55 protein-coding genes, 1 tRNA gene and 1 pseudogene (2 of these 57 only partly in view) are annotated in these 54,870 nt (G+C 62.6%); 33 read left to right on the top strand and 24 right to left on the bottom strand.

Going from position 1 to position 54,870, the window contains the following annotated elements:
* From ccoN to ACHMXK_RS17110, 15 genes are all read left to right on the top strand, one after another.
* Positions 1-1,174, top strand: partial view of a cytochrome-c oxidase, cbb3-type subunit I gene (ccoN, locus tag ACHMXK_RS17180; protein ID WP_397441745.1) — the 3' portion only. Its footprint begins 266 nt before the window's first position; only the last 1,174 of its 1,440 coding nucleotides appear in the window; its start codon lies off the left edge, out of view; it ends in the stop codon at positions 1,172-1,174.
* 10 nt (positions 1,175-1,184) lie between these two features.
* Positions 1,185-1,811, top strand: coding sequence for a cytochrome-c oxidase, cbb3-type subunit II (gene ccoO, locus ACHMXK_RS17175; RefSeq protein ID WP_397441744.1), 627 nt, complete (start codon positions 1,185-1,187; stop codon positions 1,809-1,811).
* A 9-nt stretch (positions 1,812-1,820) separates the two neighbouring features.
* Entirely contained in the window at positions 1,821-1,958 is a 138-nt protein-coding gene (locus ACHMXK_RS17170) for a cbb3-type cytochrome oxidase subunit 3 (RefSeq protein WP_397441743.1), read from the top strand.
* A gap of 9 nt (positions 1,959-1,967) precedes the next feature.
* Positions 1,968-2,882: a cytochrome-c oxidase, cbb3-type subunit III gene (ccoP, locus tag ACHMXK_RS17165; protein WP_397441742.1), complete on the top strand. Its 915-nt coding sequence runs from the start codon at positions 1,968-1,970 to the stop codon at positions 2,880-2,882.
* A gap of 23 nt (positions 2,883-2,905) precedes the next feature.
* A complete protein-coding gene (gene ccoG / locus ACHMXK_RS17160) occupies positions 2,906-4,321 on the top strand; it encodes a cytochrome c oxidase accessory protein CcoG (RefSeq protein WP_397441741.1) in 1,416 nt (471 codons plus the stop codon).
* Positions 4,322-4,337: 16 nt separating this feature from the next.
* On the top strand, positions 4,338-4,607 hold the full coding sequence (locus ACHMXK_RS17155) for a FixH family protein (RefSeq protein ID WP_397441740.1): 270 nt from the start codon (positions 4,338-4,340) through the stop codon (positions 4,605-4,607).
* 44 nt (positions 4,608-4,651) lie between these two features.
* A complete protein-coding gene (locus ACHMXK_RS17150) occupies positions 4,652-4,903 on the top strand; it encodes a hypothetical protein (protein WP_397441739.1) in 252 nt (83 codons plus the stop codon).
* A gap of 227 nt (positions 4,904-5,130) precedes the next feature.
* A complete protein-coding gene (locus tag ACHMXK_RS17145) occupies positions 5,131-6,408 on the top strand; it encodes a PAS domain S-box protein (protein WP_397441738.1) in 1,278 nt (425 codons plus the stop codon).
* Positions 6,405-7,049 (top strand): response regulator, encoded by a 645-nt coding sequence (locus ACHMXK_RS17140; protein ID WP_397441737.1) that lies wholly within the window; start codon positions 6,405-6,407, stop codon positions 7,047-7,049. The genes ACHMXK_RS17145 and ACHMXK_RS17140 overlap by 4 nt, the downstream gene beginning before the upstream one ends.
* Positions 7,050-7,100: 51 nt before the next feature.
* The gene (locus ACHMXK_RS17135) at positions 7,101-8,090 is read left to right on the top strand and encodes an IS5 family transposase (RefSeq protein ID WP_397441736.1); all 990 of its coding nucleotides are present in this window, start codon (positions 7,101-7,103) and stop codon (positions 8,088-8,090) included.
* Between the two features lie 272 nt (positions 8,091-8,362).
* Complete coding sequence (locus ACHMXK_RS17130) at positions 8,363-9,208, top strand: universal stress protein (RefSeq protein ID WP_397441735.1); 846 nt, start codon at positions 8,363-8,365, stop codon at positions 9,206-9,208.
* 271 nt (positions 9,209-9,479) lie between these two features.
* Positions 9,480-9,848, top strand: a complete 369-nt coding sequence (locus ACHMXK_RS17125) for a response regulator transcription factor (RefSeq protein WP_397441734.1) — start codon at positions 9,480-9,482, stop codon at positions 9,846-9,848.
* Positions 9,849-9,876: 28 nt separating this feature from the next.
* The gene (locus ACHMXK_RS17120; RefSeq protein WP_397441733.1) at positions 9,877-10,665 is read left to right on the top strand and encodes a helix-turn-helix domain-containing protein; all 789 of its coding nucleotides are present in this window, start codon (positions 9,877-9,879) and stop codon (positions 10,663-10,665) included.
* 75 nt (positions 10,666-10,740) lie between these two features.
* Positions 10,741-12,123: an oxygen-independent coproporphyrinogen III oxidase gene (gene hemN, locus ACHMXK_RS17115; protein ID WP_397441732.1), complete on the top strand. Its 1,383-nt coding sequence runs from the start codon at positions 10,741-10,743 to the stop codon at positions 12,121-12,123.
* Positions 12,124-12,142: 19 nt separating this feature from the next.
* Positions 12,143-12,832: a sulfite exporter TauE/SafE family protein gene (locus ACHMXK_RS17110; RefSeq protein ID WP_397441731.1), complete on the top strand. Its 690-nt coding sequence runs from the start codon at positions 12,143-12,145 to the stop codon at positions 12,830-12,832.
* 62 nt (positions 12,833-12,894) lie between these two features.
* Here ACHMXK_RS17110 and ACHMXK_RS17105 read toward each other — a convergent pair whose 3' ends face one another.
* Genes ACHMXK_RS17105 through ACHMXK_RS17085 form a run of 5 tightly spaced genes read right to left on the bottom strand, consistent with a single transcriptional unit; the run spans position 12,895 to position 19,059 of the window.
* The gene (locus ACHMXK_RS17105) at positions 12,895-13,935 is read right to left on the bottom strand and encodes an acyl-CoA dehydrogenase family protein (protein WP_397441730.1); all 1,041 of its coding nucleotides are present in this window, start codon (positions 13,933-13,935) and stop codon (positions 12,895-12,897) included.
* Between the two features lie 12 nt (positions 13,936-13,947).
* Positions 13,948-15,135 carry an acyl-CoA dehydrogenase family protein gene (locus ACHMXK_RS17100; RefSeq protein ID WP_397441729.1) on the bottom strand — a complete coding sequence of 396 codons (1,188 nt, stop codon included), beginning with the start codon at positions 15,133-15,135 and terminating at the stop codon, positions 13,948-13,950.
* 38 nt (positions 15,136-15,173) lie between these two features.
* Complete coding sequence (locus ACHMXK_RS17095) at positions 15,174-16,139, bottom strand: Bug family tripartite tricarboxylate transporter substrate binding protein (RefSeq protein WP_397441728.1); 966 nt, start codon at positions 16,137-16,139, stop codon at positions 15,174-15,176.
* Between the two features lie 32 nt (positions 16,140-16,171).
* Entirely contained in the window at positions 16,172-18,262 is a 2,091-nt protein-coding gene (locus tag ACHMXK_RS17090; RefSeq protein ID WP_397441727.1) for an acetate--CoA ligase family protein, read from the bottom strand.
* An 8-nt stretch (positions 18,263-18,270) separates the two neighbouring features.
* Positions 18,271-19,059: an enoyl-CoA hydratase gene (locus ACHMXK_RS17085; RefSeq protein WP_397441726.1), complete on the bottom strand. Its 789-nt coding sequence runs from the start codon at positions 19,057-19,059 to the stop codon at positions 18,271-18,273.
* Positions 19,060-19,149: 90 nt separating this feature from the next.
* Between ACHMXK_RS17085 and ACHMXK_RS17080 the strand changes: the two genes are divergently transcribed.
* Positions 19,150-19,896: an IclR family transcriptional regulator gene (locus tag ACHMXK_RS17080; RefSeq protein ID WP_397441725.1), complete on the top strand. Its 747-nt coding sequence runs from the start codon at positions 19,150-19,152 to the stop codon at positions 19,894-19,896.
* A 52-nt stretch (positions 19,897-19,948) separates the two neighbouring features.
* On the opposite strand, the gene ACHMXK_RS17075 is transcribed toward ACHMXK_RS17080, so the two are convergent.
* A complete protein-coding gene (locus ACHMXK_RS17075) occupies positions 19,949-20,869 on the bottom strand; it encodes a delta(1)-pyrroline-2-carboxylate reductase family protein (RefSeq protein WP_397441724.1) in 921 nt (306 codons plus the stop codon).
* A 128-nt stretch (positions 20,870-20,997) separates the two neighbouring features.
* On the opposite strand from ACHMXK_RS17075, the gene ACHMXK_RS17070 reads away from it, so the two are divergent.
* The gene (locus tag ACHMXK_RS17070) at positions 20,998-21,360 is read left to right on the top strand and encodes a hypothetical protein (RefSeq protein ID WP_397441723.1); all 363 of its coding nucleotides are present in this window, start codon (positions 20,998-21,000) and stop codon (positions 21,358-21,360) included.
* Positions 21,361-21,382: 22 nt separating this feature from the next.
* Here the strand turns inward: ACHMXK_RS17070 and ACHMXK_RS17065 are convergent, their stop codons facing one another.
* A complete protein-coding gene (locus ACHMXK_RS17065; RefSeq protein WP_397441722.1) occupies positions 21,383-22,060 on the bottom strand; it encodes a DUF4136 domain-containing protein in 678 nt (225 codons plus the stop codon).
* Positions 22,061-22,191: 131 nt separating this feature from the next.
* Between ACHMXK_RS17065 and ACHMXK_RS17060 the strand changes: the two genes are divergently transcribed.
* The 3 genes from ACHMXK_RS17060 to ACHMXK_RS17050 all read left to right on the top strand — a co-directional run bounded on the left by ACHMXK_RS17060 (position 22,192) and on the right by ACHMXK_RS17050 (position 25,730).
* Positions 22,192-23,091, top strand: coding sequence for a neutral zinc metallopeptidase (locus tag ACHMXK_RS17060; RefSeq protein WP_397441721.1), 900 nt, complete (start codon positions 22,192-22,194; stop codon positions 23,089-23,091).
* Between the two features lie 162 nt (positions 23,092-23,253).
* Entirely contained in the window at positions 23,254-24,732 is a 1,479-nt protein-coding gene (locus ACHMXK_RS17055; protein WP_397441720.1) for a DEAD/DEAH box helicase, read from the top strand.
* 86 nt (positions 24,733-24,818) lie between these two features.
* Positions 24,819-25,730, top strand: a complete 912-nt coding sequence (locus ACHMXK_RS17050; protein ID WP_397441719.1) for a YihY/virulence factor BrkB family protein — start codon at positions 24,819-24,821, stop codon at positions 25,728-25,730.
* Between the two features lie 96 nt (positions 25,731-25,826).
* On the opposite strand, the gene ACHMXK_RS17045 is transcribed toward ACHMXK_RS17050, so the two are convergent.
* Positions 25,827-26,687 (bottom strand): symmetrical bis(5'-nucleosyl)-tetraphosphatase, encoded by an 861-nt coding sequence (locus tag ACHMXK_RS17045; RefSeq protein ID WP_397441718.1) that lies wholly within the window; start codon positions 26,685-26,687, stop codon positions 25,827-25,829.
* Between the two features lie 23 nt (positions 26,688-26,710).
* Between ACHMXK_RS17045 and ACHMXK_RS17040 the strand changes: the two genes are divergently transcribed.
* Positions 26,711-28,054 (top strand): hemolysin family protein, encoded by a 1,344-nt coding sequence (locus ACHMXK_RS17040; protein ID WP_397441717.1) that lies wholly within the window; start codon positions 26,711-26,713, stop codon positions 28,052-28,054.
* Between the two features lie 24 nt (positions 28,055-28,078).
* Here the strand turns inward: ACHMXK_RS17040 and ACHMXK_RS17035 are convergent, their stop codons facing one another.
* Positions 28,079-28,522 (bottom strand): hypothetical protein, encoded by a 444-nt coding sequence (locus tag ACHMXK_RS17035; RefSeq protein WP_397441716.1) that lies wholly within the window; start codon positions 28,520-28,522, stop codon positions 28,079-28,081.
* 331 nt (positions 28,523-28,853) lie between these two features.
* Here ACHMXK_RS17035 and ACHMXK_RS17030 point away from each other — a divergent pair, with 331 nt between their 5' ends.
* Positions 28,854-29,288, top strand: a complete 435-nt coding sequence (locus tag ACHMXK_RS17030) for a DUF2846 domain-containing protein (protein WP_397441715.1) — start codon at positions 28,854-28,856, stop codon at positions 29,286-29,288.
* A gap of 410 nt (positions 29,289-29,698) precedes the next feature.
* The gene (locus ACHMXK_RS17025) at positions 29,699-30,373 is read left to right on the top strand and encodes a hypothetical protein (RefSeq protein WP_397441714.1); all 675 of its coding nucleotides are present in this window, start codon (positions 29,699-29,701) and stop codon (positions 30,371-30,373) included.
* An 80-nt stretch (positions 30,374-30,453) separates the two neighbouring features.
* Here the strand turns inward: ACHMXK_RS17025 and ACHMXK_RS17020 are convergent.
* The 6 genes from ACHMXK_RS17020 to ACHMXK_RS16995 all read right to left on the bottom strand — a co-directional run bounded on the left by ACHMXK_RS17020 (position 30,454) and on the right by ACHMXK_RS16995 (position 37,552).
* Positions 30,454-30,529 (bottom strand) — tRNA-Thr (locus tag ACHMXK_RS17020).
* A gap of 23 nt (positions 30,530-30,552) precedes the next feature.
* Positions 30,553-31,572 (bottom strand): class 1 fructose-bisphosphatase, encoded by a 1,020-nt coding sequence (locus tag ACHMXK_RS17015; protein ID WP_397441713.1) that lies wholly within the window; start codon positions 31,570-31,572, stop codon positions 30,553-30,555.
* A 95-nt stretch (positions 31,573-31,667) separates the two neighbouring features.
* Entirely contained in the window at positions 31,668-34,352 is a 2,685-nt protein-coding gene (gene pepN / locus ACHMXK_RS17010; RefSeq protein WP_397441712.1) for an aminopeptidase N, read from the bottom strand.
* Positions 34,353-34,394: 42 nt separating this feature from the next.
* A protein-coding gene (gene prfB / locus ACHMXK_RS17005; protein ID WP_397441711.1) for a peptide chain release factor 2 occupies positions 34,395-35,499 on the bottom strand; the annotation gives its coding sequence in 2 pieces (ribosomal slippage) (positions 34,395-35,417 and positions 35,419-35,499; 1,104 coding nt in all).
* A 58-nt stretch (positions 35,500-35,557) separates the two neighbouring features.
* Positions 35,558-36,580: a glycerophosphodiester phosphodiesterase gene (locus ACHMXK_RS17000; RefSeq protein ID WP_397441710.1), complete on the bottom strand. Its 1,023-nt coding sequence runs from the start codon at positions 36,578-36,580 to the stop codon at positions 35,558-35,560.
* A 57-nt stretch (positions 36,581-36,637) separates the two neighbouring features.
* Complete coding sequence (locus ACHMXK_RS16995) at positions 36,638-37,552, bottom strand: alpha/beta fold hydrolase (RefSeq protein ID WP_397441709.1); 915 nt, start codon at positions 37,550-37,552, stop codon at positions 36,638-36,640.
* A gap of 25 nt (positions 37,553-37,577) precedes the next feature.
* Here ACHMXK_RS16995 and ACHMXK_RS16990 point away from each other — a divergent pair, with 25 nt between their 5' ends.
* Entirely contained in the window at positions 37,578-39,356 is a 1,779-nt protein-coding gene (locus ACHMXK_RS16990) for an acyl-CoA synthetase (protein WP_397441708.1), read from the top strand.
* A 134-nt stretch (positions 39,357-39,490) separates the two neighbouring features.
* On the opposite strand, the gene ACHMXK_RS16985 is transcribed toward ACHMXK_RS16990, so the two are convergent.
* A complete protein-coding gene (locus tag ACHMXK_RS16985) occupies positions 39,491-40,150 on the bottom strand; it encodes an OmpA family protein (protein ID WP_397441707.1) in 660 nt (219 codons plus the stop codon).
* A gap of 212 nt (positions 40,151-40,362) precedes the next feature.
* Between ACHMXK_RS16985 and ACHMXK_RS16980 the strand changes: the two genes are divergently transcribed.
* From ACHMXK_RS16980 to plsY, 3 genes are all read left to right on the top strand, one after another.
* Positions 40,363-41,424 (top strand): aldo/keto reductase, encoded by a 1,062-nt coding sequence (locus tag ACHMXK_RS16980; protein ID WP_397441706.1) that lies wholly within the window; start codon positions 40,363-40,365, stop codon positions 41,422-41,424.
* Positions 41,425-41,527: 103 nt separating this feature from the next.
* Positions 41,528-42,019 carry an aminoacyl-tRNA deacylase gene (locus ACHMXK_RS16975; protein WP_397441705.1) on the top strand — a complete coding sequence of 164 codons (492 nt, stop codon included), beginning with the start codon at positions 41,528-41,530 and terminating at the stop codon, positions 42,017-42,019.
* 23 nt (positions 42,020-42,042) lie between these two features.
* Positions 42,043-42,678, top strand: coding sequence for a glycerol-3-phosphate 1-O-acyltransferase PlsY (gene plsY, locus ACHMXK_RS16970; protein WP_397441704.1), 636 nt, complete (start codon positions 42,043-42,045; stop codon positions 42,676-42,678).
* Between the two features lie 12 nt (positions 42,679-42,690).
* On the opposite strand, the gene ACHMXK_RS16965 is transcribed toward plsY, so the two are convergent.
* Both ACHMXK_RS16965 and ACHMXK_RS16960 read right to left on the bottom strand, forming a co-directional pair.
* Positions 42,691-43,368, bottom strand: coding sequence for a TIGR02281 family clan AA aspartic protease (locus ACHMXK_RS16965; RefSeq protein ID WP_397441703.1), 678 nt, complete (start codon positions 43,366-43,368; stop codon positions 42,691-42,693).
* A gap of 4 nt (positions 43,369-43,372) precedes the next feature.
* Positions 43,373-43,858 carry a YajQ family cyclic di-GMP-binding protein gene (locus tag ACHMXK_RS16960; protein ID WP_397441702.1) on the bottom strand — a complete coding sequence of 162 codons (486 nt, stop codon included), beginning with the start codon at positions 43,856-43,858 and terminating at the stop codon, positions 43,373-43,375.
* Between the two features lie 44 nt (positions 43,859-43,902).
* Here ACHMXK_RS16960 and murB point away from each other — a divergent pair, with 44 nt between their 5' ends.
* The gene (gene murB / locus ACHMXK_RS16955) at positions 43,903-44,955 is read left to right on the top strand and encodes a UDP-N-acetylmuramate dehydrogenase (protein ID WP_397441701.1); all 1,053 of its coding nucleotides are present in this window, start codon (positions 43,903-43,905) and stop codon (positions 44,953-44,955) included.
* 106 nt (positions 44,956-45,061) lie between these two features.
* Here murB and argG read toward each other — a convergent pair.
* Positions 45,062-46,401: pseudogene (argG, locus tag ACHMXK_RS16950) on the bottom strand (argininosuccinate synthase).
* 16 nt (positions 46,402-46,417) lie between these two features.
* The gene (locus ACHMXK_RS16945) at positions 46,418-46,735 is read right to left on the bottom strand and encodes a pyrimidine/purine nucleoside phosphorylase (RefSeq protein WP_397441700.1); all 318 of its coding nucleotides are present in this window, start codon (positions 46,733-46,735) and stop codon (positions 46,418-46,420) included.
* Positions 46,736-46,919: 184 nt separating this feature from the next.
* On the opposite strand from ACHMXK_RS16945, the gene ACHMXK_RS16940 reads away from it, so the two are divergent.
* Both ACHMXK_RS16940 and ACHMXK_RS16935 read left to right on the top strand, forming a co-directional pair.
* Positions 46,920-47,495: an RNA polymerase sigma factor gene (locus tag ACHMXK_RS16940; protein ID WP_397441699.1), complete on the top strand. Its 576-nt coding sequence runs from the start codon at positions 46,920-46,922 to the stop codon at positions 47,493-47,495.
* Between the two features lie 66 nt (positions 47,496-47,561).
* The gene (locus tag ACHMXK_RS16935) at positions 47,562-48,341 is read left to right on the top strand and encodes an anti-sigma factor domain-containing protein (protein WP_397441698.1); all 780 of its coding nucleotides are present in this window, start codon (positions 47,562-47,564) and stop codon (positions 48,339-48,341) included.
* 98 nt (positions 48,342-48,439) lie between these two features.
* On the opposite strand, the gene ACHMXK_RS16930 is transcribed toward ACHMXK_RS16935, so the two are convergent.
* The 4 genes from ACHMXK_RS16930 to ACHMXK_RS16915 form a co-directional block, all read right to left on the bottom strand.
* Positions 48,440-49,147, bottom strand: coding sequence for a glycine zipper 2TM domain-containing protein (locus tag ACHMXK_RS16930; protein ID WP_397441697.1), 708 nt, complete (start codon positions 49,145-49,147; stop codon positions 48,440-48,442).
* Positions 49,148-49,318: 171 nt separating this feature from the next.
* The gene (locus ACHMXK_RS16925; RefSeq protein WP_397441696.1) at positions 49,319-49,663 is read right to left on the bottom strand and encodes an ArsC family reductase; all 345 of its coding nucleotides are present in this window, start codon (positions 49,661-49,663) and stop codon (positions 49,319-49,321) included.
* Positions 49,660-51,450 carry a hybrid sensor histidine kinase/response regulator gene (locus ACHMXK_RS16920; protein WP_397441695.1) on the bottom strand — a complete coding sequence of 597 codons (1,791 nt, stop codon included), beginning with the start codon at positions 51,448-51,450 and terminating at the stop codon, positions 49,660-49,662. The genes ACHMXK_RS16925 and ACHMXK_RS16920 overlap by 4 nt, the downstream gene beginning before the upstream one ends.
* 13 nt (positions 51,451-51,463) lie before the next feature.
* Positions 51,464-52,075: a response regulator gene (locus ACHMXK_RS16915; protein ID WP_397441694.1), complete on the bottom strand. Its 612-nt coding sequence runs from the start codon at positions 52,073-52,075 to the stop codon at positions 51,464-51,466.
* A 107-nt stretch (positions 52,076-52,182) separates the two neighbouring features.
* Here ACHMXK_RS16915 and ACHMXK_RS16910 point away from each other — a divergent pair, with 107 nt between their 5' ends.
* From ACHMXK_RS16910 to ACHMXK_RS16900, 3 genes are all read left to right on the top strand, one after another.
* Entirely contained in the window at positions 52,183-52,497 is a 315-nt protein-coding gene (locus tag ACHMXK_RS16910; protein WP_397441693.1) for a DUF805 domain-containing protein, read from the top strand.
* A gap of 349 nt (positions 52,498-52,846) precedes the next feature.
* Positions 52,847-54,175 carry a bifunctional tetrahydrofolate synthase/dihydrofolate synthase gene (folC, locus tag ACHMXK_RS16905; RefSeq protein WP_397441692.1) on the top strand — a complete coding sequence of 443 codons (1,329 nt, stop codon included), beginning with the start codon at positions 52,847-52,849 and terminating at the stop codon, positions 54,173-54,175.
* Positions 54,176-54,192: 17 nt separating this feature from the next.
* On the top strand, positions 54,193-54,870 hold the 5' portion of the coding sequence (locus ACHMXK_RS16900) for an SPOR domain-containing protein (RefSeq protein ID WP_397441691.1). The gene runs 93 nt beyond the window's last position; the window shows 678 of its 771 coding nt (coding positions 1-678); the start codon lies at positions 54,193-54,195; the stop codon falls past the right edge of the window.

The raw sequence follows: 54,870 nt of genomic DNA, 5'->3' as shown, positions 1-54,870 counted from the left end.
CCGGCTGTTCGCGCCCGCGCTGGCGTCTTTTGTGTTCTGGGGCTGGCAGGCCGTGATTGTGGGCGCGGTCATCAGCCTGCCGCTGGGTTACACCTCGGGCAAGGAATACGCCGAGCTGGAGTGGCCGATTGACATCCTGATCACCGCGGTCTGGGTGGCCTACGCGATTGTGTTTTTCGGCACCATAAGCATGCGCAAGGTGCGCCATATTTATGTGGCCAACTGGTTTTACGGCGCCTTCATCATTGCCGTGGCACTGCTGCACATCGTCAACAGTGCGGCCATTCCTGCCGGCTGGATGAAAAGTTATTCGGCCTATGCCGGCGTGCAGGACGCCATGGTGCAGTGGTGGTACGGCCACAACGCGGTGGGTTTTTTCCTCACCGCAGGTTTTCTCGGGATGATGTATTACTACATCCCCAAACAAGCCGGCCGGCCGGTGTATTCCTACCGCCTGTCCATCGTCCATTTCTGGGCACTGATTTTTACCTACATGTGGGCGGGTCCGCACCACCTGCACTACACCGCGCTGCCCGACTGGACACAATCCATAGGCATGGTGTTTTCGCTGATCCTGCTGGCGCCCAGCTGGGGCGGCATGATCAACGGTGTCATGACGCTGTCGGGTGCCTGGCACAAATTGCGCACCGATCCCATCCTGCGTTTCCTGATTGTGGCGCTGTCCTTCTACGGCATGGCCACCTTTGAGGGGCCCATGATGTCGATCAAGACCGTGAACGCCCTGAGCCACTACACGGACTGGACCATAGGCCATGTCCACGCCGGCGCGCTGGGCTGGGTCGGTTTCATCACCATGGGATCGCTGTATTACCTGATCCCGCGCCTGTACGGCCGCACCGAGATGCACAGCGCCAAGGCGATCGAAGTGCATTTCTGGATGGCGACCCTGGGTGTGGTGCTGTATATCGCCGCGATGTGGATTGCCGGCGTGATGCAAGGCCTGATGTGGCGCGCGGTCAACACCGACGGCACCTTGACCTACACCTTTGTGGAAAGTGTGAAAGCCACCTACCCCTATTACGTGGTGCGCCTGATAGGTGGCCTGCTCTACCTGGTCGGCATGTTGGTCATGGCCTGGAACGTCTGGATGACCGTGAGATCGCGTCGCGCTGTCAGCGCGCCTATTCCCGCGTCCCTTGCTGTCCCCGCCTGAGGAAATCACCATGAGTTCAAACACGCCCAAGACCGGCTTCTCGCACGAGAAGATAGAAACCAATAATTTTTTGATGATTGTGCTGATCCTGCTGGTCGTCGCCATAGGCGGCCTGGTGGAAATCGTGCCGCTGTTTTTCCAGAAGTCGACGACCCAGGTGATCTCCGGCATGTTGCCGCCGACCACCCTGCAGGTACTGGGTCGGGACATCTATGTGCGTGAAGGTTGCTACAACTGCCACTCGCAAATGATTCGCCCGTTTCGCGCCGAGACGCTGCGTTACGGCCATTATTCGGTGGCCGGTGAATTTGTCTACGACCATCCCTTTCAGTGGGGCAGCAAACGCACCGGGCCCGACCTGCATCGCGTGGGCGGCAAATACAGCGACGAGTGGCATCGCATCCACCTGAACAATCCGCGCGACCTGGTGCCCGAGTCCAACATGCCCGCCTACCCCTGGCTGGAGAAGTCCGCGCTGAATGCGAGCGAGGCCGCCACCCATTTGCGCGCCTTGCGCCGTGTCGGTGTGCCCTTCAGCGATGCGCAGATCGCCGCGGCCGCCGCCGACATCCAGGGAAAAACCGAAATGGATGCGCTGGTGGCTTACCTGCAATCCCTCGGCCTGGCGCTGAAATAAGGAGCCCCCATGGATATCACCACCTTGAGAATCGCGGCCACGCTGGCCTCCTTCATCACTTTCATAGCCATCCTGGTCTGGGCCTTTTCGCGCCGCCATGCGCAGGGCTTTGAGGAAGCCGCCCGATTGCCTTTCGAGCAGGATTGAGACAACACCATGAGCGATTTCATCAGCGACTTCTGGTCGCACTACGTCACTTATTTGTCACTGCTCAGCATAGCGGCTTGTGGCCTGCTGCTCTGGCTGACCGCACGCGGACGCACCGCCGGTGCTGCGGACAACACCACCGGCCATGTCTGGGACGAAGACCTGCGCGAGATGAACAACCCCATGCCGCGCTGGTGGATGGGGCTGTTCGTCCTCACCATTGTGTTTGCACTGGCTTACCTGGTGGCCTACCCGGGGCTGGGCAAATACCCGGGCGAACTGGGCTGGAGCACGGAGGCTGAATACGCCAAGGAGGTGGCCAAGGCGGATCGCGAGCTGGCACCGGTGTATGCGGCTTTCACCGCGCTACCCGCCGAGAAGGTTGCGGTCGACCCCCAGGCCATGGCCATCGGCGAGCGGCTTTTCCTGAACAACTGCGCGCAGTGCCACGGCTCCGACGCCCGCGGCAGCAAGGGTTTTCCGAACCTGACCGACGGCGACTGGTTGTACGGCGGATCGCCTGACAAGATCAGGGAAAGCATCCATCTTGGGCGCACCGGCGTGATGCCGCCCATGGCCGCCGCCGTCGGCACGCCCGAAGACGTGAAAAACATCGCCAACTATGTGCTCAGCCTGTCCGGCAGTCCGCATGATTCGCTGCGCGCCGGCTTGGGCAAAGCGAAGTTCAATGCCTGTGCCGCCTGCCACGGTGTCGGCGGTGTCGGCAACACCGCACTGGGCGCGCCCCGGCTCAACGACAAGGTGTGGCTGCATGGTTATGGGCAGGAGGCCATCATGGCCATCATCAACAGCGGCAAGACCAGCGCGATGCCGGCGCAGCAAGGCCGGCTGACCGAGGCGCAGATTCATGTGCTGGCTGCCTACGTCTGGGGCCTGTCCAACAAACAAGCTGCGGCCCACTGATCCAACTAATGCCTGAAGCTCCGTTGCCCGTTCGCAAAGTCATCCCCATCGCTGTGGTACAGGAGGGGGAGGGCGGCCTGTACGCCGCGCATCAAAAGATTTATCCGCGCAGTGTTCGCGGCCTGTTTGCGCGCTGGCGCTGGGCCATGGTGTGGCTGACCCAGCTGGTGTTTTACGGGCTGCCCTGGCTCGAATGGGGGCAGCGCCAGGCGGTGTTGTTCGACCTGGGCGCGCGGCGTTTTTACATTTTTGGGCTGGTGTTGTACCCGCAAGACCTGATCTACCTGACGGGGTTGCTGGTGGTCTCGGCGCTGGCCTTGTTTTTGTTCACGGCGGTGGCCGGGCGTTTGTGGTGCGGCTACGCCTGCCCGCAGACCGTGTACACCGAGATGTTTCTCTGGGTGGAACAAAAAATAGAGGGCAGCCGCATCGCACGCATGCGCCTGGACAAGGGAAGTTTTTCGCTTGAAAAATTGCTCAAGAAAGGGCTCAAACACGGGGTCTGGCTGGGCATCGCGGTCTGGACCGGCTTCACCTTTGTGGGTTATTTCACGTCTGTCCGTGAACTCGGCATGGCGTTCCTGCAGGCCCGCATGGATTCCTGGGAAGTGTTCTGGGTGTTTTTCTACGGTTTCGCCACCTATGGCAATGCCGGCTTCATGCGTGAGCAGGTCTGCAAATACATGTGCCCTTATGCGCGCTTCCAGGGCGCGATGTTCGACCGCGACACACTCATCGTCAGTTACGACGCGTTGCGCGGCGAGCCACGCGGCCTGCGCGCCAAAGGCAGTGATGCCAGGGCGCAAGGCCTGGGCGACTGCGTGGCCTGCGGTTTGTGTGTCCAGGTCTGCCCGACCGGCATCGATATCCGCGACGGCCTGCAATACGAATGTATTGGCTGCGGCCTGTGCATAGACGCCTGCAACACCATGATGGACCGCCTGGCCACACCGCGCGGCCTGATCCGTTACGCCACACAAAACAGCATGGCCGCGCGCTGGAGCCCCCGCCAGGTGGTACGCCGCGTAATGCGGCCGCGTGTCTTGCTTTACACCGGCGTGCTGGCGCTGTTGTGTGGTGGCCTGTTGGCAAGCCTGGTGTTGCGCACGCCGCTCAAGGTCGATGTGGTGCGCGACCGCGCTTCGTTGGCGCGTATCACCGAAGGCGGGCAGCTTGAAAACGTGTATCGCCTGCAGATCATGAACGCGACCGAACAAACCCAGCATTACCGCATTCAAGCCAGCGGCCTGGCGGACTTGAACGTGTCGCCGGCAGAACCCGTGGCGGTGGAGGCAGCCCAGTCGCGCTGGGTCGCCGTGCGTTTGCAGCTGCCCTACGGCAGTATCCCGGCCGGTTCACACACCGTGTTTTTCGAGGTGTCGTCTGAGGACGGCCGCGTGCGAGTCTCGGAAAAAGCCGTTTTCCTCGTACCCCGATAAACCTCAAGGAGACAAGATGAATAGGGACAACACCTGCATGCCAGAGGCGCCCTGGTGGAAGTTCCCGCTGGTCTGGATGGTGATCGCCGGGCCGGCGGCGGTGGTCATTGCCGGTTTTGTCACGCTCTGGCTGGCCATTCGCACGCCCGATCCTGTGGTGGCCGATGACTATTACCGCCAGGGCATCAACATCAACCAGGCGCTGGCCGCCAGGGACAAGTCGCTGGCCCCGGCGCTGCAGGGCCGCAACCACGCGGCCACGCCGGCACCCGCCGGTGGCCGCTAGGCGTCTGGCCCCCGCAGGATAAAAAGCAGAAGGAGACAAGCAAGATGTGGAAGACAAAAATCATGGTGATCGTGTGGCCGGCCTTTCTGATGGCCTGCCTGCTGGATTTGCTGGTGTTTGCGCTGGTCGATCCGCGCGAGCTGCACTGGTCGGGCCAGCCGCTGGGCTTGTCACGACAAGGCGTGTACAGCGCAGCGTTTTTCGCCTTCTGGCTGGTTTGTATGGCTTCGAGCACACTCACGGCGCTGCTGGGCATGCCGGCGGCCGACGTTAATCGGCGGGTGTTGCCAGACTGAGCGAATGGTTTCGGGCTGAGGCGCTCCCCTATTGATAGCTGCTTGCGTCCGTGGTGTATGGGCTACGGGCCTTTTTTCTTGTAAAAAGCCTTATGCCGCCTTTTGGAGAGGGTGCCGGCTGTTTTGTACTGGCCAGCGCGATGCCGTCTGCGCAGGCGGCGTTATCGCCTGGCTGGCGGCAAGCCTGGCGGTAAGATCACGGCATCGTTTCAGAAGAAGAAAGTTCCGTGCCTTACACCTCCCTCGGGCCTTCCTACCAGGCCGCCGTGCCGCAGCGTTCGGCAGCACTTGCCCTGGCTCTGCTCGCCGCCTTGACACTGCTGGCCTGTTTGGGCCTGGCGGCGGGCTGGCGCTCCGGCTTGGCGATGGCTGTGGTGGTAGCGCTGGCTGCCGCCACCGCCGTGCTCGCAGTTTTTCATGCACGGCGTGAAGCGGTGCAGCGCCGCGCTAGCGGCCATGCGCTGGATGGCGCGGCCGCCCGTTTCGCCGGCCTGCTGGATTCGGCCATGGACGCCATCATCACGGTGGACGGCGAACAACGCATCGTCCTGTACAACCGGGCGGCTGAAAAAATATTTGGCTGGCCCAGCCAGCAGGCCTTGGGCGAACGCCTGGAAACCTTGATGCCGGCGCGTTTTCGCGCGAGGCACGGTGAACATGTCCAGCGCTTTTCCGCCCTAGGGACCACCTCGCGGCGCATGGGTGACGGCACCGTGCTTTACGGGCAACGCGCCAACGGCGAAGAGTTTCCGATGGAAGCCTCGATCTCCCAGCTCGAAACCGCCGAAGGCCGGCTTTTCACCGTGATCCTGCGCGACGTCACCGAGCGGGTGCGCACCCAGGAAGAGCTGCGCGCTTTCGCCTCCGAGGCGCATGCGATTCTGGAAGGCGAAAAAACCCGCATCGCGCGCGAGCTGCACGACGAACTGGCGCAGTCCCTGACCGCGCTCAAGATGGACACCATCTGGGTGCGCGACAAACTATCCGGTGACGAGCCCGTGGTCGCCGCCAAACTGGGCGACATGCTGGGCATGCTGGACACCACGGTCGCCGCCACGCGACGCATCGCCGCCGACCTGCGGCCCTTGCTGCTGGACGACCTCGGTCTGGTGGCGGCCACCGAATGGCTGGTCCAGAATTTCGGCCAACGCACCGGTGTGGCTTGCACCTTGTCGGTGGACGAAGAGATGGAATTGCACGAACCTTATGCCACCGCGGTGTTTCGCATCGTGCAGGAGTCGCTGGCCAACGTGGCCAAACATGCCCAGGCTTCGCAGGTGGAGGTCCGGATAGACCGGCTGCCGGGCGCGGTGGAGCTGCGGGTGCGTGACAACGGGCGCGGCTTTTTGCCGGCCACGCCGCGCAAGCCTTATTCCCTGGGCCTGATGGGTTTGCGTGAACGCACGCAACTTCTCAAGGGCGACATCATCATCGACAGCCAGCCGGGGCAGGGCACGTGTATCGATGTGCGCATCCCCGTGCTTGAAACAGGAGCCGCGTCTTGATTCGCATCGTGATCGCGGAGGACCACGCCATCGTGCGTGAAGGCCTCAAACGAATCGTGTCTTCGGTCGACGGCCTGCAGGTGGTCGGTGAGGCCGCCGACGGCACCGAGGTCATGCAACGGGTGCGTGAGCTCGACTTCGACGTCCTGATGCTGGATCTGTCCATGCCGGGGCGCAGTGGCATGGAGCTGATCCGGCTGGTACGCGCCGAGAAACCCAAGCTGCGTATCCTGGTGTTAAGCATGCACCAGGAGCAGCAATACGCCGTGCGCGCCATCAAGTCCGGCGCCAGTGGTTACCTGACCAAGGAAAGTGCACCCGCGCAACTGGAACAGGCGATTCGCAAGATCGCGGCGGGCGGCGCTTTCATCAGCGCCGAGGTGGCTGAACAACTGGCCCTGGGCGCGATGCCGGGCAGCGAGGCTTCGCCGCAGGCCAGCCTGTCCAACCGCGAGTTCGAAGTGTTTCGCCTGCTGGTGGACGGCGTGACCGTGACCGATATCGCGGCCCGGCTCAGCCTCTCGGTGAAGACGGTGAGTACACACAAAGTCAACCTGATGCAAAAGTTGGGACTGCAAAATCAGAACGATCTCATTCGTTATGCGCTGAAGCAGGGTTTTGCGGATCGGCTGGAACCCTAGGGCAATGCTGATTAAGGTCCACGCCCACTGAACTTGAAGCGTTACTTTCCGATGAAGCAACAAACCCTTGCCATGGCGGCCGATCAATCAGGCTACGAGCAGTACCGCAAGCCCACGAGGCGAGACGAGTTTCTGGCGACCATGGAAGCCATCGTGCCGTGGGCCGCGCTGTGCGCGGTCATCGAGCCGCACTACCCCAAGGCCGGCAACGGCCGCCCGCCCATTGGGCTGGAGCGCATGCTGCGCATCCACTTCATCCAGCATTGGTTCAACCTGGCCGATCTGGCCTGTGAGGAGGCGCTGTACGACAGCGCCAGCCTGCGCCGCTTTGTGGGCATCGATCTGGGCCGCGAGCCGGTGCCCGACGCCACCACCCTGCTCAAGTTCCGCCGCCTGCTGGGCACCCATAAGCTGGGCGAGGCCCTGTTCGCCAAGGTAGGACAAGAGTTGCAGACCCGAGGCTTCAAGGTCAATACCGGCACGATCGTGGATGCCACCATCATCGGCGCCCCCAGCTCGACCAAGAACGTGGACAAGGCACGCGACCCCGAGATGCGTCAAACCCGCAAGGGCCAGCAATGGTATTTCGGGATGAAGCTGCACATCGGGATGAAGCTGCACATCGGGGTGGACAGCCAAAGCGGGCTGGCGCACAGCGCCGTGGTCACGGCGGCCAACGTGCATGACAAGCATCCGCTGCCCGACTTGCTGCATGGCCAGGAGCGGCGCGTGTACGGTGACTCGGCCTATGCCAGCCAGAAGGCGCTGATTGGCGACAAGGCGCCCGAAGCCAAAGACTTCACGAACCAGCGCACCAGGCGCAATGGCGTCGTGGACGAAGCACTCAAAGCGAAGAACCGCAACAAGTCGCGCATTCGGGCACGGGTGGAGCATGTGTTCGGCGTGGTCAAGCGACTGTGGGGCTTTGGCAAAGTGCGCTACCGCGGCTTGGCCAAGAACGCCACACGCGCGTTCACCGCCCTGGCACTGGCCAACATCTACCTCAGCCGACAACGGTTGATGGCACAGGTGTGTCCATGAGGGCTGCAAACGGGCCAAGAGGCCCAGGCAGCAGGCCCAATGGGCCACAAGAAAGGGCGCTCGGTGACCTGTTTGAGCCCGATCGACCCAACATCAACCCGCTCGGGTCATTTGACCGGGCTTATTCAGCGCAGCCCTAGGCCTGGACGGATTTCCAGCGGCGGCGCGGGCGACATTTTGGCCGCTGTGACTTTCGGTTGACGATTGTCAACATCTGTCGGGGACGGTGTATTAAAGTTGAATGGCAACAACCCTGCCGACGGAGGTTCGCCATGAAAACGTCCCGCATGCAATTGCTTGTTCACCTGGATGCTTCGCCGCGTGCAGAGCAGCGGCTGAAGGTCGCGCGCCAGCTCGGAAAGCGGCTTGGCGCTGCTGTGTCGGCCCTGTACGCCGTGACATCCAATCTGGTGGAACTGCCGTTTACGCCTGAGTTCGGTCCTGGCGTCGCCGCGACCTTGCGTGACCTGGATGACCAGCGGCGGGTCCGGGCGCGTGCCATGTTTGACAGTTCGCTGGCGTCGACCGGCCTACCTGTCTCTTGGGCAGAGGCTTGTGACTTTCCTGTGATGGGGGTCTTCGCTCAGCAGGCGCTGTATGCGGATCTGCTGGTACTGGGTCAGTACGATCCCTCGGACGTCGAATGTGTAGACGTGCCCTTCGATTTTGCCGAGACGGTGATGGCAATCAGCGGCAAACCGGCCTTGATACTGCCTTACGCCGGCCTTCCTGCGACGCTGGGCGAAACGGTCGTCATTGCATGGAAGCCGACACGGGAGACGGCTCGCGCCGTTGCCGCGGCCATGCCTCTGCTGCAGGCGGCCAGACGCGTCCACGTGATCAGCTGGACGGAGGAGGATCAGGACGTGCTGATCGCCGGCGAAGGGCTGAGCCTGTCCGGCTACCTCAAGTTGCAGGGCATCGAGGCAAGCTGGCATCCTCAAGGCAAGAAGTCCGGGGAACTCGGCGAGCTGCTGCTGTCACGTGCGTTTGATCTTGATGCCGACCTGTTGGTCATGGGTTGCTACAGCCACAGCCGCGCACGCGAGTGGTTGCTGGGCGGCACTTCGCGGGTGGTTTTGCAGTCCATGACGCTGCCGGTGTTGATGGCGCATTGAAGGCTTTTCCCCAATCCCGGCCCTGACCTCGGTGAGCCGGTCAGCCTGATCGGCGCGTCGCTGCCAACACCGGTCCGCTGCTGGGTGGCGCCACGCCTCATGCCGGCATCAAGCCAGGCCATACCCGTCTTCAGCTAGGAAAATTCCTAGGCGGCCTCGGCTTGGCGGAAGCCGAGAACCAGACTTTTCCTAGGACTGAATTCAGCCAGCGCCTATGGTGCCGGCCGACCATCGCGATCACAGTACAGGCATGCCTGATCGCCTTCTCCCTATGAGCGTTTTTCTCGCCGACGACTCGGCGCTGATCCGGAATCGCGTTGCCGTGATGCTAGGCGCCCAGGCCATGAACATCGTGGGTCAGGCGGAGACGCCACAAGGCGCCATCGACGGCATCCTGGCGGCCCAGCCGGATGTGGTTGTGCTGGATGTCCAGCTCGATGGCGGCTCCGGCCTGCAGGTCTTGCGCGCCGTGCGACGGGCGCTGCCGGACATTGCGTTTGTTGTCTTCAGCAACAACTCGGGGCCGGCCTACCGCAAACGTTATCTGGCGGAGGGCGCCGACAGCTTCCTCGACAAGAATTCCGAATTCGCTCAACTTGCGCAGGCTGTGTTGAACGCCGTGCGGCATCCCGTGGCCTGAAAACCAGCATCTCAACAAGGAAAAAATCATGACTACCGCCACACCTGAAATGCCTGTCCATCCGATCCGGATCCTGCCGACACGCCAGACCATGGGCGGCGCACCGGTGTCACCGTTGAAGACACGGTGTTCCGCCTGCCACCTGCGCGACCTGTGCCTGCCTTGCGGCATGACGGATGCGGATCTCAGTCGTCTGGATAGGCTGCGTTTCGGGCGCAGCAAGGTCAAGGCCGGCCAGGCGCTGTACCACGCGGGGGAACGATTTCGTTTTATCTATGCGGTACGCAGCGGCACCTTCAAGTCCAGCCTGACGCTGGCCGACGGCCGTGAGCAGGTCAGTGGTTTCCAGATGGCCGGTGAGTTGATGGGCCTGGATGGTGTTGCGCACGGCGCCCATGCCAGCGGCGCCATCGCGCTGGAAGACAGCGAGATCTGCGCGATTCCCTACGCCCACCTGACCGAGTTGACGGCCGAAAGCAGCGGCTTGCAAAACGTGGTCGGCCGCCTGATGAGCCGGGAGATTGTGCGCGAACACAGCCTTATGTTGCTGCTGGGCAGCATGAACGCCGAGGAGCGGCTGGCGGCGTTTTTGCTGAACCTGTCGCAGCGTCTGAAGGCCAGGGGGTATTCACCCTGCGAGTTTCACCTGCGTATGTCGCGCGCCGAAATCGGCAGCTACCTGGGCATGAAGCTGGAAACCGTCAGTCGCACGTTTTCGGCCTTCCAGCAGCAAGGCCTGCTGGAGGTGGACAAGCGACACATCCGCATCATCGATCTGGACGGTTTGACACGCACCTTCGAGATGCGTGTGCATTGAGGATGCAGGCGCAAGACCTGCACTTTCTGATCCAGATCAAGTCGGCGGGCCCAGGCGCGCATCACACTCTTTCTCATGACCACTGTTTCGCCCGACCTGCTGCGCAAATTCGACATCCCCGGCCCGCGCTACACCTCTTACCCGACGGCCGATCGTTTTGTCGAAGCCTTTTCGGCAACAGACTATGGGCAGGCGCTGGCCCAGCGGTCTGCCGGCCCGGCCTCGCTGGCGCAGCCGCTGTCGCTGTATGTGCACATTCCCTTTTGCGAGTCGCTGTGTTATTACTGCGCTTGCAACAAGATCATCACCAAACACCACGAGCGCGCGGCGACCTATCTGCGTTACCTGGGCCGCGAGGTGGAACTGAACATCGCCCAGCTGGGCCCGGGCCGGGGGGTGACGCAATTACACCTGGGGGGCGGGTCGCCGACCTTCTTGTCCGACGCCGAACTCGGTGAATTGATGAGCATGCTGAAGCGCCACTTTGTGCTGGCGCCCGAGGGTGAATATTCGATCGAAATCGATCCACGAACGGTGGACGGTGCCCGCCTGGCGGTGCTGGCCGAGCTGGGTTTCAACCGCATCAGTTTCGGGGTGCAGGACTTCGATACCGACGTGCAAAAAGCCGTGCACCGCGTGCAGCCCTTCGAGCAAGTCCGTGAACTGATGCAACAGGCGCGCGCCGTGGGTTTTGACTCGGTCAACGTGGACCTGATTTACGGTTTGCCGCGGCAAACGCCGGCGTCCTTCGCGCGTACTTTGACCCAGGTGCAGCAGTTGCGGCCAGACCGTATCGCGCTGTATGCCTACGCCCATCTGCCCGAACGTTTCAAGCCGCAGCGGCGCATCGTGCCGGCCGAGCTGCCTGGCGGCGCGGCCAAGGTGGCGATGTTGTCGCAGTCGCTGTTGGCTTTTCTGGGCGCGGGTTATGTTTATGTGGGCATGGACCACTTTGCCCTGCCAACTGACGCATTGGCCGTGGCCAAACGCCAGGGCCGGCTGCACCGCAATTTCCAGGGTTACAGCACACAGCCCGACTGCGACCTGGTCGCGCTGGGGGTTTCGGCGATTGGCCGCATAGGCGCCACCTACAGCCAGAACGCCAAGACGCTGGAGGAGTATTGCGATCACCTGGACCAGGGCCGCCTGCCCGTGGTGCGCGGGCTGGCGCTGAGCCGCGATGACCTGGCCCGCAGGGCGGTGATCATGGCGCTGATGTGCCAGGGGCAAGTCTTGTTCGAAACGATAGAGCAGGCCTGGCTGCTGGACTTTCGCCACTACTTCGCGGCCGAGCTGACACAGCTGCAGGAACTGGCCGAGGCCGGCCTGGTGCGGCTGGACGACACCGGCATCGAGGTCACGGCCAGCGGCTGGTTTTTTGTGCGCGCCGTGGCCATGGTGTTTGACCGCTACCTGCAGGCCGATCGCAACCGCGCGAAGTTCTCGCGCATCATTTAAAAGAAAGGCGCACCGTCCCATGTCGACCACGCTGGCGGTCACGGCCTTGTTGATGGGACTGGCCGGTGGTCCGCATTGCGCGGCCATGTGCGGCGCGGCCTGCGCCGGTATTTCCCGGCTGGGTCCGCGCCAGGGTCCGGTTTCGTCGCCTTCGCTCTGGCGCTTTCAGGCCGGACGCCTGGCCGGTTATTCGCTGGCCGGTGCGGCTGCGGCCGTGGCCGTGCAGAGCCTGGCCTGGCTCAGCACGGCCACCGCGGCGCTGCGTCCGGTCTGGACACTGTTTCACCTGGCCGTGTTGCTGTGGGGCTTGATGCTGGTGGCCCAGGCGCGGCAGCCGGCCTGGGTCAGCAATGCCGGCCGCGCGCTGTGGTCGCGCATACGGCCGCTGGCGCAAGCGCGCGGCGGGGTGTTTATCACTGGGGCACTGTGGGCCTTCATGCCTTGCGGCCTGCTGTATTCGGCCTTGCTGGTGGCCTCGCTCAGTGGCGGGCCGCTGCAGGGGGCGCTGTCGATGGCGCTGTTTGCCGCTGGCAGCAGTGTGTCCCTGATGATCGTGCCGTGGCTTGTGGGCAGGTTGCAGGATCACGGCCAGCAGCGTCGGCAAGACTGGGGCACCCGCGTGGCGGGCGCTCTGTTGATCCTCGCGGCCGCCTGGGCCTTGTGGGCCGACGCCTTTCAGCGCTTGGCCGATTGGTGTGGCCTGCGCTGAGCCTTGGGCCGCTCAAATCGAGATGGCCCGATGCCGGCTAGAAGGCCCAGTGGGGATGGTGTTCAGGCGCAAACCGTTTCTTCGATCAGGCCATAGGCCGCCTCACAACCGCCCAGACGTGCCGAGACATGGTGCACCCGCTTCAGGTAGAGGTGGGCATCATGTTCCCAGGTGAAGCCCAGGCCGCCATGCACCTGCAGGCAATTCCGTGTGATTTGCTGGGCCCCCTCGATGGCGGTGAGTTCGGCGGCGGCGCAAGCGAAGGGCCAGTCCGCTCGCCTGCCGTCCAGCGCGGCGGCGGCGTAGAGTGCAGCCAGGCGCGCGTTGTCCAGCGCCATCCAGGCGTTGGCCAACTGGTGCTTGATGGCTTGGTAACTGCCGATGGCCTTGCCGAACTGTTCGCGCTGCTTCGCATACGCGCAGGACAGGTCCAGTGCGGCGGCTGCGGCACCCAGCAGTTCGGCGGCGCGTGCGAGGCGGTAACCGGCCAGCGCGTAGGCCCGGCCCTGCGCTGAAATTTCCAGCACCTGCCAGTCCAGGCTGGAACTGTTGACGCTTAAGGAGGCATCGCGCAAGGTGGGGTCGAACGCCGAGACCTGGATGGGTGCAGGTATGGCATCCACCGGCAACAAGGCCAGCCGAACCTCCGCCTCCGGTAGGTCCAGGCCGTGCACCAGCAATTGGTGCGAACACTGCTGCGCATGGTCCAGATGGCCCGTGTCGCCAAATCCGACGTTGAAGGCGCTGCGGCCAGTGGCCATCTCCTCGACCCAGCTGGCGAGCTGGCCATCTTGCTGCGTGGATTCCTGCAACAGCAGCGGCAGCAACACCGTGCTGGCCGCCAGCGGCAGGTTCAGCAGTTGCCGGCCTGCGGCTTCGGCGACCAGGTAGGCCTCGCCCATGCCCAGGCCCAAGCCACCCTGGTCGTCCGAGGCCAGCAGCCCCAGCCAGCCCATGCCGGCCATGTCCTGCCACAAGGCGCGTTGTGAATCGTCCGTCCACGGCAAGGCCTGCCGGGCGCGCGAGAGGGGGTGGCGCTCGGAGAAAAAGCGGCGCGCCGATTCCTGCAGCATCTGCTGCTCGTCATTCAAGGCAAAGTCCATGGGTCGCTCGGTTCAGTTTTTGGGCAAGCCAAGCACTTGCTCGGCGAGGATGTTTCGCTGCACCTCGGAGGTGCCGGCCAGAATGGTTTCGGCGCGCGACCACAGGTAGTCGCGCACCCAGGCCGAAGCCTGCGGATCACGGCTGTCCGGCTCCGGGCCGGCCCGCGCGCGTTCTCCCAGCACCTCCACGGCGATGGCTAGCAACTTCTGGTGCGACTCGCTCCAGTGCAGCTTGGTGGACGAGCCTTCGGGGCCGGGCGGGCCACCGCGCAAGGCATGCGTGAGTGCGCGATAGGATTTGAGCTTGAGCACATGGCTGTCCACCGCCAGGCGGGCCAGGTCGCGCCGCAGATGCGGGCAGTCGAGGCGGGACCTGCCTTGCCGCATGGTGTCGGCCGCGAGTTGTTTCAGGGCCGCAAGCTCCTGCGCGAAGCGCACCTGCCGCGGAATGAAGTAGGTGCCGCGCTCGAAACTGGCCGCCGCCATGGCCAGCCGCCAGCCGCCGTTTTCTTCACCGACCAGCGCGTCCAGCGGAACCTTCACGTTCTCAAAAAACACCTCGTTGAAATCGGCCTCACCGGTGATCTGGCGGATGGGCTCGACGCGCACGCCTGGGCTTTTCATGTCGACCAGCAAAAAGCTGATGCCTTTGTGGCGCGCGGCCGTGGCATCGGTGCGGGCCAGCACAAAGCAGTAGTCGGCGATATGTGCGAACGAGGTCCAGATCTTGTGGCCATTGAGCACGTAGTGATCACCCTGACGCACGGCGCGGGTTTTCAGCGATGCCAGGTCCGAGCCGGCTGCCGGCTCGGAATAACCCTGGCACCAGACCTCGCGGTTGGAGAGAATGCCGGGCAGGTAGCGTTTTTTCTGGGCGTCGCTGGCAAAGTGGATCAGCGTGGGGGCCAGGATGCCGTGGCCGATGATGTTGACGCCCAGGGGGGCGCCAATACGTGCCTGTTCCTCGTGGAAAATCGCCTGGCGCGTCAGCGGCCAGGCCTTACCGCCATATTCCAGCGGCCAGCCCAGACCGGCCCAGCCGGCCTGGGACACATGGTCTTCCCAGGCACGCCGCCACACCAGGTCATTGGGGTCGGGGGCGGTGGGCCACTGGTCCTTGAAGCGCGGGAAATGCGCCTCAAACCAGGCGCGCAGGGTGACGCGAAACGCCTCGTCTTCCTCGGAGTAACCAACTTGCATCAACGTTTTCCTCTTCTTGGGGCTTCTTGTTCTGTGGCTCAGTCGGCCTTGGCGCCCGAGTCCTTGACGACCTTGGCCCATTTCACGATGTCCTTGCGCAGGAAGGTGCTGAACTCCTTGGGTGTGCTGCCGATGATGTCCAGGCCCAGCGAGCGGAATTTCTCCTGCACTTCCGGCTCTTTCAGCACTTCGACCAGTTCACGGTGCAAGCGGCTCACGACCGCAGGCGGCGTGGCGGCCGGCGCCACCAGGCCCAGCCAGGGCATGGCTTCGTAACCGGGCAGGCCAGACTCGGCGACCGTGGGCACGTCGGGCAAGGACTTGGAGCGCTGCGCCGTGGTCACGGCCAGCATGCGCACATTGCCGTTCTTGATGAAGGGCCCTGAAGACGCATAGGCGTCAAACATCACTTGCAACTGGCCACCCACCAGGTCGGTCAGGGCCGGGGCGCTGCCTTTGTAGGGGATGTGGGTCATCTTCACCGCCGCGACACTGTTGAACAGTTCGCCCTCCAGATGGTTGGACGTGCCGGCACCGACCGAGCCGTAGTTGGCCTTGCTGGGGTTGGCCTTGAGCCAGCTGATCAGCTCGCCCACGTTTTTGGCCGGCACGCTGGGATGCACCACCAGCACATGCACCACCGAAGCGACCTGAGAAATGGGGGCAAAGTCCTTGACCGGGTCATAGTTGACCTTGCTGTACAAGCTGGGCGCAATGCCCAGCGAGGAGGCGGCCAGCAGCAGGGTATGGCCATCGGCAGGGGCCTTGGCGACAAATTCCGACGCAATCATGGTGCCGGCACCTGGCCGGTTCTCCACCAGCACGGGTTGGCCCAGGCGATGACGCAGGCGTTCGGCCAGCGTGCGCGACATGATGTCGGTGGCACCGCCGGGTGAAAATGGCACCACAATCGTCACCGGTTTGCTGGGGTAGGTTTGCGCGAAGGCCGCACCGCACAAGCTGGTGCAGGCCAGGGCCACACTGGCGATTATTTTCGTGAACATGGATTTGTCTCCTTGGGTTTGTCGAAATTAAATTACTTCAGAGGCGCCATCACCAGAGCGTCCAGCATGCGCACGCCCAGCCCCGTTTCCTTGACCAGCAGCGGGTTGATTTCCACCTCGTCTGCCTGTTCCTGCAACGCCAGCACGGCGTTCGAAAATCCTGCGATGGCCCGGCAGGTCGCCTGCACATCGCCCAGCGGCTTGCCGCGGTAACCATCGAGCAGCGGGAAGGTCTTGAGCTCGCCCAGCATGGTCCGCGCCATGGCTTGGTCCACCGGCAACACGCGGTGGCTCACGTCCTTGTACAGCTCGGTCAACACACCGCCCAGGCCCACGGTCAGCGTCATGCCGAACACCGGGTCGCGCGTGGCGCCCAGGATCAGCTCGGCGACACCGGACTCCATTTTCTGCAGCAACACGCCGTCGATTTGCGCCGTCGGCGCGTAGCGACGTGCCGAGGCCATGACCTCGTCAAAGGCCGTGCGGACGTCGTCAGCCGACATCAGGCGCAGGCGCACGCCGCCGGCTTCGGTTTTGTGCGCGATGTCAGCGCTCAGAATTTTCAGCACCACCGGAAAACCCAGTTGTTCCGCCACGCTGGCCGCTTCAGCGGCTGTGGTGGCGACGGCCTCGGCCACCGGCTGGACGCCGTAAGCAGCCAGGTATTTTTTCGTCGTGTATTCGTCGGACCGCTCAACCAGCGCGGCGCGCGCCGGCGCGGGCTGCTGGCGAACGCTGAGCCAGGGGTTGTGTTTGCGTTGCTCCTGCCAGTTCAGGAAGGGCGACAGCGCCGAGACGGCCACGCCGATGTCCTCAAACACCGGCACGCCGCCGGTGCGCAATTGCTCGCGGCTCTTGGCGGCGCCGGTGTCGATGGCAACGATCAGGCGCGGGTGTTTGGCTACCACCGCGCATAAATCATCGGCCATGCGGTCCAGCAGGTAGCCGGGCGCATAAACCACGATGGCGTCGATGGCGTCCGACACGGCCAGCGCTTCCATGGCGGTGCGCACAAAGCCCGGGTCGTTGACGACGTTGCCGGTCACATCCACCGGGTTGGACACCATGCCGTAGTCGGGAATGCCGGCGCGCAGTGTGTCCTGCAGCGTCTGCGGCAAGGTCGGCACCTCCAGACCCTGGCCTATGAACTTGTCGGCCAGGATGGCGCCCAGAGCGCCCGAGATGGTGATGATGGCCACACGTTTGCCGGCGCTGCGCTGGCGGTAACCCGCCAGATGCGCCAGCTGCGCCATCTGCGCGAAGTCGTGGCTCTGGATGATGTTGAGTTGCTTGAAGGCGGCCTGGTAGATCTGCTGGTCGCCGGCCAGGGCCGAGGTGTGTGAACGCACGGCTTCCGAGCCCTTTTCGGTTTCGCCGGCCTTGTACAGAATCAACAGCTTGTCCTGGCGTGCGAACTCCGCCGCCGCCTGGACAAAACGCGGGCCATTGCGCAGCTCTTCGATGTAGCCAATCGCCACGTCGGTGGCCTCGTCCTGCGCCAGGTATTCGAGGTATTCGGCGAAGTCCACACAGGCTTCGTTGCCGGTGTTGATGAAGTGGCTGAAGTCCACGCCCAGGCGCCGCGCGATCGCGTACACCGCCGCGCAGACATTGCCGCTTTGCGTCAGCAGGCTCACGCTGCCTTTGCCGGCCTGCATGGGCGCGGTGTTGAACACCGAGGCGAAGTTGGTGTGGGCCTGCGTGTTGAGGTTGGCAAAACCCATGGCGTTGGGGCCTGCCACCACCATGCCGGTGTTGTTGACAAAGGCTTCCAGTTCGGCCTGCAGCGCAGCGCCATCGGCACCGGCCTCGGCAAAGCCGGCCGCATAAACGATGACGGCGCGCACGCCCAGCGCATGGCAGCGTTTGAGCATAGGTGTGACATCGGCAGCGCCAATCGCCAGCACGACCAGATCCAGCGGCGCTGGCACGGACTCAATGTCGGCCCAGCACTTCAGGCCAAAAACTTCTTCGTATTTCGGATTGACCGGGTAGATGGCACCCCGGTAGCCAAATTTCGTGAGGTGGGCCAGCGGCATGCCACCAATACGCGCGGCGTTGTTGCTGGCGCCAATGACGGCGATGGATTGCGGATTCAGCAGCGGTTCGAGACGATGGGTCATGGACAAAATCAGGTGTTCTTCTGGATGGCAGAGGCCAGGCCGCGGTCGCGCGCCTTGAGGAAACCTTCGCTCAGGTGCGAGAGCTGGTGGGTGTCGAAGTGCGCCGACAGGGCTGTGCGCAGGCCTTGCGCGTCCAGTGTGCGGTTCAGCGAACGCTTGATGAGCTTCAGGCCGAAGGGCGGCGCCTTGGCCACCTGCTGCGCCAGCGCCAGCGTCTGTTCGGACAGCTCGGCATCACTGACCACGCGGTTCACCATGCCGATTTGCAGCGCCTCTTGCGCGCTGATCTTGCCGCCCGTGAATAACATTTCCTTGGCCTTACGCAGGCCCATCACCCAGGGGTGGATCAACACCTCGGTCGCCGCTGCGCCCAGCGTGTGGCCGACCGGGTCGGAGAAGTAAGCCGACTCGGAGGCCACCACCATGTCGCACATATTGGCGATCATGAAACCACCGGCTACACAAGCGCCTTGCACCTGGGCAATTGTCGGTTTGGGGAAGTCCCAGATACGCATCGAGTGATCAAAGTAGCGCAGTTCTTCGTAGGCCCAGCGCTCTTCCACGGTGAAGTTGGCGCGTTCGGACTGCGCCTGCTTGAGGTCATGGCCCGCCGAAAAATGCGCGCCCTTGCCGCCTAGCACCACCACGTTCACGCTGTCGTCCTTGGCCGCATCGGCAAAGGCGGCATCCAGTTCGTCCAGCATCTGCTGGCTTTGCGCATTACGCTGCGCTTCGCGCGCCAGCAGGATGCGGCGCACCGCACCGTGGTTTTCTATTTCCAGCGTCTCATATGCCATGTTGTTTCCTCGTTGATGGATCAGCAAGGAAGGCAGTTTAGACTTGGCATTTCCTGCATTACAAACATTAATTAAGATTTTTCCCACAATATGGATGATCAAGTTTCTACCGCCGGCGCGCAAAGCTTGCGCCGGTCACTGCATCTTTTGCGTCTGCTGGCCCAGCATCAGGAGGCGGGGCTCAAGCTGAGCGAGGTGATCGCCGAGTCCGGCCTGGAGCGATCCACGGCACACCGGCTGTTGTCCTGTCTGGTGGAAGAACACTTTGCCGAGCGCGACCTGCAAACAAAAAGTTATCGCCTGGGTGTGGATGCCATGCAGCTGGGTTTCGCGTCCATGCGCCGTGTGCCCCTGGTGGATTCGTGCCGCGCCTTGATGCAAAAGCTTGCGCGTATGTCGGGCGACACGGTGTTCCTCGTTGTGCGCCAGGGCGATTACTGTGTTTGCCTGCACCGCGAAGAAGGGCACTTTCCAGTGAAAGTGTTCACCACGGACGTGGGCGGGCGCCGCCTGCTGGGCATTGGGGCTGGCGGCCTGGCCTTGATGGCCGCGTTGTCGGATGAGGAAATCAGCCGCATCATGGAGCGCCATGCGGCGGAGTATGCGCAGTCGGGCTTCACGCCCGCGCAGATGGCGCAAGCCGTGAAACACACGCGGCAGGCGGGTTATGCGGAAATCACCGACACCATCACACCCGGGGTGTCGGGTGTCGGGCGCAAATTCTTGGCATCACCCACCACGCTGGCCGCCATCAGTTTTGGCGCGATCACCATGCGGCTGCCCGCGTCACGCAAGAAAGAAATGGCGCAGCTGTTGCTTGAGCAGTTGCCGCACTAGCGGGGATGTTGGGGGCCGGGTGCCGCTTGATCGTCGCTGGCCGGAGGTGTGCTTAAGCCGCGTCAGCCAGTGCCGTTCGCGCCGCCGCCAGATCCCAACCGGCCCAGCCGCAGCTTTTGAACAGCACCGGCCCGGCGGGCTTTTGGATGTCCTGGCGGACCACCTCGGCCAGGGTGGCAAAACGGCTCACATCCAGTCCGGCCTGCAGCAAGTCGCCGGCTTCGTGTTGGGCATCGACGGTGTCGACAAACACGCGGCCTTGCTCGGCGATATGCCGGCACACCTCGGCGCTGAGCTCCACCATCTTGGGTGTAAAAGCGCCCACCGCGCTGATGAACCCGTCGGGGCGCGGCAGGGCGCTCAGGACCACGCCGCTGGCGGGGGTGCAGGTGACGGCCAGCGGACACTCGGCCAGTGCCGCGTTGGCATCCAGCACCACCTGCGCGCGCAGGCCCAGGGCCTGCGCATGCTGGGCGAGGGTTTGTGCACTGGCCGGGCTGCGCGAGGCAATCATCACTTCCTGGATGGGCAGGCCCTGGGCGAAAGCCTCCAGATGCGCCAGGCCCTGAACACCGGCACCGACGATCAGCAACGGCCCCCGGGTGTTGGGCGCCAGGCGTTGCGCCGCCAGCAGCGAGACCGCGGCCGTGCGCCTGGCCGTGACGGTGGGACCGTCCAGCACCAGCCGGCGTTCGCCGCTTTTTACATCAAACACCACCACATCGCCCTGGATGGTCGCCAGCCCTGTGCCCGCATTGGCCGGGGTGAAGGTGATCAGCTTGGTGATGGCGACCTGGCGGTCCATGGCCGGCATCACAAACAGGCTGCCGCCGCCGGCCAGCGGCTGGACAAGCCGTTCCGGGACCTGCACCGACTCATCGGACAGCAGACCGACGATGTTGTCCAGCAGGGCGGCATAAGGCAGGCGAGCGGCGGTCTGGGCGGCGTCCAGCAAGGTGGAGGAAGTGTTCATGGGTGAATGGTAAGCCGGCACGCTCATGGGGCCATGCGGCTTTTTCCTACACCAGCACGGGCACCGCGCCGTGCCGCCGTGGGCGGTTGCCTGCCTAGCATCGAAACACTTGTTACCGGGAGTCCGCCATGTTTTCGTCCGATCTGCCTCCAGCCCCTGTTGTGTCCCGCGAATACCTGTACGCGGGCGTTGGTTTGCTGCTGGTGGCGGGTTTGCTGGTGGCCATTGCACTGGTGGCTGGCAGCCAGGTTGACAGGGCTCAGCGGCAGTCGTCGCTGCTGGCGTCGCAAAGTGCCGCGATGGCCGCTTGTGTGGAGACCCAGAGCGGCACCGCGCGCAACACTTGCATGCTGCAGGCGCGAGCCGCGTCACATCCCGCCGAGATGCTGACCACGGCGGCCGACAACGGCCCCAACTTTGTTCGCAATGCGGCGTTGGCACCGGACAACACCCAGGGCCTGGGGTCCGTCGGCTTCAGCGCCCACCGCTAGAAATGCCAGGTCGGTCAAACCCTTACTTTTGAAGCACAGCGCCGGTTTCGCGGTTAAACAGCACTTTGCGCACCTGGCCGTTCTGGCCCGGGAAGTTGTCAAACACGGCACGCGCCAGGTAGGGCGCTACCGTGGGCAGCTCGGCATCCCCTTCATAGACGGCGCGTGACTCAAACACCGGGTGTGGCCGGCCGGGCGGACTGTTGCGTGTGTCGAGTATGCGTACATTGAGCTGGTTGAACTGCACCAGGTAGGGCACGACCCGGTCGCCGACATAACTGGGGCCGAAGCGACTAGGCCCCCAGTAACCCGGAATCCATTGGCCTGCGGCATTGCGGAAGGGCGGGTAAAAGGCCGGTCGGTCGTCATACACCGGCTGCAGGTAGGTACGCTGCTGGGCCTGCGTGATGGTGCTGAGCTCCACCAGCAAGCGCGCCTGCTGGCCGGACGCGGCGCGTTGAAGGCCTTGTTTTTCCAGTTCAATCTGCACGTATTTTTGATAGGTCGCCTGCTCCAGCTCATTCGGCGGGGCATAGGGGCTGGCCGGCGGCGTGATGAAGGTGAACAAGCTGCCCTGGGTGTCCTGGGGCCACTGGTTGAAACTGCTGACGCTGGTGACGATGTTGTTGGCGCAGGCGCTCAGCAGGACGCTGGCCAACAAGACCAGGCCCAGGCGGATGTTCGGAAATAGACGGTTCATGGCCTATAGATGCGGATGGACACGAAATTGTTCCGGCGCAGGCCCACAAGCTCAAGTAAAGTAGCTTCAGGAAAAAAGCCGGCCTCGCGTCCCCAGCCTCGCCGGCCCCCACAGCTCAAGGAAAGACAGTTATGAAATGGGAAGGCAATCGCGAGTCGGACAACGTCGAAGACCGCCGCAGTGACGACGGGGGGGGTGGCGGAGGTGGCTTGGGCGGTTTGTTCGGCGGCCGCAGCATCGGGATTGGCACCATTGTCGTGGCCTTGCTGGGCGGCTGGGTCTTGGGCATCAACCCGATGACGATTCTGAGCCTGCTCAGTGGCGGTGCGCCGCCCGCGCAGGTCCAGCCCCACACGCCCAATGGGCAGCCCCAGCGCCCGCCCGCCGACGACCGCATGGCCAGGTTTGTCTCCACCGTGCTGGCCGACACCGAAGACGTCTGGAAAGATGTGTTCGCCCAGGCCGGCGGCCATTACCAGGAGCCCCGGCTGGTGCTGTTTCGCGGCGCCACCGCCACGGCTTGCGGCCAGGGCCAGGCGGCCATGGGGCCGTTTTATTGCCCGGCCGACCAGAAGGTGTATATCGATCTCGGGTTTTACGAAGTCCTGAAAAACCGCCTGGGCGCACCCGGCGACTTTGCCCAGGCCTATGTGATTGCCCACGAGGTTGGCCACCATGTGCAGAACCTGCTGGGCATCAGCGGCAAGATGGACCAGATGCGCAGCCGCGTCAGCAAGGTCGAATACAACGCCCTGAGCGTGCGGCTGGAGTTGCAGGCCGACTGTTTTGCCGGCGTCTGGGCCAACCGGGCGCAGCGCGCGCGCAGCATCCTGGAGCAGGGCGACGTGGAAGAAGCCATGAACGCAGCCGCCAAGATTGGCGACGATGCCTTGCAGCGCGCCGGTGGCGGCGCCGTGGTGCCCGAGAGTTTTACCCATGGCACCAGCGCCCAGCGGGCGCGCTGGTTCAACACCGGGCTGCAGCAGGGCAGCGTCAAGGCCTGCGACACCTTCAGCGCCAGAAATTTATAAGAAATAGGGCTGTAGCCCAATTAGAACGGGCGTATGAAGCTATTAAATTTGTAGCGAGTCGACGCTGTTTCCTGAGGGGAAACCCGGTTTGGCCGGGGCGCTAACGCTGTTATTAGCCCAAAAAAGGACGATTTCGCCCAAAGTGCGACAATAGAGGGCTAAATGACATCCTCTTTTTCGAACCTTTCGCTGGCGGAACCGCTAGCCCGCGCCGTAGCCGAGATGGGCTACGAAACCATGACTCCCATTCAAGAGCAGGCCATTCCGGTGGTGCTGCAGGGCAGAGACGTCATGGGCGCCGCGCAAACCGGCACCGGCAAAACCGCCGCTTTTGCACTTCCGCTGCTGCAGCGCATGATGAAGCATGAGAACGCCTCGACCTCGCCCGCGCGGCACCCGGTGCGTGCGCTGGTGTTGCTGCCCACGCGTGAACTCGCGGTGCAGGTGGCCGAGCAGGTCAAGTTCTACGCCAAATACACCAACCTGAACAGCGCGGTGGTGTTTGGCGGCATGGACATGAAGCCGCAGACCGCCGAGTTGAAAAAAGGCGTTGAGGTGCTGGTGGCCACGCCGGGCCGCCTGCTGGACCACATTGAAGCCAAAAACGCGGTGCTCAACCAGGTCGAATACGTGGTGCTCGACGAGGCCGACCGCATGCTGGACATCGGCTTTTTGCCCGATCTGCAGCGCATCCTGAGCTACCTGCCCAAACAGCGCATCACCTTGCTGTTTTCGGCCACCTTCTCACCCGAGATCAAACGCCTGGCGTCCAGCTTCCTGCAGGACCCGGTGACCATCGAAGTGGCGCGCTCCAATGCCACCGCCTCGACGGTCGAGCAGCATTTCTACAGCGTCAGCGCCGACGACAAACGCCGCGCGCTGCACCAGATCCTCAAGGCCCGCGGCATCAAGCAGGCCTTTGTGTTTGTCAACAGCAAACTCGGTTGCGCCCGTCTGGCCCGTTCGCTGGAGCGCGAAGGCCTGAAAACCACGGCCCTGCACGGCGACAAAAGCCAGGACGAACGTTTGAAAGCGCTGGAAGCTTTCAAAAGCGGCGAGGTTGATTTGCTGGTCTGTACCGACGTGGCGGCCCGCGGCCTGGACATCAAGGACGTGCCGGCGGTGTTCAACTTCGACGTGCCGTTCAATGCCGAAGATTATGTGCACCGCATCGGCCGCACCGGTCGCGCCGGTGCCTCCGGCCTGGCCGTGAGTTTTGCCGCCAGCAGCGACCAGCGCCTGGTCGCCGACATCGAAAAACTCATCAAAACCAAGATTGAACTCGAAGCCATGGAGTTCGAGGAAGACCAGCCGCGCAAGGAACAGGGCCGTATCAACGACGGCCGCCGCATGTACCGCGACGGCGGCGGCGACGAAACCCGTGGCGCGCCGCATGATGCACCACGTGAGCGTCGCGAGCCGCTGCAGCGTGAGCGCCGTGACTACGCACCACGCCAGGCCGCGCCGCGTGATCCGTTTTTTGACAAGCCTTACGAATCCACCTTGGCGGCCGAAGCGCAACCGGCCTGGGAAGCTGCCGTCAAGGGCGGCGCCGCCCGCGTGTCGGCCAACATCAAGCCCAAGAAAAAAATCGCCGCACTGTTCAAGACCGCGGCCAGCAGCCAGACCAGCAGTCAGTAGTCCGCTTCAAAAAGCCGGCAGTCGCCGGCTTTTTTTATGGCCGGCGTCTGATGGCCGCTGCCCGCAATCTGGCTTAAGCTGTGGTCATGGCTGCTCCGCAAGCCGGCATTCGCCCGGCCTCCCCACTTTCTTCGCTCCAGGCGCTTTTTCACCCGATACGGCGTGCCGTGGTTTTGTGGCTGGACGCCGATGGCCTGCGCATGAGCGCGGCCATGTCCTTCTACGGCATTCTCAGCCTGGCGCCCTTGCTGGTGCTGCTGGTGGCGGTGCTGGGCTGGTGGCTGGACCCTCATTACATTGAAGCCAGCCTGATCCATCAGATCGGCGACGTGATCGGGGCGCAGGGCGCGCAACTGGTGCGCCAGGCCCTGGCCAGCGCACGGCAACCGTCGGACGGCGTGTTCGCCTCGCTGATTGCGTTTGGCCTCTTGCTCTCGGGCGCCACCGGCGTGTTTGCCGAACTGCAGAATGCGTTTGAGCGCTTGTGGCGGCAGGACACGGGCGAGCCGGTGCGGCAAAAGTGGTGGCACAGCGCTTCGCTGCGTTTGCGCGGCGTGGCCTACATCCTGGCCTTTGGTTTTTTGCTGCTGGTGTCGCTGGCCATCTCGGCCTTTCTCGGTTTTTTGACCACCTGGGCCGGCAGCTACCTGCCACTGGAAAAAATCGCGATGCTGGTCAACGAGCTGGTGTCCCTGGCTTTTTGCGTGGCCCTGTTTGTAGCGCTGATGCGCATGAGCGCCGGGCCCAAACCTTCGCTGCGTTACCTGGTCATGGGCGGCGTGGCCGGTGGCATCCTGTTTGGGCTGGGCAAATACCTGATGGCGATTTACCTGTCGACGGCGGCCGTGGTGTCGGCTTACGGCGCCGCCGGTTCCCTGGTCGTGGTGTTGCTGTGGCTTTATTTTTCATCGGCCGTGTTGCTGCTCTCGGCCAGCGTGGCACGCACCCTGTCGGACGAAGCCGCACGCAAGGCGGAGAGCCGGCGACAAACCACTTGAGTGGCGCTACTCATCGGGATTGGCTGCTACCTAATTGATAGCTGCTTGCGGCCGTCCTGCCTGGGCTGGAGGCCTGAAAGGCTTGTAAACAGGCGCTCAAGCCTTCTTGCCCGGCTGTTGTGACTGCTCGCAGGACACCGTGATCAGTTCAAACTGCCCAGTCGTCGCGCCCAGCCTGGCCGCGGTCAGGCAGCCGCCCCAGACGCAACCGGTGTCCAGCGGCAAGGTGTTGCACAAGAGGCCGGCCTGGGCCGCCACCCTGTCGGCGCCCAGGGTGGACCAGTGACCAAACGCGACCGGCTGCCCGGCGGTTTGCCGACCCGGCACCTCAAACCAGGGCAGGTAGCCGGGCGGCGCCGTCTGCACACTGCCGGTGGTGGCAAATTCCATCACGCCGTCGGGCGTGCAAAAACGCATACGCGTCAAGGCGTTGACGATCACGCGCAGGCGTTCGGCACCGGCCAGCGTGTCGTCCCAGCGCTCCGGCGTGTTGCCATACATGCCGCTCGAAAAACCGGCCAGGTCAGTCCCCCGCAGCGCTTGTTCCACTTCGCCCGCCAGCGCCATGGTTTGCGCGGTGCTCCATTGCGGCAAGACGCCGGCATGCACCATCAGCCAGCCATGTTCAAAAATAGCCATGCGGCGGTGCCGCAGCCAGTCGAGCAAAGTTTCGCCGTCGGGCGCGTCCAGCACCTGCTGCAGGGTGTCGCGGCGGTGTGGTTTGCGCAGGCCCTGGCGCACGCCCAGCAGGTTGAGGTCGTGGTTGCCCAGCAGGCATTGCGCGGCATCACCCAGCGCGTGCAGGCTGCGCAACACGCCCAGCGAGTCCGGGCCGCGGTTGACCAGGTCGCCCAACACGTAGACGGTGTCGCGGCTTGGGGAGAAATCCAGCTTGTGCAGCAGGCGCTGCAACGCGTCGTTGCAACCCTGCAGGTCGCCAATACAGTAAAGTGCCATGGTGTTCATTTTGCCTGCCCCCCATGGATTTCATCCTCATTGCGTTTTTGACCCTGCTTAACGGCGTTTTTGCCATGTCCGAACTGGCACTGGCCTCCAGCCGCAAAGCCAGGCTCAGCGCCATGGCCGAGTCGGGGGACAAGGGCGCACATGCGGCGCTGACCTTGCTGGACAACCCGACGCAATTTTTGTCCTCGGTGCAGGTCGGTATCACTTCCATCGGCATGCTCAACGGCATCATTGGTGAAGCCGCTTTCAGTGATGATTTGGCACGCTGGATCCAGACCCTGGGCATTGCATCGCGTGCCTCTGAAATCACGGCGACTGCGCTGGTGGTGACCATCATCACCTTCATCACCATTGTGTTTGGCGAACTGGTGCCCAAACGGATTGGCCAGCTCTACCCCGAAACCGTGGCACGCCTGGTGTCGCGCCCCATGATGTGGGTGGCCAGCATCGCCAAGCCTTTTGTGCGCCTGTTGTCCTTCAGCACGCACACCGTGCTCAAGTTGCTGCGTGTGGACACCGCCGGCGACCGCGGCGTGACCGAAGAAGAAATTGCCGCCAGCCTGGAAGAGGGCGTGGACGCCGGCCTGATCGAGGAACACGAACACCAGATGGTGCAAAACGTGTTTCTGCTCGACGACCGCCGGCTCACGTCCCTGATGTTGCCGCGTTCGGATATCGAGTGGATTGATGCCAGCGACACGGTGGCCCAGGCCATCACCAAGGCCGGCGCCACCGGCCACTCCTGGTACCCGGTGTGCCGCGGCAGCCTGGACGATGTGGTGGGAGTGGTCAACGTTGCCAAGCTGCTGGCGCTGCGCGGCCAGATCGAACCGGCGGGCGCTATCAGCGGCGCCACGCCGACCCTGGCCGACCGCATCGACTCCTACACCGTGCCGGCCGTGTTTGTGCCCGAAACTTTGACCGGCATGGAGCTGCTGGAGCAGTTCCGCACCAAGTCCACACGGATTGTGTTTGTGGTGGACGAATACGGTGTGGTGCAGGGCCTGCTGACCCCCATGGACATGCTGGAAGCCATCACCGGCGAGCTGCAACCCGGCGCGCAAGTCGATGCCTGGGCCACACGCCGGGCCGATGGCAGCTGGTTGATCGACGGCGTGATGCCGGTGTCCGAACTCAAGGCCAGACTGGACATCAGGCAGTTGCCGGACGAAGAACGCGGGCGTTACAACACCGTGGCCGGCCTGCTGCAAAGTGTCTCAGGCCGGCTGATGGCTGTGGGCGGCCATGTGGACTGCGCCGGCTGGCGTTTTGAAGTGCTGGACCTGGACGGCAAACGCATCGACAAGGTGCTGGCCAGCCGGGCCGATGCACCGCGCCACACCAAACACCCGGCCTGAACGCCGGGGCGATTCAGCCAGGTATCAGGGCTGCTTGCCAACCACCGCTTTGACGGTGGGCGTCACCGTGATCAAGACCTCGTTGCCACCAAAACTGGCGCCTTGAATCTGCACGGCGGCCACGCGATCGGCCTTGGTGAAGGTCAGCAGGCTGAGTTTGGAAAACGAGCTCGAGGTCAAGGTCCAGCCGGCCGCCGTCAGGTTGTCGCGGAAATAGGCAAACACCGACTGCGGCTCGGCCGACACCGTCAGGCTCAGCCGCCCCATCCAGGTGTTGCCCGACCCCATGACCAAGGTGTCCTGCTGCTTGATGACGGAACCCGGCGGCAGCGGCACGTCACCCGTCAGCTGTTTGGCCGTGGCCTCGGTCACCGTGCTGTCACTGCCCATGGCCGTGGTGCCCACGGAGCTGCACGCCAGCGTCATCAAGGTGGTGGACAACACAAGCAGGGTTTTGAGAGGGGTCATGGTGTGAACCTTTGAGAAAGTGGCGGCAAGTCCTGGCGGCGGGGCCGCTCAGGCAGCGAGATTGTAGCTGTGGAGCGGGGGCCTGGCATTCGGCTTTAGGCAGGTTGTGGATGCTATCAATTCGGTAGCTAATTGCGCATGATCTTCTTGGGCTGGAGCCCCATTCTTCTTAAGGATGGAGCCCAAGGACTCAGAGCTCCACAGCGACCTGGCCACCGAAACCGGCACACTGCGCCAGAAGCACTTCCTTTGCATCTTTAGCCATTTAACAAACTGTGTGGTTTTGCCGTAATCCAATGGCTAACACACCAACTTCAATAAGGTCTCTTTCATGAAAAAGCTCATAACCATCGCCGCAATCACCGTCAATCTGGTTGGCTGCGCCTCCGTCAACATGGGCGATTCCAAGCAGGAGGCTACCGCGAAGACCTTTACGGTCCCCAAGGGCGCAGCAGCGGTATACATCTACCGCAATGAGTCGATGGGTGCTTCCGTGAAAATGGATGTCGAGGTTGATGGCAAGCCCATCGGTCAAACCGCAGCAAATACCTTCCTCTACAAGGCGGTTGCTCCGGGCAAGCATACGATCACCTCGAAAGCCGAGAACACGGACACAGTCGAGATTGATGCCAAGCCGGGCACGCTGCACTACGTATGGCAGGAGGTGAAGGTGGGTGTTCTGTACGCCCGAACCAAGCTTCACCTTGTTGATGAAGCCCAGGGCAAGAAGGGTGTGACAGAGACAAAACTTGCCGAGACCAAGTGACGGTTAACTCCTTCATCGAGAGGATGTGATTAGGTAAGCCGGGTTACGCCTCTCATCTCGAACGCTGATCCCCGCACAGCCGGCTACTTTTTCAATTCCTCTTACAAGTGGTCCATGCCAGCAGACGCCTGACGCGAATTAGAACGTTTAAAAGAGAACTGCCTTGATGAGTTTTCCCATCAAGGCCGTCGTCGTTGCGTGATGGGCATTGCGGACAAGCTGTCGGATGACCCGATGTTGCTCCAGTTGCTCGGGCCACGCTTCAAAGTCATTGTCGATTACTACACTTCCGCCAAGCGGGTGAGGGGCTGCAATTAGCGCTAGTCGGCTAGACTCGTTTTACGTGTATCGGAAGTTAGCAACACCGCTCTGCGGCCACACAAAAAATTAGATTGAGAAAGTTGCTCACAATGAGCGTCAATAACATTTCTGAGAACTTTATCGCAAGCATTCTTGCTGCAGCCGTAATCGCTTTAATCGTTTTTATGGTTAGTGCTGTAAGAAACTTCTTGCTTGAGCGGGCGGTGAAGGGCGCAATCACCTCCGATGGAGTGGGAATGGAATTTAGCTTGGATCCGTTGGTCGCTGAATTCTCAGTACAAATTCACAATTATGCGAACGCCTCGATTCGCGTTCGCGCAATCGTGTTGATTTGCGACAAGTTTCATGTCGAATTAACGCCCAGCCGAGATGTGCGTCAGACGCCACTCACCAATGAAATCACAAGAAAAAAATTTCCACGAACGCATTTTTCACATAACGTCCTGGCATTGGATGAAAATCCACATGCTGTCCTCTTACCCTCAAAAACGATGTCGTTCTGGCGCGTAGGTACGCAGACGATAAGTTCCCGGGAGTGGATCGTTGAAAAAGTTTACGTGGTGTTTGAGTACGCGACCATGTTTGGGAATGTCGCAATGGTGAGAATGAGTCCTAAAGATTCAGCGTTTAAGCTGATCAAAAAGAACTTTGAAAGTCTTGCCCGCTCGTCGTATCGTAAGCAACCGATGCCGGAGATGGCTATTACCCCTGAGATGATGCAGCAGATGATGGCGCAGGGCATCAAATGGGACGGGCGCACTTGAATGGATACATAATCAGCCAGCGGTTACGTACTGACTACGTGAAGAAGGGGATAGACCCGGAAGCCTACCCCCTTTTCATTTGGTGCCGGAGAGATGAATCGAACACCCGACCTTCTCATTACGAATGAGCTGCTCTACCGACTGAGCTACACCGGCTTATTCTGGAATACAGCCTGCGATTATAGCCCGGCCGGTTTTCCGGCGTGGTAGGCGGTCACGCGTTCCACTTCGTTTTTGGAGCCCAGGATCACGCTGACACGTTCGTGCAGCTTGGCGGGCTGCAGGTCCAGGATGCGCTGTTTGCCGTTGGTGGCGGCACCGCCAGCTTGCTCGATCAGCCAGCTCATGGGGTTGGCTTCGTACATCAGGCGCAGCTTGCCGGCTTTTTCCGGCTCGCGTTTGTCCCAGGGGTACATGAAGACGCCGCCGCGCGTCAGGATGCGGTGTACGTCGGCCACCATGGAGGCGATCCAGCGCATGTTGAAGTCCTTGCCGCGCGGGCCTTCCTTGCCCTGCAGGCATTCGTCGATGTAGCGTTTGACCGGCTCGTCCCAATGCCGCATGTTGCTCATGTTGATGGCGAACTCCTTGGTGTCCACCGGGATCTGCACGTTTTCTTCGGTCAGCACAAACGAGCCCTGCTCGCGGTCCAGTGTGAACATGGCCACGCCGTCGCCCACCGTCAGTACCAGGGTGGTCTGCGGGCCGTAGACGCAATAACCGGCCGCAACCTGTTTGTTGCCGGCCTGCAGGAAGTCTTTTTCTTCCACGGCGGCACTGCCCTCGGGCTTTTTAAGCACGCTGAAGATGGTGCCAATGCTGACATTGACATCGATATTGCTGGAGCCATCCAGGGGATCAAACAGCAGCAGGTATTCGCCTTGCGGGTAGCGATTGGGCACCAGGTAGATGCTGTCCATTTCTTCCGAGGCCATGGCAGCCAGGTGGCCACCCCATTCGTTGGCTTCGATCAGCACCTCGTTGGCGATGATGTCGAGTTTTTTCTGGACTTCGCCCTGCACGTTCTCGCTGCCGGCGGTGCCCAGCACGCCGCCCAGCGCGCCTTTGTTGACGGCCTGGCTGATGCTTTTGCAGGCGCGCGCAACGATTTCAAGCAGCAGGCGCAGCTCGGGCGGGATGTGGCCAGCCTGGCGCTGTTGCTCGACCAGATAGCGGGTCAAGGATATTTTTTGAGACATCGCGGTTTCCTTAGGTTGTCATCCCGGACTTGATCCGGGATCCAGGTTGGTGTGCCGGCATGGATTGCGGGACTGGCCCGCAATGACATGCCATGTTAGTCAGATAAGGCGCGTGACACCACCTCGTGGGTGTCCTTGCTCAAATCGGCTTTGGCGGCGACACGGGCAATCGCCTCACGCGCCGCGCTGCGGTAGGGTTCGGCCAGCTTGCTCCAGCGGTCCAGCGCACGTGCCAGGCGCGCCGCCACTTGCGGGTTGATGGCGTCGAGTTCGATCACGCGGTCGCTCCAGAACACATAACCGGCCGCATCGGCACGGTGGAAGGCCGCCGGGTTGCCCTGGCAAAACGTGCTGACGACGCTGCGCGCGCGGTTGGGGTTGCGCAGGCTGAAGTCGGCATGTTTCATCAGTTGTTTGACCGCCGGCAGGATGTTGCCGCCGCGGTCCGGCGCGCTGGCCTGCAGGCTGAACCATTTGTCGATCACCAGCGCCTCGTCCTTAAACATCGCGTGGAAGCGGGTCAGGGCTTCGGCCGCCAGGGTGTGGCCGCTGGCCACCAGCGCCAGCAGGGCGTTGAAACGGTCGGTCATGTTGCCGGCGTCCTTGAAACACTGGTAGGTTTTGCCGGGCCAGACCGCATCTCCGCTGGCGACGGCGGCCAGGCAGAGCTGGCTCAAGGCCATACCGGCCAGGGCACGCCGGCCGGACGAGCGTGGGTCGGGCGTGTAAGCGCCGTTGTCGTGGCTGGCTTCCCAGACGGCGGCCCAGTCGCTGCAAAGCGCCGTGGCCAGTTGCTGGCGCATGGCTTCGCGTACCGCATGGATGCGTTGCGGGTCCACCACGTCGAGCTGCTCGGCGATATAGGTTTCCGAGGGCAGGGTCAGCACCAGTTCCTTGAAGGCGGCATCCAGCGTGGGATGGCACAACACGCTGCGCATGGCTTCAATATAGGCATCATTCAGGGGTGTAGCCCCCACCGGGTAAGCGGAAGCAGCTATTGATTTGATCGCGCTTCGCACGGCCAGGCGTTGCCCGGCTTCCCAGCGGTTGAAGGGGTCGCTGTCGTGGGCCAGCAGGTGCAGCAACTGGGTATCGCTGTAGTCAAACTCCAGCACCACAGGCGCGCTGAAACCGCGCAGGATGGACGGCACCGGCTCGGCATCGACATTGATGAAGTGCAGCGTTTCGCTGGCCTCGGTCAACACAAAGGTGCGCGGCGCGGCCACGGCCGCGGCTTCGCCGGCCAGTTGCAGTGGCAGGTCGACGCCGTCGGCACCCAGCAAGCCCAGGCCGACCGGAATCACAAAGGGCTCTTTGGCGGTCTGGCCGGCGGTCGGTGCGCAGCTTTGCGCCAAGGTGAGGGTGTAGCTGCGCGCGGCGGCGTCGTACACGCCCTGGGCATGCACGCGCGGCGTGCCGGCCTGGCTGTACCAGCGTTTGAACTGCGGCAGCAGGCGGGCCAGATCGGACGCCGGATTCGCGTCGGCAATGGCTTGCGCAAAGTCGTCGCAGGTCACGGCTTGGCCGTCATGGCGCTCGAAATAAAGCGTCATGCCCTTGGCGAAACCGTCGCGGCCCACCAGGGTCTGCATCATGCGCACAACTTCAGCGCCTTTTTCGTAAATCGTGACGGTGTAGAAGTTGCTGATCTCGATGTAGCTGTCGGGCCGCACCGGGTGCGCCATCGGGCCGGCGTCTTCGGGGAATTGCGCGGTGCGCAGGACACGCACGTCTTCAATACGTTTGACGGCGCGGGCCGAAGCTTCGCCACACAGGTCTTGTGAAAATTCCTGGTCGCGGAAGACGGTCAGGCCTTCTTTCAGGCTGAGCTGGAACCAGTCGCGGCAGGTGACGCGGTTGCCGGTCCAGTTGTGGAAGTACTCGTGGCCGACCACACTTTCGATGTTGGAATAATCGGTGTCGGTCGCGGTGGCCTGGTTCGCCAACACATATTTGGTGTTGAAGATGTTCAGACCCTTGTTTTCCATGGCGCCCATGTTGAAGTCGCTGGTGGCAACAATCATGAAACGTTCCAGGTCCAGCGAGAGGCCGAAGCGGGCTTCGTCCCAGGCGACCGAATGCATCAGCGAGTTCATCGCGTGTTCGGTTTTGTCCAGGTCGCCGGGGCGCACATACACCTGCAGCAAATGGTCCTTGCCGGCACGGGATGTGATGCGTTGCTCTCTAGAGACCAACTGGCCGGCCACCAACGCAAACAGGTAGGCCGGTTTTTTGTGCGGGTCCACCCACTTGGCGAAATGGCGGCCTTCGGGCAGCGCGCCTTGTTCGACCAGGTTGCCATTGGACAGCAGCACCGGGTACTTGGCCTTGTCGGCACGCAAGGTCACCGTGTAGCTGGCCATCACGTCGGGCCGGTCCAGGAAGTAGGTGATGCGGCGGAAGCCTTCGGCTTCACATTGCGTGAAGAAGGAGTCGTTGCTGACGTACAAACCCATCAGCTTGGTGTTTTTTGCCGGCGCGCAGGTGGTGAAAATCTCCAGCTCGAAGGTATCGGGCAGGTTGTCCAGCACCAGCTTGTCGCCTTCCATGCGGAAGGACGTGCCCTGGCCGTTGACCAGCACACGCGCGAGGTTGAGTTCCTCGCCGTCCAGCTTCAGCGGCTGCTGCGGCACCGCGGCATTGCGGCGCAGCGTCATTTTGTTGAGCACGCGCGTTTTTGCCGGGTCCAGGTCCACACACAGATCGACGGTGTCTATCCAGTAGGCGGGGGCGATGTAGTCGGCGCGGTTGATCACAGCGGCTTGGCCTTCACGCATCATGGCGGTTTCCTAAAAAATGAATGGTCATGGTGCGCAGGGCCATCACACGCCCTGCTTCAGGGAAGCTTCGATGAACTGATCGAGGTCGCCGTCCAGCACTTTTTGCGTGGCCGAGGTTTCGTAGTTGGTGCGCAAATCCTTGATACGGCTGTTGTCCAGCACGTAACTGCGAATCTGGTGGCCCCAGCCCACGTCGGTCTTGGTGTCTTCCAGCTTTTGCTGGGCTTCCTGCTGTTTGCGCAACTCGAAGTCGTACAGGCGCGAGCGCAGGCGTTTCCAGGCCACGTCGCGGTTGCCGTGTTGCGAACGACCGTCCTGGCACTGCACCACAATGCCGGTCGGGATGTGCGTCAGGCGCACGGCCGAGTCGGTCTTGTTGATGTGCTGGCCGCCGGCGCCGCTGGCGCGGAAGGTGTCGGTGCGCACGTCCGACGGGTTGATGTCGATCTCGATCGAATCGTCCACCTCGGGGTAGACAAACACCGAGGCAAACGAGGTGTGGCGCCCGCCGGAGGAGTCAAACGGCGACTTGCGCACCAGGCGGTGCACGCCGGTTTCGGTGCGTAACAGGCCAAAGGCGTATTCGCCCTCGATCTTGATGGTCGCGCCCTTGATGCCGGCGGTGTCACCCGCGGTTTCGTCTTCGATCGTGGTCTTGAAACCCTTGCGCTCGGCGTATTTGAGGTACTGGCGCAGCAACATGCTGGCCCAGTCGCAGGCTTCGGTGCCACCGGCGCCGGCCTGGATGTCCAGAAAACAGTTGAGCGGGTCGGCCGGGTTGTTGAACATCCGGCGGAATTCCATTTTTTCGACTTCGACGGCCACCTGGGCGGCTTCGTCCTCGATGGCGGCCATGCCGGCGTCGTCGCCGTCGGCCTTGGACATCTCGAACAGCTCGGTGTTGTCGGCCAGCTCGGACGTCAGGCGGTCAATGACGTGCACCACGTCTTCCAGCGATTTTTTTTCTTTGCCGAGTTCCTGCGCGCGTTTCGGGTTGTCCCAGACCTTCGGGTCTTCGAGTGCGGCGTTGACTTCGCTTAATTTACGTTCTTTGGCAGGGTAGTCAAAGATACCCCCGGAGCTCGTTGACACGATTGCTCAGGTCTGCGAGTTGGTTGCCGATGATGTTGATGCGTTCTGCGTCCATGAGAAAGTCCTGTCGTGATCTTGAGTTCAATCCGCTATTTTCTCATGCTCCAGACTTGTCAGGGCTTGATGGGCGCAGGCAGCGGCATCTGGCGTTGCCGCATCACGTCCCGCAGGCGGTCCGGGTAGTCGGTGATCAGTCCGTCCACGCCCCAGCCGATCAGGCGGATCATGTCCTCAGGCGGGTTGATGGTCCAGGGGATGACCTTCAGGCCCAGGGCCTGGGCCTGCTTGACCAGCGCCTCGGTCAGCGCGCCGCCATTGGGGGACCAGACCGCGCCGCCGGCGGCCTTGACCATGGCCGGCACGCTGGCATGGTCGGCGATGTTCAGGCCCGCCGTCCAGGCGCCGCTGCGGATGGTGTCGTTGTTCTGCGTCTGCACGCTCAGGTAGACGGTGGGAATGGACGGCTCCCGCTGCTGCACCAGCCGCAGCGTGCGCCAGTCGAAGCTCTGGATGCTGACCCGCCGCTGCAGGCCGGCCGCGCGTATGGTCTGGAGCAAGGCTTCGGTCAGCAGCTCGGGGCTGGCCGTGTCGTCGGGCCGTTCGGGGTTGATCTTGGTTTCGATGTTGAAGCGCACCTGGTCGGCGCCCAGTTGTTTCACGCGCTCGAACAGCGCGGCCAAGGTCGGGATGTGTGTGCCGTCCACCGGCTGCTGGCTGGCGAAAGTGCGGGCATACGCCGTGCCGGGCTGGATGCGGCCGACGTCATAGGCCTGCAGCTGCGCCAGTGTCAGCGAGCGGAGCAGCGGCCCCTTGTCGCCTGCCAGCCACTGGCCGGCGGCGTCGCGCGTGATCAGCGGGTTGAGGTAGGGGTCGTGCGAGACTACCAGCACACCGTCCGCCGTCAGGCCCACATCGAGCTCCAGCGTGCTGACGCCTAGGGCCAGGGCGCGCTCGAAGGCGGGCAGGGTGTTTTCCGGTGCCAGACCACGTGCGCCGCGGTGGCCCTGCAGGTCGAAGGCCTGCGCGACTGGTGCCGCCGCCGTCAGGCTTGCAAGCAAAATCAGGCGCCAGCCCTTTCGCAGCGGGCACAAGAAGCTATCAAAAAAGGAGCGCGTGGCGGAAGGCTTTCTGGGCATGGCGGGTCCTGATCAGCGTGTGGGATGCCGGCATTTTGCACCTTGCCTGGGCGCGGGTCAGCCCAGGAAACCTTCCAGTAGCCGGGCCAGTTGCGCCGGCTGGTCGTGGTGCAGCATGTGGCCGGCGTCCTGGATGACGGCGGTGCTGACTTGTGGCACGGACTGCAGGCGTTCATGGTACTGGGCCAGCGTGTATTTGCCCTGCCACCACTTGCCCAGGGAGTCGTCCGAGGCCTCCACCGCCAGCGTGGGCGCGCTGATGCGCTGGTAAATCGCCAGCACTTCGTCGATGCGGTAGATGTTGGCGTTGGTGACCTTGTGCGCCGGGTCGCCCTGGATATGCCACTGGCCTTGCGCATCCGGCCTGGCCCAGTGCTGGGCCAGCCAGTCGGCCTTGTCCTGGGACAGCCGGCTGTTGGTGCGCATCAGGCGCCGGGCGACACCTTCCGCGTCCGTATAAGGTTTGAGCGCGAGTTCGCCCTTGTGCAGGGTTTTCAGCTCGTCCATCCATTTGGCGTAACGCGTGGGCGCCAGGCTGGGCTGGGTCGCCGGCATGCCAAAACCCTCCAGGTTGACCAGTTTGCGTATACGTTCCGGCCGCACACCGCTGTACAACATGGCCACGTTGCCGCCCATGCTGTGGCCGACCAGGTCGATTTGCTGACCGGGCGCATAGTGATCGAGCAGGAAATCCAGGTCGGCCAGGTAGTCGGGAAACCAGAAGTTGTCGGCGCCGCCGCTGCCGGTCTCGCCATAACCGCGCCAATCGGGCGCAATGATGCTGCGGCCCAACACAAAAGCATCGGCCAAGGCATCAACCACAAACTGGTAGGACGCGGCCACGTCCATCCAGCCGTGGACCAGCACCAGCGGCGGCAGGCTGCTGTGGGCTTCACCCCAATGACGGACGTGGTAGTTGATGCCGCGAATAGGGACAAACTCGCTACGGGAGGAACGCTTTTCTTTGTACATTGTGCAAATCATAAGGAGAGCCGGATTGAAGCGCAGTCAAAACAGGGACAAGCCCCAGCATCCAACCGGCGGCCGGGGCCTGCCCGATACCTACGCCGCTTTGCACCAGGGCCTTCGCTGGCAGGTGGACGATGACTTCAACATCGCCGAGGTCTGCTGCGGCCGCTGGGCCAGGCAAGCCGCGTCAGTCGCTCCCAAAAGAATAGCTATCCGCGCCCATCAGCCGGGGGCTGGAGGGACTTTTTATACTTACTCTGAGCTGCAGCAGGCGGCTGACGCGCTGAGCCACGTGTTGGCCGGCCTGGGCGTGAAACGCGGCGACCGTGTGGCCATCGTGATGCCGCAGCGTTTTGAAACCGCCGTCGCCTACATGGCGGTGTTCCAGATGGGCGCGGTCGCCATGCCGCTGTCCATGTTGTTTGGCCCCGAGGCGCTGGCCTACCGGCTGCAGGACAGCGAGGCGGTCGTCGCGATCTGCGACGAAAGTTCTATCGCCAGCGTGAACGCCATACGGGCCGACTGCCCGGCCTTGCGCACGGTGATCGCCGCCGGCACGGCGACGGGGCAGGGCGATGTGGACTACGCGGCCGCGTTGGCCGCACAGCAGCGCGTATTCACGGCCGTCAAAACCAAAGCCGACGAGGCGGCCATCCTGATCTACACCAGCGGCACCACCGGCCCGCCCAAAGGGGCGCTGCTGCCGCATCGCGCGCTGATCGGCAATCTGCCGGGTTTTGTCTGCAGTCAGAACTGGTTCGGTTTTGACGGCAAGACCAATGCAAAATCCGACGCGGTGTTCTGGTCGCCGGCCGACTGGGCCTGGACCGGCGGGCTGATGGATGCGCTGCTGCCCACGCTTTATTTTGGTCGGCCCATCGTGGCTTTCAATGGCCGCTTCAGCCCCGAGCTGGCGTTTGAGCTGATGGCGCAGCATGGCGTGACACATACCTTTTTGTTCCCGACCGCGCTCAAGGCCATGATGAAAGCTTGTCCCGAGCCGCGCCAGCAGTTCAGGCTCAAGTTGAAAGCCATCATGAGTGCGGGTGAAGCGGTGGGGGATGCGGTGTTTGCCTACTGCCGCGACCAACTGGGCGTGGTGGTCAACGAAATGTTTGGCCAGACCGAGGTCAACTACATCGTCGGCAACTGTTCCGCGCGCTGGCCTGCGCGGCCGGGCAGCATGGGTAAGGCGTATCCGGGCCACCGCGTGGCGGTGATTGATGACGAAGGCCGTGAATGCGCCGTGGGTGTGCCCGGTGACGTGGCGGTGAACCGATTCGATGTCCATGGCGACCCCGACCCCATCTTTTTCCTCGGCTACTGGAAAAAGGACGAGGCCACACGCGCCAAGTTCACCGGCGACTGGTGCCGCACCGGCGATCTGGCCACGCGTGATGCCGACGGCTACCTCTGGTACGAGGGTCGGGCCGACGATATTTTCAAGGCCGCCGGTTACCGTATCGGTCCGGGTGAAATCGAAAACTGCCTGGTCAAACATCCGGCCGTGGCGAACGCGGCGGTGGTGCCCAAACCCGACCGCGAACGCGGCGCCGTGGTCAAGGCCTATGTGGTGCTCACTCCTGATTTGATAGCTGCTCGCGTTCAGCTAGAAGGGGCTGGAGGTCAATTCGACATCAAGCTTATCGCGGAGCTGCAAGCCCATGTGAAAACGCTGCTCGCGCCTTACGAGTACCCCAAGGAGATCGAATTTATTGATGCCTTGCCCATGACCACCACCGGCAAGGTGCAGCGCCGTGTGCTCAGGCTGCAGGAAGAGGCACGTTTCCGCGAGCGGGAGGCCTAATAAAAAAAGCACTCGAAAGAGTGCTTTTTTTTGTCTTCGCCAGCAGGGGCCGCAGATCCGGCTTTGCCGGTCTGCAAGCGCCGTCCCCGGAGGGGAAAGGGCGCTACACGCAGTGAGCGCCAATAGGGGGAGCCTTACCTCGCAGCCGCCTGCACGGGTTCGGCCACATAAATTTCCACGCGACGGTTTTTGCTGCGGCCCTGGGCGGTGCTGTTATCGGCCACCGGCTCGCGCGCACCGCGGCCCTCGGTCATGATGCGGTTGCTGGCGACACCCCGGGAGATCAGGTAGTTGCGGGTGCTGTTGGCGCGGTCCATCGACAGCGGGTTGTTGATGGCGTCGCTGCCGGTGCTGTCGGTGTGGCCGATGATGGTCACGGTGGTCACCGGGTTCTGGTTCAAGCTGGTGGCGAAATGAGTCAGGATGGGTGCGAAGCTGCCGCTGATATCCGAACGCCCGGTGGCAAACGAGATGTCGGAGGGGATGTCAAGTTTGAGGCGGTTGTCGGCGGTCTGGCTAACGGCGACGCCGGTGCCGGCGGTGGCTTGTTCCATCGCGGCCTTCTGGTCCTGCATTTTCTTGGACCAGAGGTAGCCGCCGCCCGCACCCGCCGCACCGCCCAGCACCGCGCCCGTGGCCGCGCCTTTGGAGCCGCCTGTGGCCGCGCCTATCACGGCGCCCGCAATGGCCCCAATGCCGGCGCCTTTGGCCGTGCCTTGCTGGGTTTCGCTCATGTTGGCGCAGCCGCTCAGGAAGAGGGCGGCGCAGGTCAGGGTGGTGAGGGCTAGTTTCATGAAGGGCTCCTGGGGTTTTTGAGTTGGACGGGCTGGATTAGAGCTTGTCTGTGGGAATGGTAGATGGCGAAAAAGTGTTTATTTGTAAGCCAAATGCCCGAGATGCTGCCCGCCGGCACCGAGGTCCGGCCCCCAGTCCCCCTTAAACTAAGAGTCTCGATGGGGGCGTGCTCCCCGCTTCACCCTTTTCCCATGTTTGGCATTGAATTTTCATGAACAAAGTACAACTCGGCAGCAGCGACCTGCAGGTCACCCCTATTTGCCTGGGCACCATGACCTTTGGTGAACAGGTCAACGAAGCCACGGCGCATGCGATTCTGGACCGCTCGCTGGCGCGCGGGGTCAATTTCCTGGACACGGCCGAGATGTATTCGGTGCCGGCACGTGCTGAAACCTTTGGCGCGACGGAAACCATCATTGGCAACTGGCTGGCAAAAACCCCCGGTGCGCGCCAGCAACTGGTGCTGGCCACCAAGGTGGCCGGCCCCTCGCGCGGCATGCCCTGGGTGCGCGAAGGCAGCGGCATGACGGCCCAGGACATCGTCAACTCCTGCGAGGCCAGCTTGAAACGCCTGCAGACCGAAACGATTGACCTGTATCAGATCCATTGGCCCGAGCGCCATGTGCCAGCCTTCGGCGCGCTGTATTACGACCCGGCCAAGGAAAAGTCGGCAACCTCCATCCACGCGCAACTCGAAGCCCTGGGCGGTCTGGTCAAGGCAGGCAAGGTGCGTGCCATTGGCCTGTCCAACGAAACACCTTATGGCGTGCACGAGTTTGTACGCCTGGCCGAGCAGCATGGCTTGCCACGTGTGGCCACGGTGCAAAACCCCTATTGCCTGATCAACCGCACGGTGGAAAACGGCCTGGATGAAACCATGCACCGTCTGGGTGTCTCGTTGCTGGCCTATTCGCCGCTGGGTTTTGGCCTGCTGACCGGCAAGTACGATGCGTCCGGCACCGAAGGCCCGGCTGCGCCCCAGGAAGGACGTATCGCCAAGTTCGCCTCTATGCGCCAGCAGCGCTGGGGCCGGGCCGAAGCGCTGGCCGCCGCGCGTCGCTACAACGCGCTGGCGCGCACCCACGGCCTGACGCCCACACAACTGGCACTGGCTTTTTGCTACACCAAGTGGCAGGTCGCCAGCACCATCATCGGCGTGACCTCGGTGGCGCAACTCGACGAAAACCTCGATGCCTGGGGCACCACGCTGTCGTCCGAGTTGCTGGCCGCGGTGGATGCGATTCGTTGGGAACTGCGCGACCCGGCGCTGTGAATATGGTTTCCCCCCGAAGCGCCTTTGGCGCCTCCCCCCAGGGGGCGCCACCTGCGGCCCGGCAAAGCCGGTTCCGCGCTGGCACTTGAACGGAAGCACCGCAGTGAGCAAAAAAGACCACGTGTCGGAGACGCCGGCGACACAATTGTTGAAGGCGCACCAGGTGGCCTTCACCGAACATCCTTACGAGTACCTGGAACACGGTGGGGCGCAGCACAGCGCGGCGGTGCTCGGTTTTGACCCGTTCAGCGTGGTCAAGACCCTGGTGATGCAGGACCAGGACGCCAAACCGTTGCTGGTGCTGATGCACGGCAACCGCAAGGTGTCGACCAAAAACCTGGCGCGCCAGATCGGTGCGAAATCGGTGGAGCCGTGCAAGCCCGAGGTGGCCAACCGGCACAGCGGTTACCTGGTCGGCGGCACCTCGCCCTTCGGCACCCGCAAAACCATGCCGGTGTATATCGAGGAAAGTATCCTGGCCCTGCCTAAAATCGCCATCAATGGTGGCCGGCGTGGTTACCTTGTGGGCATTGACCCGCAGGTCTGCTTGCAACTGCTGGGTGCCAAACCGGTCAGCTGTGCGCTGATCGACTAAAACTAAAAATACTGGAGAAGCCCATGAACTACGTGTATCCCTTCCTCGCCGTGCTGGCCGCCTACCTGATTGGTTCGTTGTCGTTCGCCGTCATTGTCAGCAAACTCATGGGTCTGAACGATCCGCGCAGCTATGGCAGCAAGAATCCCGGCGCGACCAATGTGCTGCGCTCCGGCAACAAGGCGGCGGCGGTCCTCACCTTGGTGCTCGATGCCCTCAAGGGCTGGCTGCCGATGGCGCTGGTCACCTGGTTCGGCAGGGACTATGGGCTGGGGGACGGCACGCTGGCCGCCGTGGGCCTGGCGGCCTTCATCGGGCATTTGTACCCGGTGTTTTTCCGGTTCCAGGGCGGCAAGGGCGTGGCGACGGCCGCCGGTGTGTTGTTCGGCGTGCATTGGGTGCTGGGGCTGGCGACGTTGGCCACCTGGGTCATCGTGGCTTATTTTTCGCGTTACTCGTCGCTGGCGGCCCTGGCCAGCGCGATTTTTGCGCCGTTTTATTACCTGATTGGTGACCGGGCCTTCTGGTATGTCGACAAAACCATGGCGCTGACCCTGGTGGTGATGAGTGCTTTTTTGATTTACCGGCACCGCGAAAACATCAACAAGCTGCTCAAGGGCAAGGAATCCCGGCTGGGCGGCGGGCCCAAGAAGGGTTGAGCGGGGCGCGGCCTAATAACGCTTGATCAGCGTCATCTGGTCGTTTTCTCTGAGCATCTGGAAACGTGTCAAAAAGCTGTTGCCCAGCAACATGAAAGGCATGTCGCGCGCGGCTACCACGGCGTCCACGTTGAAGACTTCGACATCGCCGACACGCACAGACGCCAGCGAGGTGCGCCAACCGATCACCACGCCGTTGGCCGTGCTCAGTTGGACACGCTGGCCGGATTTGTAGTCCACGCCCATGCGTTCGGCGTCGGCCACCGTCATGGAGATGGCGGTGGCGCCGGTGTCGACCAGGAATTGCGCGGCCTTGCCGTTGATCTGGCCCTGGGTCATGAAATGCCCGCCGCTGCCGGCCATGAGCACGATTTTGTTGCCTTGTCCGGCCTGGGCACCCGCGCCGCCGCCTGCGCCCACACTCACGGGGGCGTCGCCGACACGCAGCGTATGGCGTCTGCCTGAGAGTTCGAGGACCGCCTGATCGCCAGTGGTAGACACCACCTTGACACCTTGATGGGTTTCACCGGCGGCCACCGACTTGGGCGCGCCGCCGTTGACCACCAGCAGCGCCTTGCTGCCCAACATGCCGGCCAAAGCCACGCTTTGGGCGTGCGCCGACGGGAGGATGACCGCAACTGCCATGCCCAACAGTGATGCGAACATCCAGCGGGCAGGCAGCCTGGCCATGGGCTCAGTCCCTGAAGTTGTCGAAACTCAGCGGCAGATCGCTGATTTCCGCGCGGATCAAGGCCATGGCCGCTTGCAGATCGTCGCGCTTGGCGCCGCTGATACGGACCTTGCCTTCCTGGATGGCGGCCTGCACCTTCATCTTGTTGCCCTTGATGAGTTGCTGGATCTTCTTGGCCTGCTCGGTTTCTATGCCGTCGCGCACCTTGGTGATCTGTTTGACCTTGTCGCCGCCTATTTTTTCAACCTTGCCGATGTCGAGAAAACGCACATCCACGCCGGCCTTGGTCAGCTTGTTGCGCAGGATGTCATGGATCTGGTCGATCTGGAAGTCACCGTCGCCGATCAGCGTGATGTCCTTGTCTTTCAGCTCAATTGAGGCAGCGGTACCCTTGAAGTCAAAACGGGTGCCGATTTCCTTGGCGGAATTTTCGACGGCGTTTTTGACCTTGACCATGTCGGTCTCGAGGACGGTATCAAAAGAAGGCATGAGCTTAAATCTTTGCTAGAAAAGAGGAGTGAGACAATCCCCGGATGTTAGTCGAGAAAAACGTTCCCCTCCAGCTTTCCAACACCTTTGGCATCATGGCCAAGGCCCTGACCCTGGTGCGCATCACCAGCGAACAGGACGTCGCCGACGTGCTGGCCGACCCGGCCCTGCAGGCCGCCCCCAAGTTTGTGCTGGGCGGCGGCAGCAACATCGTGATCACCGGCGACGTCAAATCGGTGGTGCTCAAGGTCGAGCTCAAGGGCAAAAAGCTGGTCGGCGAAACCGCCAAAGCCTGGATTGTCGAGGCCGGCGCCGGCGAAACCTGGCACGACATCGTGAGCTGGACCCTGCAAATGGGTTACCCGGGGCTGGAAAACCTGGCTCTGATCCCCGGCACCGTGGGCGGCGCGCCGGTGCAAAACATAGGTGCTTACGGGGTCGAGCTGCAAGACCGCTTTGAATCGCTGGACGCGGTGGATCTGACGACCGGGCAAAGCTTCACCCTGGATGCCGCGCAATGTGCGTTTGGCTACCGCGATTCGGTGTTCAAACACAGCAGCACCGGTGCCAACGGTTTTGGTCTGGCCGGTAAGGCCTTGATCACCCGTGTGCGTTTTGCCCTGCCGAAAGCCTGGAAAGCCGTGCTGGGTTATGCCGATCTTGAGAAAAAGATGACCCAGACCGCGTGTACCGAGCCTGACGCGCTACAAATTTATGAGTGGATTTGCGAGATTCGCAAGGCCAAGCTGCCCGACCCGCAAGTCATAGGCAATGCCGGCAGCTTTTTCAAGAACCCCACGGTCTCACCCGAGCAATGCGCCGACATCATCCAGCGTGAGCCCAAAATTGTGCATTACCAATTGGCCGACGGCTCGGTCAAACTCGCCGCCGGCTGGCTCATAGACGCCTGCGGCTGGAAGGGCAAAAGCATAGGCAACGCCGGTGTGTACGAGCGGCAGGCGCTGGTGCTGGTCAACCGCGGCGGCCGTGACAACCCGGTGACGGGCGGCGAGGTGATGACCCTGGCCAAGGCGATCCAGACCAGTGTGTACGAGCGTTTCGGCATCCTGCTGGAGCCGGAGCCGGTGGTGGTGTGAGCCCCTGAAAGCCCCGCGCCCATGAAAAAGCCACCTCGGGGTGGCTTCTTTTTTGATAGCTGCCAGCGCTTATTGCATAAGGGCTGGCGGCCTATTTGGCTTGAAATTACGACTTGTCGTCGCTGCCCAGCTGGGCCAGCGCCGCATTGCCGCCCAGCGACAGCAGGCCGGCCTTGGCGTAAATGCCCAGCTTGGCGCGTGTATCCACGATGTCCAGGTTGCGCATGGTCAGCTGGCCGATGCGGTCCAGCGGCGAGAATGGCGCGTCTTCGACCTTTTCCATCGACAGGCGCTCAGGGTGGTAGGTCAGGTTGGGCGACTCGGTGTTGAGCAGCGAGTAGTCGTTGCCGCGGCGCAGCTCCAGCGTGACGGTGCCGGTGACGGCGCGTGCCACCCAACGCTGGGCGGTTTCGCGCAGCATGATGGCCTGCGGGTCGAACCAGCGGCCCTGATAGAGCAGGCGGCCCAATTTCAGGCCATTCATGCGGTACTGCTCGATGGTGTCTTCGTTGTGGATGCCGGTCACCAGGCGTTCGTAGGCGATGTGCAGCAGCGCCAGGCCGGGGGCTTCGTAGATGCCGCGGCTCTTGGCTTCGATGATGCGGTTTTCGATCTGGTCGCTCATGCCCAGGCCGTGGCGGCCGCCAATGCGGTTGGCTTCCAGGATCAGTGCCACCGGGTCGCTGAACTCGACGCCGTTCAGCGCCACGGGCTGGCCTTCTTCAAAACGCACCGAGACTTCCTCGGCCTTGACGGCGACTTCTTCCTTCCAGAACGCCACGCCCATGATGGGGTTGACGATGCGGATGCCGCTGTTCAGGAACTCCAGGTCTTTCGCCTCGTGCGTGGCGCCCAGCATGTTGGAGTCGGTCGAGTAGGCTTTCTCGGCGCTCATCTTGTAGCCAAAGCCATGCTGCGTCATGAAGGCCGACATTTCGGCGCGGCCGCCCAGCTCGTCGATGAACAGCTGATCCAGCCAGGGCTTGTAGATCTTGAGCGCGGGGTTGGTCAGCAGGCCGTAGCGGTAAAAGCGCTCGATGTCGTTGCCCTTGAAGGTCGAGCCGTCGCCCCAGATGTGGACGTCGTCTTCCTTCATCGCGGCCACCAGCATGGTGCCGGTGACGGCACGGCCCAGCGGCGTGGTGTTGAAGTAGGTGATGCCGCCGGTGCTGATGTGGAAGGCGCCGGCCTGCAGCGCGGCAATGCCTTCGTTGGCCAACTGCGTGCGGCAGTCGATCAGGCGGGCTTTTCAGCGCCGTATTCCATCGCCTTGCGCGGAATTTCGTCGTAGTCGGGCTCGTCGGGCTGGCCCAGGTTGGCGGTGTAGGCGTAGGGCGTGGCGCCCTTGAGTTTCATCCAGTGCAGGGCTGCGCTGGTATCAAGACCGCCGGAAAAGGCGATGCCGACTTTTTGGCCGATGGGAAGGTTCTGGAGAATGGTGCTCATGGCGGGTGTCCTGGAATCAACCGAAGTGGCAGATGTAGTGGTAGGCCTGTTCGACCCGGATGTCGAAGCTGGAGTTGCCCGGCACGCTGAATTTTTCACCGGGTGTCGACTTGACCCAGGCATCGCTGCCGGCGAGTTTGTACTCGCAGGCGCCGGCCACACATTCCATGATCTCGGGTGCACCGGTGTTGAAGGTCAGCGTCGCGGGCAGCACCACACCAACGGATTTTTTGGTGCCATCAGCCAGGGTGATGCCGTGGCTCACACATTTGCCGTCGAAATACACATTGGCTTGGGTGGTGACGCTGATGTTGGCGATTTGTTCGGTAGTCATGAAAGGTTTGAAAAAAATCAAAAAAGCGCCGGGCTGATGGCGGGTGGGTGCGAAACCCCTGATTTTCAGGCACCCCGGCCCCTGGCGGGCGGCGCCCGGGCGCGGGCAGGGCGCCTGCCGGACCCCGTGACCTGAATCCAACGGCCTGTTTTCGGCGTATGACTAATACAGCACAATGGGCGGCATGAATGAAGAAAGCCCGGATTTCGAACTGATCGCACTGCTTGAGCGCGTGGCCCGGGCCGACGAATCGGCACTCAAAGAGCTGTACGGCCTGACCTCGTCCAAGTTGTATGGCGTGGCGGTGCGTGTGGTGAGCAACCGGAACTGGGCCGAGGACGTGTTGCAGGAGGCTTTCCTCAACATCTGGCGCGTGGCGGGTGACTATAAGGCGTCCTTGTCGCCGCCCATGGCCTGGATGTGTTTGATTGTGCGCAGCCGGGGACTGGATTTTCTGCGGCGCCGGACCACGGGGCGGGCCGATGCGGCGTTGGAACTGGATGACGTGATGTCCGAGACGGTGGAGGGCGATTCGCCCAACCCGATGGACACGGCGCTGGCGGGTGAGCAGGCCTGGGCCTTGCACCAGTGTTTGGGCCAGTTGGAGAACAAGCAGCGCGAAGTGGTGAGTCTGGCGTATTTGCGGGACCTGAGCCATGGGGAGTTGGCCGAGCAGCTCAAGCTGCCGCTGGGAACCGTGAAGACCTGGATACGGCGTGGCCTGGAGCAGTTGCGTGCCTGCATGGCCCGGTTTGCCTGAATTGGATGTATGTATTTTTGGTTTTTTCCGTCCGCTGGGCAGGAAAAAGCCTGAAAAAGGTAGTGTATGAATTTGACCGGAAACCCTTCGCTGATCGAGCAACTGGCCGCCAGTTATGCGCTGGGCACCTTGCGCGGGGGGGCGCGCCGCCGTTTTGAAGCGCTGGCGCGTAGCCACGCGCCGGTGCGGGCCGCGGCGCTGATCTGGCAGGGCCGGATGGCGTCGGTGGGCGAGCTGCAGCCGCAGATTGCGCCCAGCCCGGCGGTCTGGAAGCGAATTGAAAACCTGGTCCATGCCGACCAGGAAGCCAAGGCCATGCTGGCCGCGCGGCAGGTGCCTGCGGCGGTTTCCGCTGGCGGCTGGTGGGCCAGTCTCGGTTTGTGGCGCGGCGCTAGCGCCGCCGGGGCCATGGCGGCGGTGCTGGCCGTGGTGGTCGGCCTGAATCTGAACACCACGCTCAATGGCCAGGTCCGAGAGCTCAGCGCCAAACTGGCGGCGACACCGGAGATCCAGTATGTGGCCGTGCTGGCCGACGACAAGTCGGCGCCCAACATGTTGGTGACCTTTGACCCCAAACATAACCAGTTGCAGCTCAAACGTGTAGGCGCTTTCCAGGTTGGGCCGGATCAGTCGCTGGAGTTGTGGGCCTTGCCGCAGACCGGGGGGCCTAAGTCCCTGGGTGTGCTGGGTGAGGGCGCGGTGATCCGCCTGCCGGCGGCCAGCGAGGCCGTGAACAATGTGCCCACGCTGGCCATCAGCCTGGAGCCCAAAGGCGGTGCTCCGGCAGGCGGCGGTCCGACCGGGCCGGTGTTGTTCAAGGGTGCGCTGATTCCTATGAACTTGTAAACGTATCAGGGCTGGGTCGCCAGCAGCAAGTCAAAAGGGCTGAAGGGCTGCATTTGCAGCCCTTCAGCCCTTTTCAGGTTCCGGCGGAATCTGGAGGCTTAACGCCAGTGACCGTGACCGCCGTGGCCATAACCATAACCGCGGCTGTAGCCAAAATTCAGCGACACGCCGAGAGGTGAGTAATACGGCCCCGGGTAGTAGCTCGGGTAAACCGCGACTGGCGCGACGTAGGTGGGCTGGGCATACACCGGCTGGCCGTAGACGGGTTGGCTATAGACGGGCTGGGCCGGTTGCACATACGCCGGTTGCGCCGCAGCTTGGGGCTGCATCGCGCCTACCGGGCTGACCTGCAGCCGCACATAAGGGCCGGGGTCGTTGGCCATCTGGATGGTGTATTGCTTGTCGGCGTATTCGTAGACCACGTTGTAATGTGTGGTGCGGTTTTCATAGCTGGTCTGGGTGCCGCATTGCTGCACGTTTTGCACCTGGTTGCGCGGGCCTTCGATGTTGTTGCCCACCATGGCGCCGCCTACCAGGCCGATCATGGTGGCCACCGCGCGGCCACCACCGTTACCCACGGCATTGCCCATGGCGCCACCGGCCAGGGCGCCCATCACGGCACCGGCGCCGGAGTTGGGCGCCTGGGTGATCATGGGTTGTGTGGTGCACACCTGTTGCGGCACGCTGACTTGTTGCACCACCGGCGTGCTGGAAATGACACGCGCCAGGATGTCCATCGCGGAGGCGTTCAGGGCAAACAGGCCGGTCGCAGCGGCGACGGTTGACAAGACAAGTGATTTTTTCATGATGGATACTCCTTTTCAGCCTGCTGGAAGAACCCCCGCTCCGAGGGGTGACCGAAAACGACAGCTTCTGTTCAGTTTAATGAGTCAGAGCGGATTTGGTGGACACAAGTTCAGGTAAATCACTGTAAAGCTGGCGTGACAGCGGCTTTACAAAGCCATCCCAAGCCACGGTTAGCGCCGTTCTTCCCAGTTGTTGGCATCAAAACCGACCGTGGTTTCTGTGCCCCATTCCACCACCGGGCGTTTGATAACGCTGACGTGCTCCTGCATCACGGCCAGGGCGCTGGCCGCGTCCGTGGTGGCCGCCTGCAGGGCGGGGTCCAGTTTGCGCCAGGTTGCGCCCTTGCGGTTCAACAGTTTTTCCCAGCCGAGGGCATCTTCCCAGGCGGCCAGCTTGTGTGCGGGCACGCCCTGCTTCTTGAAATCGTGGAATTCGTAAGCCAGGTCGTGTTCGGCCAGCCAGGTGCGGGCTTTTTTGACGGTGTCGCAGTTGGGGATGCCGTAGAGGGTGATCATGGGTCAAATTTTGCCATGGTGACGCCGATTCTTGTGCAGGGCGGCAATATCGTGACCAGGGCCCGATACAGCTGGCTGGGGCTGATGGGTTTGTGCAGCAGCGGAATACCGCTGGCCATGGCCTCACGCAAGCGATCCGGCGCCGTGTCGCCGGTGATCAGCAGCGCGGGCAAGGCATGGCCCAGCAACTCGCGCAAGGCCGCAATAGCCTCGATGCCGGTGCGCTTTTCGCGCAGCCGGTAGTCGCTGATCACCAGGTCTGGCGCCTGCTTTTTCGCCAGTACGAGCGCTTCTTCAATGGATTCCGCCAGATCACATTCACAACCCCAGTCGCGCAGCAAATGGCGCATGGCCGTGCGCACGGTCTCGTCGTCATCAATGACCAGCACGCGGGCGCTGAGAACCCGCGGCTTGCCATGTTCTGTATTTGTTTGCTCTATGGGGGGTGTATCAGCGATAGGCAAAGCCAGCCTGAACACGCTGCCGCGATGCGGTGTTGATGTCAAGGAGAGTTCATGGCCCAAAGTGCGCGCCAGCCCGTCAGCGATGGCCAGACCCAGGCCCAGGCCCTTGTGGCGATCCCGTTCCGGATTGCCCAGCTGGTGGAACTCGCGGAACACCTCGCCTTGCTGCGATTGCTCAATGCCAATGCCTGTGTCCCAGACCTCCAGCACGGCCTGCTCGCCTCGTTTGCGGCAAGCCACCAGCAAGCCGCCTTGCCCGGTGTAGTTGATGGCATTCGAGACCAGGTTGCGCAAAATCAATTCAACCAGGGCCGGATCAGACCACACCACCAATGTGTTTTCCCGGGAGCGGTAAGTCAGGCCTTTGGCATCCGCTTGTGGTTCGAACTCCCGCTCTATCTTGTTGAGCAGCATTTGCAGCCGGAAGGCCTGCCATTGCGGCTCAATCACGCCGGCTTCAATGCGTGAAAAGTCGAGCAGGGTATTGAGCATCTCGGCCGACGCATGGCTGGCGCTGCCGACACAGGCCACCAATTCACGCTGGTGCGGGCTCAGTTCCGTGCGTGAAAGCACGTCCAGGAACAAGCCCTGGGCGTGAATCGGCTGGCGCAGGTCATGGCTGGCCGCCGCGAGGAACTTTGATTTGGCAATATTGCCTTGTTCGGCTTCGCGCCGGGCGCTTTCCGCCACCAGGGTTTTCTGGTGCAGTTTTCCCATCAACCCGGTATTTTCAAAACGCAGCTCGATCGTGGTGCGCGCAGCCCGGGCGCTGCTGCGTGCCTGGTCAAACAGGGACACAAGGTAGAGCAGGCAAACCAGGCCCAAGGCGTGGTAAGCCTCATCGTCCATCTGCCACAACTTCAATGCCACAAGGGACACCGCCGGAATCACAAAGGCAAAAAAAACAGGCAGTACCGCCGATTGTGTTGACACCGCGCCGCCCGCCATGCCGGCAATCACGGCCAGGGCCAGGATACGTTCTGCCAACGAGGCGGTGTCGAAGGTGATCCAGATCAGGGCGCCCCAGATCACACCTGAAGCAGCGCGCTGCGCGACGAGCGCCCAGGCGATAGAGCGTGCTTGCCTGTGCTGGATGTCCGGCAGGTGGGTGCGCGCATAGGCATAGGCGAGCAGGTTCGCCAGTATGGCTCCCGCGCACCATGTTCGCAGCGCCCAGGCATTGCTGTCGTCGGACAATAAAAAAAGCACCAGCAGGGCCAGCAGACAAATAGGGACGACCGTGCTCGCCACGTTGCCCAGCACCAATCGCAGTTGCTCCACCAGAATGCGGTTTTCCGCAAGTCGCAGCGGGTTACGCCCCATGGTGACACGCATCTCAGCCAATCAGCCCCTGCTGGCGCGCCTCAACCACCGCCTCGGCGCGACTGACCACCTGAAAGAACTCCAGGATGTCCTGCACATGCCGACGAACGGTGTTGTTCGAGAGTGCAAGCTGGCGCGCAATCAGTTTGTTCGAGAGCCCCTGGTGCAGCAGGTCCAGCACGTCACATTGGCGTGGCGTCAGGCGACGCTCGCCGAGTTTGTTGTCGGTCGTCGATGGCTCGGTCACGTGGCCGCCTAAAACCTGAAGAATGGCCTCCACGATTTTTTCAGCCGTTTCTGCCTTCGAGACAAAACCTGCAGCGCCGCGCTCCAGCGCCAGGCGCGCGGTCTGGGGCTCATCCAGCGAAGACAGCATCAAAACCGGCGTCAGTGGCCACTTGCGCTGGAGCAGCGCAATGCCTTCAATGCCGCTCAAACCGTTGAGTTTGATGTCCAGCAGGATCAGGTCCACCTTGTCCGACGGTCGGTTGCTTGCTTCGTGGATGGAGGCGGCTTCCAGGATGGTTGTGTCCGGCAGGGCCGCGCTGATCACCATGCTGAGCCCGGAGCGGAACATGGCGTGGTCGTCAATCAACAAAATACAAGGCGCAAGCATGGGCGTCATTGGAACACGACGATCCGGGTTTCATATGGTCCTTGAGGACCATATGAAACTTCTCTCAAGATTCATAGACTGCACACCAGTTTATGAACCAACCTAGGGAGAAAAGAATGACCTTTATCGATGCAGTGTCTACCTGTCTGAAAAAATATGCGGACTTCAATGGCCGCGCAAGCCGCTCGGAATACTGGTGGTTCGTGTTGTTCTTTACGCTGGTGCTGACCGCCGGCGCGTTTGTGCACGAATGGGGCGTGTTGGTTGCCCTGGCTGCACTTATTTTGCCGCTCACGGCCGCTGCAACCCGGCGTCTGCATGACACCAACCGCAGCGGCTGGTTTCAGTTGCTCAACCTGGTTCCGCTGGGTAATTTGTATGTGTTGTACCTCCAGGTCCAGGACGGCACGGCCATCAACAACCGGTACTGATGGCCGCACGTTTTTACGCTGCGTGAAATCTACATCTCGCCGGCGAACAGGAGCTCTTGAGGCCATGAGCGCGTGGGGGACAGCGTTCCGCACAACGGCCAGTCGCGTCTTTTTAATTTTTCTGACAAGAGCGCCTGCCAGCAGGACTTGAACCTTGTTTTTGACGGCGCGGCGCGGGGTGTTGGCAAGGCTGAAAGCGGTCACACCCCGGGACGGACTGGCCGGCATGGGCCGGGAGGGCGTCCCAGGGCAGAGTCCTGAATTTCGGCAAGGATGGCCGGTGCGCTGAGGCCTGAAGATACCGGACGCGCTGTCAGGTTGTCAGGCTGGGGCGACAATACCGGCCTGTATGAACAATCCTCAAACCCTTGACGACTGGCTCGCCTACTGCGAGCACCTGCACCCGACCACCATAGACCTCGGGCTGGCCCGGGTCCAGGGCGTGGCCCGCGAGATGGGGCTGCACTTTGACTGCCCGGTGATCACCGTGGCCGGCACCAACGGCAAAGGTTCGAGCTGCGCCATGCTGGAGGCGATTTTGTCGCAGGCCGGTTACCGCACCGGGGTGTACACCTCGCCGCACATGGTTCATTTTGAAGAGCGTTGCCGCGTCCGTGGTGAGATCGTGCAGGCCGATGCGCTGCTGCCGCATTTCGCCCGGGTCGAAGCCTTGCGTGGCCAGACTTCGCTGACTTATTTCGAGTTCACCATGCTGGCCATTTTCAGCCTGCTGGCCGAAGCCAAGCTGGACGTGGTGATCCTTGAGGTCGGTGTCGGCGGGCGGCTGGACTCGGTCAACATCATTGATACCGACTGCGCGCTGATCACCAGCATAGATATTGATCACACCGAGCTGCTGGGCAAAGACCGCGAGGCCATAGGGCGCGAAAAAGCCGGCATCATGCGCGCTGGCAAGCCGGTGGTGGTCGGCGACCCGGTGCCGCCGCAAAGCGTGCTGGACCACGCGGCCGAAGTGGGTGCTGACCTGTGGCGCTTTGGCCAGGACTTCAATTTTTCCGGCGACAAGCTGCAATGGGCCTGGGCCGGCCGCGGTCGGCGTTATGCCGGCCTGGCTTACCCGGCCTTGCGCGGCGCCAACCAGTTGCTTAATGCCTCGGGTGTGCTGGCGGCGCTGACCGCCTTGCGGGATCGCCTGCCGGTCACGGCGCAGGCGGTGCGTAACGGCCTGGGCATGGTCGAGTTGCCGGGTCGTTTCCAGATCATTTCCGGCCAGCCGACCCTGGTGCTGGACGTGGCGCACAACCCGCATTCGGTGGCGGCGCTGGCCGAAAACCTGGACGCCATGGCTTATTACCCCTGCACCCACGCGGTGTTTGGCGCCATGGCCGACAAGGACCTGGCCGCCATGCTGGGGCGTGTCGCTCCACTGGTGGACCGTTGGTATTTCACCGATTTGCCCACCCCGCGGGCGGCCAGCGGCGCGGATCTGATGGCGCGCTGGCAGGCCTTGAACACCCGTGCGGATGTCAGCGCCAGCGTGTTTGCCGACCCGGTGCTGGCCCTGCAGGCGGCCATCGCCGCCGCAGACCCCGCTGATAGAATTGTCGTGTTCGGATCGTTCTACACGGTGGGAAGTATTTTGAAAGAGGGTTTGCCCCGTCTTTTTGCTCCGCACGCCGCGCCTGAGCGCCCCGCTTCATCATCAACCGATACCTAACGGACACCGTCACCACCATGCCGTTTTTCAACTTTCGTCGGGGCCAGCCATCTCCCGCTGCGGCCAAGTCGGCTGCCCAAAGCGAAAGCGTGGACGTGATACGCAAACGTGCCAAACACCGCCTGATCGGGGCGGTGGTGCTGGTGCTGGCGGGTGTGGTGGGTTTCCCGCTGCTGTTCGACACCCAGCCCCGGCCGGTGGCGGTTGATATTTCGATTGAAATACCCGGCAAAAACACCGTCAAACCGCTGGTGATGCCGGCTCCGGCCGCCGCGCCAGCGGCGACGGCAGTCGTCAGCCCCCCTGTCGCCAGCAGTGCCCAGGTGGCCGCGCCATCCAGCCTCACGCCCCGCGAAGAAATAATTACAGAAAAAAGGGCTGAAGCCCCCGTAGCGACTGCGCAAGCAGCTATCAAAAACGAAGCGAAGCCTGAGCCCAGGCCGGAGCCCAAGGTCGTCGCCAAGGCCCCGGTGTCCAGTGAGGACGGCGCGCGCGCCAGGGCCCTGCTGGAAGGCAAGCCGGTCGCCCCGGCGCCTGCCGCCAAGGCGGTCGAGGTCGAAGGGCGGCTGGTGGTGCAGGTGGGCGCTTTTGCCGATGCCGGCAAGGCGAACGAAGTGCGCCAGAAGCTGGAGCGCGCCGGCCTGAAAACCTACACCCAGGTGGCTGACACCAAAGACGGCAAACGCATCCGGGTC

It is taken from the genome of Polaromonas sp. UC242_47, assembly GCF_044452385.1.
Lineage (GTDB): Bacteria > Pseudomonadota > Gammaproteobacteria > Burkholderiales > Burkholderiaceae_C > Polaromonas.
The sequence above is the reverse complement of the archived record's forward strand: the minus strand, read 5'-3'. Positions and strand labels throughout refer to the sequence as shown.

Bases quoted from the DNA above. Each gene is read 5' to 3' on its own strand.
- ccoO (WP_397441744.1), top strand. From the start codon at position 1,185: ATGAGTTCAAACACGCCCAAGACCGGCTTCTCGCACGAGAAGATAGAA.
- ACHMXK_RS17170 (WP_397441743.1), top strand. From the start codon at position 1,821: ATGGATATCACCACCTTGAGAATCGCGGCCACGCTGGCCTCCTTCATC.
- ccoP (WP_397441742.1), top strand. From the start codon at position 1,968: ATGAGCGATTTCATCAGCGACTTCTGGTCGCACTACGTCACTTATTTG.
- ACHMXK_RS17155 (WP_397441740.1), top strand. From the start codon at position 4,338: ATGAATAGGGACAACACCTGCATGCCAGAGGCGCCCTGGTGGAAGTTC.
- ACHMXK_RS17150 (WP_397441739.1), top strand. From the start codon at position 4,652: ATGTGGAAGACAAAAATCATGGTGATCGTGTGGCCGGCCTTTCTGATG.
- ACHMXK_RS17135 (WP_397441736.1), top strand. From the start codon at position 7,101: ATGAAGCAACAAACCCTTGCCATGGCGGCCGATCAATCAGGCTACGAG.
- ACHMXK_RS17130 (WP_397441735.1), top strand. From the start codon at position 8,363: ATGAAAACGTCCCGCATGCAATTGCTTGTTCACCTGGATGCTTCGCCG.
- ACHMXK_RS17125 (WP_397441734.1), top strand. From the start codon at position 9,480: ATGAGCGTTTTTCTCGCCGACGACTCGGCGCTGATCCGGAATCGCGTT.
- ACHMXK_RS17120 (WP_397441733.1), top strand. From the start codon at position 9,877: ATGACTACCGCCACACCTGAAATGCCTGTCCATCCGATCCGGATCCTG.
- hemN (WP_397441732.1), top strand. From the start codon at position 10,741: ATGACCACTGTTTCGCCCGACCTGCTGCGCAAATTCGACATCCCCGGC.
- ACHMXK_RS17110 (WP_397441731.1), top strand. From the start codon at position 12,143: ATGTCGACCACGCTGGCGGTCACGGCCTTGTTGATGGGACTGGCCGGT.
- ACHMXK_RS17105 (WP_397441730.1), bottom strand. From the start codon at position 13,935: ATGGACTTTGCCTTGAATGACGAGCAGCAGATGCTGCAGGAATCGGCG.
- ACHMXK_RS17100 (WP_397441729.1), bottom strand. From the start codon at position 15,135: ATGCAAGTTGGTTACTCCGAGGAAGACGAGGCGTTTCGCGTCACCCTG.
- ACHMXK_RS17095 (WP_397441728.1), bottom strand. From the start codon at position 16,139: ATGTTCACGAAAATAATCGCCAGTGTGGCCCTGGCCTGCACCAGCTTG.
- ACHMXK_RS17090 (WP_397441727.1), bottom strand. From the start codon at position 18,262: ATGACCCATCGTCTCGAACCGCTGCTGAATCCGCAATCCATCGCCGTC.
- ACHMXK_RS17085 (WP_397441726.1), bottom strand. From the start codon at position 19,059: ATGGCATATGAGACGCTGGAAATAGAAAACCACGGTGCGGTGCGCCGC.
- ACHMXK_RS17080 (WP_397441725.1), top strand. From the start codon at position 19,150: ATGGATGATCAAGTTTCTACCGCCGGCGCGCAAAGCTTGCGCCGGTCA.
- ACHMXK_RS17075 (WP_397441724.1), bottom strand. From the start codon at position 20,869: ATGAACACTTCCTCCACCTTGCTGGACGCCGCCCAGACCGCCGCTCGC.
- ACHMXK_RS17070 (WP_397441723.1), top strand. From the start codon at position 20,998: ATGTTTTCGTCCGATCTGCCTCCAGCCCCTGTTGTGTCCCGCGAATAC.
- ACHMXK_RS17065 (WP_397441722.1), bottom strand. From the start codon at position 22,060: ATGAACCGTCTATTTCCGAACATCCGCCTGGGCCTGGTCTTGTTGGCC.
- ACHMXK_RS17060 (WP_397441721.1), top strand. From the start codon at position 22,192: ATGAAATGGGAAGGCAATCGCGAGTCGGACAACGTCGAAGACCGCCGC.
- ACHMXK_RS17055 (WP_397441720.1), top strand. From the start codon at position 23,254: ATGACATCCTCTTTTTCGAACCTTTCGCTGGCGGAACCGCTAGCCCGC.
- ACHMXK_RS17050 (WP_397441719.1), top strand. From the start codon at position 24,819: ATGGCTGCTCCGCAAGCCGGCATTCGCCCGGCCTCCCCACTTTCTTCG.
- ACHMXK_RS17045 (WP_397441718.1), bottom strand. From the start codon at position 26,687: ATGGCACTTTACTGTATTGGCGACCTGCAGGGTTGCAACGACGCGTTG.
- ACHMXK_RS17040 (WP_397441717.1), top strand. From the start codon at position 26,711: ATGGATTTCATCCTCATTGCGTTTTTGACCCTGCTTAACGGCGTTTTT.
- ACHMXK_RS17035 (WP_397441716.1), bottom strand. From the start codon at position 28,522: ATGACCCCTCTCAAAACCCTGCTTGTGTTGTCCACCACCTTGATGACG.
- ACHMXK_RS17030 (WP_397441715.1), top strand. From the start codon at position 28,854: ATGAAAAAGCTCATAACCATCGCCGCAATCACCGTCAATCTGGTTGGC.
- ACHMXK_RS17025 (WP_397441714.1), top strand. From the start codon at position 29,699: ATGAGCGTCAATAACATTTCTGAGAACTTTATCGCAAGCATTCTTGCT.
- ACHMXK_RS17015 (WP_397441713.1), bottom strand. From the start codon at position 31,572: ATGTCTCAAAAAATATCCTTGACCCGCTATCTGGTCGAGCAACAGCGC.
- pepN (WP_397441712.1), bottom strand. From the start codon at position 34,352: ATGATGCGTGAAGGCCAAGCCGCTGTGATCAACCGCGCCGACTACATC.
- ACHMXK_RS17000 (WP_397441710.1), bottom strand. From the start codon at position 36,580: ATGCCCAGAAAGCCTTCCGCCACGCGCTCCTTTTTTGATAGCTTCTTG.
- ACHMXK_RS16995 (WP_397441709.1), bottom strand. From the start codon at position 37,552: ATGTACAAAGAAAAGCGTTCCTCCCGTAGCGAGTTTGTCCCTATTCGC.
- ACHMXK_RS16985 (WP_397441707.1), bottom strand. From the start codon at position 40,150: ATGAAACTAGCCCTCACCACCCTGACCTGCGCCGCCCTCTTCCTGAGC.
- ACHMXK_RS16980 (WP_397441706.1), top strand. From the start codon at position 40,363: ATGAACAAAGTACAACTCGGCAGCAGCGACCTGCAGGTCACCCCTATT.
- plsY (WP_397441704.1), top strand. From the start codon at position 42,043: ATGAACTACGTGTATCCCTTCCTCGCCGTGCTGGCCGCCTACCTGATT.
- ACHMXK_RS16965 (WP_397441703.1), bottom strand. From the start codon at position 43,368: ATGGCCAGGCTGCCTGCCCGCTGGATGTTCGCATCACTGTTGGGCATG.
- ACHMXK_RS16960 (WP_397441702.1), bottom strand. From the start codon at position 43,858: ATGCCTTCTTTTGATACCGTCCTCGAGACCGACATGGTCAAGGTCAAA.
- murB (WP_397441701.1), top strand. From the start codon at position 43,903: ATGTTAGTCGAGAAAAACGTTCCCCTCCAGCTTTCCAACACCTTTGGC.
- ACHMXK_RS16945 (WP_397441700.1), bottom strand. From the start codon at position 46,735: ATGACTACCGAACAAATCGCCAACATCAGCGTCACCACCCAAGCCAAT.
- ACHMXK_RS16940 (WP_397441699.1), top strand. From the start codon at position 46,920: ATGAATGAAGAAAGCCCGGATTTCGAACTGATCGCACTGCTTGAGCGC.
- ACHMXK_RS16935 (WP_397441698.1), top strand. From the start codon at position 47,562: ATGAATTTGACCGGAAACCCTTCGCTGATCGAGCAACTGGCCGCCAGT.
- ACHMXK_RS16930 (WP_397441697.1), bottom strand. From the start codon at position 49,147: ATGAAAAAATCACTTGTCTTGTCAACCGTCGCCGCTGCGACCGGCCTG.
- ACHMXK_RS16925 (WP_397441696.1), bottom strand. From the start codon at position 49,663: ATGATCACCCTCTACGGCATCCCCAACTGCGACACCGTCAAAAAAGCC.
- ACHMXK_RS16920 (WP_397441695.1), bottom strand. From the start codon at position 51,450: ATGGGGCGTAACCCGCTGCGACTTGCGGAAAACCGCATTCTGGTGGAG.
- ACHMXK_RS16915 (WP_397441694.1), bottom strand. From the start codon at position 52,075: ATGACGCCCATGCTTGCGCCTTGTATTTTGTTGATTGACGACCACGCC.
- ACHMXK_RS16910 (WP_397441693.1), top strand. From the start codon at position 52,183: ATGACCTTTATCGATGCAGTGTCTACCTGTCTGAAAAAATATGCGGAC.
- folC (WP_397441692.1), top strand. From the start codon at position 52,847: ATGAACAATCCTCAAACCCTTGACGACTGGCTCGCCTACTGCGAGCAC.